This is a genomic window from Oleiagrimonas sp. C23AA (genome assembly GCF_011759385.1).
Lineage (GTDB): Bacteria > Pseudomonadota > Gammaproteobacteria > Xanthomonadales > Rhodanobacteraceae > Oleiagrimonas.
The window spans coordinates 459,502-517,172 of sequence record NZ_JAARLY010000001.1; the positions used below are offsets into that span (position 1 = coordinate 459,502).

The window sequence follows — 57,671 nt, forward strand, 5'->3', positions numbered from 1 at the left end:
ATGCCCTTGGCGTCGACCAGGAAGGTTTCCGGCGCGCCGTAGACACCGAAATTGATCGCCGTGTCGCCCTTGCGGTCGGCAATCACGTAGGTATACGGGTTGCCGTGCTTGGCTAGCCAGGCCTTGGCATCATCAGGCGCATCCTTGTAGTCGTAGCCGATCAGCGGCACGCCCAGCTGTTGGGCCTGGGCCATCAGCACCGGGTGCTCCTGGCCGCAGGCAAAGCACCAGCTGGCAAACACGTTGACCAGATACACCTGGCCCAGCATGTCCGCCTTGCTCAACTGTTTGTCCGGCTGGTACAGGTACGGCAGCGTATATGCTGGCGCCGGCTTGCCGATCAGCGGCGAGGGCACCTCGGTCTGGCTGTGGCGCGTGTTCCACCAGATGCCAAAGCCGAACAGCAGCACCAGCACGCCAAAGGCGATCAGCGGCAGCAGGCGCGTGACGCGGTTCATGTCTGGCTCTCCACCAGGGCGTTGGTCTGTGCATCGGAGACCTGGCGACGCACGCGGAAGCGCCGATCTGCCGCGGCGATGAAACCACCGGCCATCATCAGCACGCCGCCGCCCCAGATCCAGCGGATGAAGGGTTTGTCGTAAAGGCGCATGGCCCAGGCGCCATCGCCCAGGTCCTCGCCCACGGCCACGTAAAGATCGCGGGTGATGCCGGCGTCCACGGCCGCTTCGGTCTGGATCTGGCCGCCATCATAGGTGCGCTTTTGCGGGTGCATCACGGCGATGGTCTTGCCATCGTCCAGCACGGTGACGGTGGCCTGTTCGGCGGTCCAGTTGGGGCCCTTGACGTGCTTCACACCCTCAAAGCGCATCTGGTAGCCACCGATTTCCTGCAGCTTGCCCGGTGCCATGCGCACGTCGCGCTCAATGCTCAGCGCGTTGGTCAGCAGCGCGCCGACCAGAAACACCGCCACGCCCAGGTGTGCCAGCAGCATGCCGGCCATCTCGGCCGGGTAGCGCCGCCCGCGCGGTACGCCACGCCAGCGCTTGAGCACATACATGATCACGCCACGCAGCACATAGGCCGCGCCCACCGCACCCAGCACCAGTTGCAGATGGTCGACTGCACGCGACCACAGCCAGGCGATCAGCACGCCGCCGACGATCAGGCCGAACAGCGCGCAGTGGATCAGCACGCGCTTGAGCTCGCCGTTGTCGGCGCGGCCCCAGCGCGCGAACGGGCCGAAGGGCATCAGGAATACCAGCGGTGCCATCAGCAGGATGAACAGTGTGCCGAAGTAGGGCGGGCCCACCGAGATACGGCCCCAGCCGAAGGCATCGCCAATCAGCGGGAACAGCGTGCCCAGCAGCACCATGGCCGCGGCCACGGTGAGCAGCAGGTTGCCAATGAGAATGCCGGTTTCACGCGACATGCCGGCGAATGAGCGCCCGCTGACCACCTTCGGCGCGCGAATGGCGTACAGCAGCAGTGAGGCGCCGACGACAATGGCCAGGAAGATCAGGATGAACACGCCGCGCTTGGGGTCGGAGGCAAACGCATGCACCGAGGTCAGCACGCCCGAGCGCACCAGGAAGGTACCCAAAAGGCTCAGCGAGAAGGCGAAGATCGACAACAGCACCGTCCACGCGCTCAGCGAGCCGCGTTTTTCGGTCACCGCCTGAGCGTGAATCAGCGCCGCGCCCACCAGCCACGGCATGAAGCTGGCGTTTTCCACCGGATCCCAGAACCACCAGCCGCCCCAGCCAAGCTCGGCATAGGCCCACCAGCTGCCGGCGACAATGCCCAGTGACAGAAAGCCCCAGGCCACGTTGGTCCACGGTCGGGCCCAGCGCACCCAGTGCTTTTCCATGCCGCCGCCCAGTAGCGCAGCGATGGAGAAAGCAAAAGCCACCGAGAAGCCGACATAGCCCATGTACAGCACCGGCGGATGGAAGGTCATGCCCGGGTCCTGCAATACCGGGTTGAGGTCGGCCCCATTGGCCGGTGCCGGCAGCAGGCGCGTGAACGGGTCGGAGGTCAGCAGCATGAACAGCAGGAAGCCGACGCTGATCAGGCCCAGTATGGCAATGACGCGCGAGGCGAACACCTCCGGCAACTGGCGGCTGAAGGCGCACAGCGCCACCGTCCACACGTTGAGAATCAGCGCCCACAGCAGCAATGAGCCCTCATGTGCGCCCCACACTGCGGCAATGCGGTAGTACCAGGGCAGCGCCAGGTTGGAGTTGTCGGCCACGTAGGCCACCGAGAAATCGTGCACCAGAAAGCTGTAGGCCAGCAGCACGAAGGCGGCGGCCACGAACAGCGCCTGGCCGTAGGCGGCCGGACGTGCCACCGACATCAGCGCACGGCTGCCCGACCAGGCACCGGCCAGCGGCAGCAACGATTGCGCCAGCGCCAGCAGCAGCGCCAGCACCAGGGCAAATTGGGCAAGCTCAGGAATCAATGCGCATCTCCGCCTTGCGTGGGGGCTGCCGGCGCCGCGGTCTTGTGTTCGGCGTTCTTGGCGCGGCCAGCGGCTTCGGCCTTCTTGATGGCGTCGGCCACTTCCTTGGGCATGTAGGTTGAATCGTGCTTGGCCAGTATTTCCGTGGCCTTGAAGTGCTTGCCGTCCATCTGGCCAGTGGCGATCACGCTTTGTCCCACACGGAACAGGTCCGGCAGAATGCCGGTGTACTGCACCGGCATGTCGTGGAAGCGGTCGGTGACCACAAAGTCCACTTTCAGCGAGCTGGGATCACGATGGATGCTGTGCTCCTTGACCACGCCGCCCAGGCGAAACGGCGAGTGCGCCGGCGCCTTGCCGTTCAGCACCTCGGTGGGCGAGAACAGATAGGTGACGTTTTTCTGCAGGGCGAACACGGTCAGGCCGATGGCCACGGCGGCGGCGGCCACCATCAGCAGCACGATGATCAACCGGCGTTTGCGGGTCGGATGCATAAAGGCGTGTCTCTAGAGCGGACGGGCGCAGGGTGCGAGAGGGGTCAGGAACGGCGGCGCGCCTCGCGCGCCTTTTGACGGGCCATGCGGCCGCGAAGTTCCTTCAAGACCCGGCGCCGGCGCGTGCCGGCGGCCAGGTAATCGGCGATCAGCATCACAAAGAACAGCGCATAGGCCGGCCACACGTATTGCGCGTAGCCACCCATGCTCAGAAATTCGTGCAGGCTCACGAGCGGGCCTCCTCGTCGCTGGCAATCTGCTTGACCCAGGCCTTGCCCGATTCCAGGTCCAGCAGATCGGCGCGGGCGCGCCCGAACAGGCTGGCGGCGTAGTAGAACTTGGTCGAGAACATCATCACCAGCAGCGGCCACAACATGCTGGTGGTGATGTTGGACTTGCCGAAAATGCGCACCGTGGTGCCCTGATGCAGCGTGTTCCACCACACCACCGAGTAATGCACGATCGGCAGATTCACTACACCGACAAGAATCAGGAAGCACGCCGCGCGCGCGCCGTGGCGGCGATCCTCGAAGGCGTGGAACAGCCCGATGATGCCCAGATAGATGAAAAGCAGCACCAGCTCGGAGGTCAGGCGCGCATCCCAGGTCCACCAGGTGCCCCACATCGGCTTGCCCCACAGCGACCCTGTGCACAGCGTGATGAACGTGAATGCCGCGCCGATCGGTGCCGACTGCATGGCGATCACCTCGGCCATCTTCATGCGCCAGACCACCGCGACCAGCGCCGCCACCGCCATCACGCCGTAGATGAACAGGCTCATCCAGGCGCTGGGCACGTGGATGAAGATGATGCGGTAGGCATCGCCCTGCTGATAGTCGGCCGGGGCCAGGTACAGGCCGCCATACAGGCCGATCACGGCCAGTATCAGCGCAATGGCCAGACACCACGGGCGCAGCACGCCGGCGAAGCGATAGAACGTAGGGGGCGACCCCAGCTTGTGGTACCAGTAGACGAGCTTGTTCATGCGTCCAGGGCAATTCTCAGGGCGGCGGCGCAGGCCAGTGGCGCCAGGACAAGGGCCAGCGCCAGAGCAGCGCCGAGCCAGGCGATAGGGGCTACCCACGGCAGCCCCTGCTGCGCGGCGGTGACCGCGCCGGCGGCGAAGATCACCACGGGCACGCAAAGCGGCAGCAGCATGAGCGCCAGCAGCATACCAGAGCGGCGCGTGCCGGCCGTCAGCGCCACCAGCACCGCGCCCAGCAGGCTCAGCAGTGGCGTGGCGATCAGCAGCGCCAGCAGCAACACCTTCATGGCCGGCCACGGCAGGTGATACATGCCGGCCATCAGCGGCGCAATCACCATCAACGGCAGCGCCGTGGTCAGCCAGTGCGCGGCGATCTTCATCGCCAGCAGCAACGGCAGCGGTTGCGGTGCCAGCATCAACTGTTCCAGCGAGCCATCTTCCAGGTCGGGCCGGAACAGGCCATCAAAGGCCAGCAACATGGCCAGCAGCACCGTGACCAGCACCACACCGCCAGCAATGCGCGCCAGCAGTTGTGCTTCCGGGCCCAGCGCGAAGGGAAACAGCGTCGCCACGATCAGTGCATACAGCACCGGCAGCGCCATGTCGCCACGACGGCGCCAGGCCAGCAGCAGGTCGCGACGCAGTACCGCGGCGCAGGCCGATGACACGCGTGCGCCGCTCATGAGGCCAACGCGATGCGCCGATAGGCGCCGTTGAGGAAGGTCACCGCGCCATGGCTGGTGACCAGCACCGCGCCGCCTTCGTGGGCGTGGCGCTCGACCTGCCGATTGACCAGCGCAATGCCTTCACGGTCCAGATTGGCATAAGGCTCATCCAGCAGCCATAGCGCGGCCGGAATCAGCAGCAGCCGCGCCAGCGCGGCGCGCTTCTTCTGCCCCGCCGACAGCCGGCGTACCGGCTCGTGTTCATAGCCGGCCAGGCCCACGCTGGCCAGAGCGCTGGCTGGCGAGACGCCCTTGCGCTGACCGAACAGGCCAGCGGCGACGCGCAGATTTTCCAGTGGCGACAACTCCAGCTTCAGGCCCAGCTGATGGCCCAGAAAGGCCAGTTCGCCGGACGCACGTTCCACACTCAATGGCTCGCCGTAAAGCAGCAGCGAACCTTCATCAGCGTGCAGCAAGCCGGTCAGCACGCGCATCAGCGTGGTCTTGCCGCTGCCGTTGTCGCCCTCGATCAGCGCGACCTCGCCCGCACGCAGGGCGAAGTCGACCGGACCGAATACCGGTTCGTCCCGACGCAGAAACGTCAGGCCGCGGGCTTCAAGCAGGGCGGCGGAAGTATCGGTCACAGCGTTTCGGCGGCAGACGTGAACGTACAAGTTTCCCAGCGCGCGGCGTGGCTGTCCATGCGGTCGGCTGCCGCAACGGGCTGTTCCGGCCGAACAGCGCTGTTTTCAGTCCAGCTGCATCACGTGCAGACGAGCGGGCGCCGCGCCGATACCACGGATCGACGCGTTCTGGTCGAAGCGTCGGACCAGAATGTCCTGGGCTACGGGTGACAGGCCCAGGGCGAACAGGCTCGACTCGCGCCAGCCATCCTGACCCACGCCCAGGGCGGCGCAAACCGAACGCGCGCCCGCTTCGCGCAATGCTTTCAGCAGATCACGCTGGGCCATCCGGTTCAATACGTTGGGGTGAGGGCGCGAGCGTGGATTCCATGCCGTGATGAAGATCCACGGTTCGTTCTCGTCGGCCAGCATGGCCGCCAGTGGCGCCGGTAGCGGTTGGTCGACACGGATGCTGGCGTGTCCGCCGGACGGCAGCCGCACTCGGTAGTCACTTTCCTTGTAAGCCTTGAGCAGGGCTTCATCCACGGCACAACTCCGGAAGTGGCGGTAGCGTGGCGCGCAAGGTGCGTTCGGCCACGTCCAGGTCCACGTCCGGTGTGGAGGCAAGCAGCGATTCCAGAAGCTCGCCCTGCGCCTTGCCGCGCTCATAGGCGTAGGCGTAGGGCAGGTGAGTGAATGTCACCATGCGATAGCGTGGCATGAAGTGATCGGGCGCACGTTCGGCCAGGGCCATGGCCAGCTGGCGCCGGCGCAGATAGTGCGGGTCGGCCACCGCGTCGCGCATTTCGGTGTAGTTTTCCAGCGCCATGGCGGCGATGGCGTCGGCGTTGGGCTTGCGCTCGGCCTGAAAGTGCGCGAATACCGTCTCCACTTCGGTCTGAGCACCCAGCGCACGGGCCAGCGCGGCGGCGTCTTCAAAGCCGGCATTCATGCCCTGACCATGGAACGGCACGATGGCATGCGCGGCATCGCCAATCAGCAAGGCGCGCCCGACGTGCCAGCGCTTCAGATACAGCGTAGCCAGGCTGCCCACCGGGTGCTCGGCAAAATCGCGGTCGAAGCCGGGCATCAATGCCAATGCGTCGGCAAAGTCATGCTCGAACAATGCCCGCGGCGCGCCCTCGTCAGCCAGACTCTCGAAGCTGGGTTGCGCACCTTCATGCGGCAGAAACAGCGTCACCGTGAAGCTGCCATCCAGGTTAGGCAGCGCAATGCACATATAGGCCCCACGCGGCCAGATATGCAGCGCGTGCGGTTCGATGGCAAAGCCGCGCGATGCGGTGGGCGGAATCTCCAGTTCCTTGTAACCGTGACCCAAAGGCTCGACACGTTCGCCCAGGTCCGTGACCCGACGCATCGCCGCGCGCAGCGCGGAGCCGGCGCCATCGGCACCGATGATGGCATCGCTGCGCAGATCGCGCTGCTGGCCGTGGGTGTCTTCCACCGTCAGCCGGCCGTGCAGGGGGTCGGCGGCGATCAGCGCCAGATGAAAATGCAGCCGCGCGCCGGCCGCCTCGGCCGCGTCCAGCAGCAGATCGTTGAGGGCGCCGCGCGATACCGACCACAGCACTTCCGAATCGTCCACGCCGTAGCGCTGCAGGTTCGGCGCGCGGTCGTGCTCGTGCACCATGCGCCCGCGCATCATCACGGCACGTTGCAGCACGTCGTCGCCAACCCCGGCCTGGCGCAACGCGGCCAGGCCGCGTTCGGCCAGGGCCAGGTTGATCGAGCGGCCGTTTTCGACGCCACCGCGACGGGGGTCGGGGCGCTTTTCGTAGACATCCACGGAAAATCCCTGGCGGGCCAACAGCGTGGCCAGCAGGGCGCCGACCAGGCCGGCACCGCAGATGCTGATATGAGTTGTGTGGGGAGGCATGCGAGGGGGAAGTGCCTGAAAACGCTTACATGATACCTGCGCGCGGCGCCTTTTACATGCGGAACACGCCGTAGCGCTGCGGCTCGATAGGCGCATTCATGGAGGCGGAAATGGCCATTCCAAGCACGCGCCGTGTATCGGCCGGATCAATCACCCCGTCATCCCACAATCGGGCGCTGGCGTAATACGGGTGACCCTGGGTTTCGTACTGCTCGCGAATGGGCGCCTTGAAGGCCTCTTCCTCGTCGGCGCTCCACTGCCCGCCACGGCCTTCGATGCCATCACGCTTGACCGTGGCCAGTACGCTGGCTGCCTGTTCGCCACCCATCACGCTGATGCGCGCGTTGGGCCAGGTCCACAGGAAACGGGCGCCATAGGCGCGACCGCACATGGCGTAGTTGCCGGCGCCAAAGCTGCCGCCGATGATCACCGTGAACTTGGGCACGTGCGAGCAGGCCACGGCGGTGACCATCTTGGCGCCGTCCTTGGCGATGCCGGCGTTTTCGTACTTCTTGCCGACCATGAAGCCGGTGATGTTCTGCAAAAATACCAGCGGCACGTTGCGCTGGTTGCACAGCTCGATGAAGTGCGCGCCCTTGAGTGCGCTTTCGGCAAACAGAATGCCGTTGTTGGCGATGATGCCGACCGGATAGCCGTGGATGTGCGCAAAGCCGCAGACCAGCGTCTTGCCGTAGCGCGCCTTGAACTCGTGAAATTCCGAATCGTCGACGATGCGCGCAATCACCTCGCGGATGTCGAACGGGCGGCGCGTGTCCTGGGGAATCACGCCGTACAGCTGCTCGGACGGGTAGCGCGGCTCGCGCGGCTCGCTTAAGGCCAGCGGCATGGCCTTGCTGCGATTGAGGCTGGCCACCACGTCGCGGGCGATCGCCAGCGCGTGGGTGTCGTTCTCGGCGAAGTGGTCGGCGACACCGGACTGGGCGGTGTGCACGTCGGCGCCGCCCAGCGCCTCGGCGTCCACTTCCTCGCCGGTGGCCGCCTTCACCAGCGGCGGGCCGCCCAGGAAGATGGTGCCTTGTTCGCGCACGATGATGGTCTCGTCGCTCATCGCCGGCACATAGGCGCCACCGGCGGTGCACGAACCCATTACCACGGCGATCTGCGCGATACCCAGGCCGGACATGCGCGCCTGGTTGTAGAAGATGCGCCCGAAGTGCTCCTTGTCCGGGAAGACTTCGTCCTGCAACGGCAGGAAGGCGCCGCCGGAATCGACCAGATAGATGCAGGGCAGGCGATTCTCCAGCGCCACTTCCTGCGCACGCAGGTGCTTCTTCACCGTCATCGGAAAGTAGGTGCCGCCCTTGACGGTGGCATCGTTGGCGATGATCAGCACTTCCTGCCCGCAAACCCGGCCGATGCCGGTGATCAGGCCCGCCGCCGGCGCGGCGTCGTCGTACATGCCGTGCGCGGCCAGCGGTGACAGCTCCATGAACGGCGAGCCGGCATCGAGCAGGGCGCGGATGCGTTCGCGTGGCAGCAGCTTGCCGCGTGAGACGTGCTTGTCGCGTGCGCGCTCGCCACCGCCTTCGCCGACGCGCTTGAGCTGAGCGCTCAGGTCATCGGTCAATTGGCGCAACTGGCGGGCGTTGTCCTCGAAGTCGGTCGAACGGGGATCGATACGCGATTCAATGATGCTCATCCGGAATGCTTCTCATGCGATTCAGGCCACGCATCATACGTGGCCGTCACCGGTTGCCACAAAGCCTTGTGACGCCAATCGTGGCGCGGACACGCCGACGCCCGCGGCCAGAGGTTGGCGCGCGGGCGTCGGCAAGGCGGCTAACTATCTGATCAATCAGTAACCATCGCCGCCGCTGGAGCTGGGTTTGGCCGCCGTCGAGGTGCTCGGCGGATTCATCATGGCGCCGGCAGGCGCCGTGCTGGCGGCGGGCGGCATGGTGCCGCCAGGCGGCGGTGTGGTGCTGGGCACCGCCGGTTGGTTCATCGGTGCGGGCGCGCTGGTACTGGGTGTGGCCATGCCATTGGCGGGCTTGTTCTGCTCGTTGTCGGTATGGCCACAGGCAGCCAGGCCAAATGCCAGACCGATGGCGCAGGCAATACGTGTTGCGTGGACAAGATGCTTGGACATGTTGGGCACTCCGTTTTTGGGAAGGCGCTCTGATATTGAACCACGCTGAGGACGGGTTTTTGACCGAAGCCAAGAATCACGATGGCAGCGGTTCATGCTGAAGGGCATCCATTAATGTCCGGTTGGGTTTTGAAAATGCGTGGGAGGGTATGGACATAAAAAAAACCGGCCGCCGAAGCGACCGGTTTTTTCAAACCTGACAAACGCTACGATCAGTGACCGTTGTCGTTCTTGTTGTCAGCGGCATCCTTGGCCTTGTCGGCAGCGTCCTCGGCCTTGTCCTCGGCCTTGTCAGCCTTGTCCTCGGCCTTGTTGGCCATGTCGGCCGCATTGTCGTTGCCGGCGCTGGCGGCAGCAGCAGCCTGCTGCGCCTGGTCGGCGGCCTGCGACGCTGTGTCGGCAGCCTGCTGAGCGGTACTGGCCGCCTGGTCGGCAGCCGCGCTCTGCGACTTATCCGCCGCCTGCTGGGCCTCGTCGGCCGACTGCTGAGCCTTGGCAGCGGACTGCTGGGCGTCCTGCGCCGAATCCTGGGCGCCATTGCTGCAAGCCGCCAGCAGCGCGACCAAAGCACCGGCGAGTAGCGTACGCGTGAATTTCATTTGCATCTCCTTAACCGTGGAATGCCGTGATGGCGGCCACATTAATAGCGTGTTCGCCGGCGCCGCGCCAGACGGACGCCGGCAGTCTTTCAGCACGCATTTAAAACGTGCCCACGATATTGGAGTGCCCAAGCGTTACAGTAATTCCACAGCGATGGCCGTGGCTTCGCCGCCGCCGATGCAAAGCGAGGCGACGCCGCGCTTGCCGCCGCGCTCGCGCAGGGCGTGAATAAGCGTGACCAGAATGCGTGCGCCGCTGGCGCCAATGGGGTGGCCCAGCGCGCAGGCGCCACCGTTGACGTTGATCTTGGCGTGGTCGATGGAAAGCTCCTTCATGGCTGCCATGGCGACCACGGCGAAGGCTTCGTTGACCTCGAACAGATCCACGTCGCTGACGCTCCAGCCGGCCTTGTCCAGCACCTTGTGCATGGCACCGACCGGGGCGGTGGTGAACCACTCCGGCTCCTGCGAGTGCGTGGCATGGGCCACGATGCGGGCCAGCGGCTTGGCGCCCTTGGTGCTGGCATCATCGGCGCGCATCAGTACCAGCGCGGCGGCGCCGTCGGAGATCGACGAGGCGCTGGCGGCGGTGATGGTGCCGTTTTCCTTGCGGAAAGCCGGGCGCAGGTTGGGAATCTTGTCGATGGAGCTGCGGCCGGGCTGCTCGTCAACGTCAAAACTCTGCTCGCCCTTGCGGCCCTTCACCGTGACCGGCACGATCTCGGCACTGAAGGCACCCGATTCCTGTGCGGCGCGGGCGCGCTTGACCGACTCGATGGCGTAGGCGTCCTGGTCTTCACGGGTGAAGCTGTACTTGTCGGCGCAGCTTTCACCGAACACGCCCATGGCCTTGCCGTCATAGGGGTTGGTCAGGCCATCCCAGGCCATGTGGTCGACCAGCGCGGCATCGCCGTAGCGCAGGCCGTTGCGGGCGTTGACCATGTGCGGCGCGTTGGTCATCGATTCCATGCCGCCGGCCACGATCACGTCGGCCGAGCCGGCCTTGAGCAGGTCGTGGGCCAGCATCACGGCCTTCATGCCCGAGCCGCAAACCTTGTTGATGGTGGTGCAGCCGGCCGAGGTCGGCAGACCCGCGCCCAGCGCGGCCTGGCGTGCCGGGGCCTGGCCGAGGTTGGCCGGCAGCACGCAGCCCATGATCACCTCGGACACGGCCGCGCCGTCCACGCCGGCGCTTTCCAGCGCGCCGCGGATGGCGGTGGCGCCCAGCGTCGGGGTGGGCACGCCGTTGAACTGACCGAGGAAGGAACCGATGGCGGTGCGCTTGGCAGCCACAATGACGATATCGGACATGACCTGCTCCATGGGGAAGGTGTTGGGGGCACCATTATGGCGCCGGAGAGACCGTCCATTATGACGCCAGCCATAAGCAGGCGGCAAACCAGGCATGCGCGATCGGCATGGGTGCTTCCCTCTCGTCGCCCACCGCGCTAATTTTGTCCTTCGGGGATATTTGCACCATGGGCGGGGGCTTATGGATATCAGCTATGGAATGCGCCTGAAGGCGCTGGCGGCCGCCGTGAGCCTGGCCTGCATGTTGGGGTTGAGTGCCTGTGGCGGAGGCGGAGGAGGGAACTCCAATGTGCGCGTGGATACACCGCCACCACCGCCGCCACCCGATGGCGGTGGTGGTGGCGGCGGCAGCACAGACGAACAGCCACCCATCGATGCCCATCTGGCGTTGACCGACACCTATGCCGCGCACGACGAAGGCTTCACCGGCCAGGGCGTGACCATCGGGGTCATCGATACCGGCGTCAACCGCCATCATCCGGCGCTGGATGGCCGTGTCATCGCCAATCTCAACTACGTCGACCCGGCCAGCAATGACCTGAGCGTGGACGATGTGGCCGGGCACGGTACCTGGGGCGCGCAGATCGCCGCCGGCACCTCGTTCGGGCAGTGGCCAGGCGGTATCGCACCTGGCGCCGACATCGTCTCGGCCCGCCTGATCAACGACACCGAGCCCAGCGACGACGGTTCCGGCCAGGGCAACCAGGTTTCCTCGCCCGATCCGTTGCCGCAGATCAATGCCGACCTGATCGACCAGGGCGTCAAGGTGATGAACAACTCCTGGGGCGGCCTGTACTGGGATCACAACGATGGCACCACGCAGCGCTTTGCCGCCGCCTACGATCCGTTCGTGAATCAGTGGGGCGGGCTGGTGGTGTTTGCCACCGGCAACGACGGCAACGCCAATCCCTCCGATACCGCCGCATTGCCCAGCCTGGCGCCACAGCTGGAAAAGGGTTGGCTGGCGGTGGCGGCCATCGACGCCAATCATCCCGATCAGCTGGCCGACTATTCCAACGCCTGCGGCATCGCCATGGACTACTGCCTGGTGGCGCCGGGCAATGTCATCGCCACCGTCACCAACGATACCGTCGGCAATCCCAGCTATTACATCATTACCGGCACCTCGTTCGCGGCGCCGCAGGTGTCCGGTGCCGCCGCACTGGTGTGGCAGGCCTATCCCTACTTCAGCAACGATCTGGTGCGCCAGACACTGCTGGGTACCGCCAAGGACCTGGGCGATCCGGGACCGGACGCCACCTTTGGTTATGGCCTGCTGGATGTCGGCAAGGCCGTGCACGGGCCGGCACGTTTCGACTGGGGTGATGTCAGCGTCAGCTTCGACACCGGCACCTCCACCTGGTCCAACGACATCAGCGGTGAGGGGGGCTTGATCAAGGACGGTGGCGGCACGCTGGTGATGAGCGGCCGCAATACCTACGCCGGACGCACCCAGGTCACCGGCGGCACCTTGCAGGCCAGCCAGGGCATTGCGCATGGGGCCTTCATCGGCGCCAACGGCACGCTATCGGCCACGCCCTCGATAGGTGGCGGCCTGGACAACGAAGGCGTGCTGGTGGTCTCCGGTGGCGACACCACCATTGGTGGCAACTATCTGCAGCAGATGAACGGCAGGCTGTCGGTGCAGCTGGGTTCGGTACTGAAGGTGGCCGGCAGCGCCACGCTGTCCGGTGGCGATTTGCACGTGATCGGCCAGGCTGATGGCTATGTCGGCACCGATCACCAGGACGTGCTTACCGCCAAGGCCGGCGTCAGTGGCCAGTTCGATGCGCTGACCTTCGCCAGTGGCGTGTTTGTCGACACCTCCATCCACTACGACAGCAACGATGTCTGGCTCGATACCCAGCGCGTGACCATTACCCAGGTGCAGGGCATGAGCTACACGGCGGCCTCGGCAGCCAGCGCGCAGCGCCTGGAAGGCGCCTTCAGCACGCTCGATGCCACCGGGGGCAGCCAGTCCGGCGCCGCGGCCGGTGACTTTGTCGCCGCCGCGGGAGCCATCGAACATACCGCCAGTTTGCAGGCGGCGCAGGCGACGCTGGAAAGCCTTTCCGGCCAGATGCACGCGGTCTCGGCGGCATTGGCGCTGGATGCCGTGGATGCCGCCGGGCGCAGCCTGGACCAGCACCTGATGGCGCGACTGGATCAGGGCTATCAGGCCGGTGCCGGCTTCTGGAACGCCAACCTCAGTGAAAGCGGCGCGATGGCGCAAAGCGGCTTCCAGCACGTGGGTTATCAGCTCGATGGCTGGCAGGCCGGTTCCGATCAATGGTTCAGCCGGCACTGGCTGGGCGGCTTCGTGATCGGGCAGAGCCACGGCCTGCAACGCGCCAGCGCCGGGCTGGACCGCAACCGCAGCCGTGCCACCCAGTTGCGCGGCTACCTCGGCTGGCGGCAAAGCCACTGGTACACGCAGAGCAGCCTCGGCACCGGGTACTACCGTCAGGACATCGACCGCCAGTTGCTGCTGGGCGGTGGCATGCTGCCGGTCGGCACGCTGCAGCACGGGCGTTACGCGGTGGCGCACCTTCAAAGCGGCTACGGCTTTGATGTGGCGCGGCTGCGCGTGACGCCGTTCGCCGAACTGCAGTACGTCAGCCTGAACCGTGATGGCTTTCGCGAGCAGGGCGGTGCGGGGTTTGGTCTCAAGGCGGGCGCGCAGCAACTGGAGCGCTGGCGCGGTGGTGTTGGCGTGCGGCTGGCGCGCCAGTGGCGGCAGGGGGCGTCACGCTGGCTGCGGCTGGGCATGACCGCGCGCTACCAGCAGGCGCTGGCCACGCATGGCGATGTGTTCGCGGCCAGCTATACCGGTCTGGATGCCTGGGCGCCGCTCACCGGCATCGGCCTGATGTGCCGCAACGTACGTCTGGGCTTGCAGGCCCAGGCTGCGCTCAGCTCACACTTGAGTCTGAGCATGGACTACGCCCATGCCTGGGCCGCACATCAGCAGTCGCGCACGCTGGATGCGCGTGTGCGCTGGACGTTCTGATCAGGTACGGCGTTGGGTGGCCTGCGGACACGGGTGATGTCTGCAGGTCGCCATGTCCCATTCCCGGCTCACCATTGCCGGCCTTTCAAGCCTTGCCGTGGAACAACTCGCGGCCAATCAGCATGCGGCGGATCTCATTGGTGCCGGCGCCGATCTCATACAGCTTGGCGTCGCGCAGCAGGCGACCGGTCGGGTACTCGTTGATGTAGCCGTTGCCACCCAGGGCCTGGATCGCCTCCAGCGCCACCTGCACCGCGTTCTGCGAGCAGTTGAGCAGGCACGAAGCCGGATCGATGCGCGAGCGCACATCGGCATCGAACTGCTGCGCCACCATGTAGGCGTAGGCGCGCGAGGACTGCAGCGCGGTATACATGTCGGCGATCTTGGCCTGCATCACGCCGAAGGTGCCGATGGGCGCATTGAACTGCTTGCGCTCGCGCACATAGGGCACGGTGATGTCGATGGCCGCCTGCATCAGGCCGATCGGGCCGCCGGAAAGCACCAGGCGTTCGGTATCCAGGCCGCTCATCAGCACGCGCACGCCCTCGTTGACCTCGCCGACGATGTTTTCCTCGGGAATCTCGCAGTCCTCGAACACCAGCTCGCAGGTGTTGGAGCCGCGCATGCCCAGCTTGTCCAGCTTCTGCGCGGTGCGGAAGCCCTTCATGCCCTTTTCGACGATGAAGGCGGTCATGCAGCGGCTGCCCGCCTCGCGGCCGGCGGTGCGCATGTACACCAGCAACACATCGGCGTCGGGGCCGTTGGTGATCCACATCTTCGAGCCGTTGGCCACCCACACGCCGTCTTTCTTCTCGGCACGACAGCTCATCGAGCCGACCACGTCGGAACCGGCGCCGGGCTCGCTCATGGCCAGCGCACCCACGTACTCGCCCGAGCACAGCTTGGGGATGTACTTGCGGCGCTGATCCTCGTTGCCGTTGTGGAAGATATTGTTCACGCACAGGTTGGAGTGCGCGCCGTAGGAAAGGCCCACCGAACCCGAGGCGCGGGAGATTTCCTCCATCGCCACCAGATGCGCCAGGTAGCCCAGCTCCGAGCCACCGTAGTCGCCGGGCACGGTGATGCCGAGCAGGCCCATGTCGCCCAGCTTGGCCCACAGATCCTGCGGGAACACGTTCTCGCGGTCGATGCGATCGGCACGCGGGGCGATTTCCTTCTCGGCGAAGCCGTGCACGGCCTCGCGCAGCATGTCGATGTCGTCACCCAAAGAGAACGGACGCATGGCAACTTCCTTTCACGAACAAGGCTGGCCATGGTAGCCCAGCGCCGTACCGCGAGGCATGCCGCAGTGCGGCGTGCACCGCTGGCGTGTCGGTGGCAGGGCGCGCCGTTACGCGACTTGCGGCGAGCGGCCTGCGAGGCCTCGCACGGAAAATCGCGGGCTCAGTCGCGCCGTTGCGCCAGCGTGGCCGACAGCGCGGCCAGCGTCGGCAACTGGCTTTGCAGCAGGCGCATCTGCGCGGCGACCAGGCGATGCACTTCCTCGCCGGTATCCTGCTCGACCAGCATCGGGCCATCGTCGCCCAGCGGCGCCTGGCCGGGGGCCTCGCCGCGATGGGCGGGGTCGGGCAGGCCGCGCGTGCGCAGCGTGTGCGCCATGGTTTGCAACTGCTGGGCAATGGCCTCGCCGTTGTCGATCAGTGCTGCGTTCAAGCCATGATCGGGCAGGTTCTGGCGGTGCGCGCCCAGCGTGGAAAGGTGGCCGATCAGCTCCTGGCAGGCGGCCAGCAGGCGCAGGGCGCGTTCGGGCTCGATGCGCTGGCCGAACGGGTCGGCCAGGGCGCTGGTCAAATGCCCGCTGAGCGTGGCATCGGCGTTGTGCGCATCGCGACGCGCCACGCGGTAGGCAAGATCATCGCGCTTGCCGGTGGTGTATTGGGTCACGATCTGGCGCAGGTAGCGCGCATCGGCGTCCAGGGTTTCGGCAAACAGCAGGCGCAGCTCGCGCTCGCGCCAGTCCGGCAGCACCAGGAAGGTGGCCGCCACCGCCACCACGCCGCCCAGCACGGTATCCAGAAAGCGCGGCAGGATCAGGTCGAAACCGTTGCCAATCTGGTTGAAGGCCAGCAGCACGAACACCGTCACCGCCGCCGACGCCAGCAGGTACTGCCGATAGCGGGCGACGAAGAAAAGCACGCCCACGGCCACCGTCAGCGCCAGCTGCATGTGCTCGGCAGGAAACAGTTTCAGCAGCGCCCAGCCGGCCAGCAAGCCCGCCACCGTACCGGTCACGCGCTGGACCAGGCGGGTGCGCGTGGCGCCGAAATTGGGCTGGCACACCAGCATCACCGTCAGCAGGATCCAGTAGCCCTGGTCCGGATGCACCAGGCGCAGCAGCCCGTAGCCGGCGAGCATGGCCAGCCCCAGCCGCAGCGCGTGGCGAAAGCGCGTGGAGGTGGGCGTCATCTGCATGAATGTGCGACGCAGCACCTCGCGCGGGCCGCGCGGCGAGGGATTCTGCAGCGCGCGGTCGGCGGTTTCGGCCGAGGCCTTCTCGGCGCCCTGGATGGCCGAGTTCAGGCGTGTCAGGTTCTGGCCCAGACGTTGCAGCGCCAGGCGCAGATCATGCGGCGCCTCGGCGTGCGTGTAGCTGAGCTGCGCCAGCGCTTCGCGAAGGTCGGCAATTGCCGCTTCGGCATGGCCGCTGTCGTGATAGTCGGCGCCCACGCGTACGGCCTCGGCGCGGTCGCGGCAGCTGGCGGCCAGCTGCTGCATGGCGCGCTGGCAGCGGAACATCACATCGCTGTGGAAGAATGCCTGCGCCAGGGTCTGGTACGGATAGTGCGACGAGCTGGCGCGCTCGTGGATATCCTGCGCCGCCAGATACAGCTGCAACGCGCGTTCCAGCGAGGCGCGCGGGCGGCGCCGGTCCAGGCGATCGATCAGCACCAGCCGGCAGCTGTTCAAGGCATCGACCACGGCGGCGTTTTGCTGCGCCAGCTCGGCGCGACGCTCGGCCACCGGCAGATCGCGCAGCGGCTCGAACAGTTGCGCCTTGGCCTGCATGTAGCCGGCCAGCGCATCGTACACGCGGCCCAGCGCCAGGCGCACCGGGTGCTGCACGAACAGCGCGCTCCAGGCAATGGCCAGCACGCCGTACCAGGCCGCGCCGGCGACCAGCAGCAACGGCTCGCGCCAGATCGGGTTTTGCGCCGCGCCGTGCTGGTCCATGCCGATCATGGTGTACACGGCCAGCAGCAGGGTGGCATTGGTGATGGTGGCATAGCGCGAGCTGGCCGCGCCCAGCATCACCAGCGCAAAGCTGCCCACGGCCAATACCAGTGCGAACAGCCAGTGCAGGTTGAACAGCAGCTCCACCGCGAACGCCGCCACGGTAAAGCACACCAGCGTGCCGACCAGGGCGGCAAGGCGCTGCTTCCAGCCATCGTCGGTTTCGGCCAGCGCCGCGGCGATCACGCCCAGTTGCAGCGCGATCATCACGTGCGGCTGATTGCCGGTGACCAGCATCACGCTGCCCATCGCCAGCAGCACGCGCAGGCTGTCGGCAAAACGCTCGGGCGCGCTCAGGCGGCGCAGGCTCTGCATCAGGCGGGCAAACACCGGCGGTGGGCTCCTTGCGGCAGAAAATCAGGGCAAGCCCCAAGGGTAACCAAAAGCGCGCCCGGTCGGAGAGCGCCGCGTTGGCATGGCTGCCATGCCCGGCTCCTTGGCCAGCGCGCCCTGAAAACAAGAACGCCGCCGCATCAGGTGATGATGCGACGGCGTCTTGAAGGACCGCCGGTGCTCAGGCGGCCGGGTAGGGCAGTGTGTCGCGCTTACTGACCGCGCATGCGGCCCTGGAAGCGCGGGGCATTGTTGCCCATGTGCGGCAGCTTGATCTTGCCGATGGCGGCGATGCGCTCTTCGGCCATGCGATCGGCGGCCAGGTAGGTCGGGATGTTGTCGCGCTCGGAGATTTCGAAGATGCGACCGACGTTGTGGTAGATGGTGCGCATCATGCGCATGGCGCGCTCGCGGTTGTAGCCGTCGATTTCCAGCGACACATTCATCACGCCACCGGCGTTGACCGCGTAATCGGGGGCGTAGACCACGCCGCGCTTCTTCAGCTCGTCGCCAATCTCGTCGGTGGCCAGCTGGTTGTTGGCCGCGCCGCAGATCACCTTGGCCTTGATGCGGTCGATGGTCTGCTCGTTGACGGTGCCGCCCAGCGCGCACGGGCTGTACACGTCGGCGTCCACGTCGTAGATGTCATCCAGGCCCACGGCCTCGCAGCCCAGCTCGTCGACGCAGCGCTGCACCAGCTCCTGGTTGATGTCGGTGACAAACACCTTGGCGCCCTGTTCGCGCAGCAGCTTGATGAACTCGAAGCCGACATGGCCGCAGCCCTGCACGGCAAAGCTGTACTTGCCCACGTCCTCGTTGCCGTGCTTGTGCTGCAGCGCGGCCATCAGACCCTGCAGGGTGCCGTAGGCGGTAAACGGCGACGGGTCGCCCGAGCCGCCATGCACCTGGTGCACGCCGGTGACAAATTCGGTTTCGCGGAACACCCACTCCATGTCGTTGACATCAATGCCGACGTCCTCGGCGGTGATATAGCGGCCATTGAGCGAGTTGACGAAGCGACCGAAGGCACGGAACAGCGCCTCGGACTTGTCCTTGGACGGATCGCCGATGATCACGGCCTTGCCGCCGCCCAGGTTCAGGCCGGCCACGGCGTTCTTGTAGGTCATGCCGCGGGACAGGCGCAGCACGTCGTTCACCGCTTCCTGCTCGGTCTTGTACGGCCACATGCGCAGGCCGCCCAGCGCCGGACCCAGCACCGTGTTGTGCACGGCAATGATGGCCTTCAGGCCGGCATCCTTGTTGTGGCAGAAGACGACTTCTTCGTGACCGGTTTTGGCGATGGTTTCAAAGATCATCGGAACACACACTCCGTCAATGAGGGCCCACATGGGGATGCGGACCGCTTAAGTATTCGTACCCGGAATCGCACGAATTCCAACATGCAACTTGTTGATTGTAATCAAAAACAAACCGCTTGGCGAAAGGCCGAAGCGGTGTTTTGGCGGCGCGTAGTGTAGCCCTTCCGGGCGTTAAGCGACAGTTTTTCGCGCCGACCGGCCGCGCGGGGCATTCATCTACGCACCGTGGCCGGTTCGTGCGGCTCACATGCAAAGGCCGCCGATGGACGGCGGCCTTTGTCGGCTGGAGTGTGGCCCTCAATGGCCGTCGTGGTGCCAGTCGCGGTGGCGGTCATGGTCGCGGTCGTGGCGGCGATCATGGCGCTCCACGCGGCGCACCACGTGGCGGTCGTGACGCGCTTCATGACGTTCGCCGCGACGGTATCCGCGCTCGTAGCCATGGTGGTACACCCGGCGCGAGTAATCGTGGTCGTAATCACGATGGTGGTAGCGATAGTGGCGGTAGTAGACCGGCGCGCGGCCGTGGTGCCAGTAGCTGCGATGGAACACCCAGTGGCGGCCTACGTGCTCCCAGCGCGGCGCCACGTACACGTAACCGGCGCGACGCGGATACCAGCGCCCGGTGATCCACACGTAGCGAAAGCCGTTCCAGTGCCAGTAGCCGCGGGTCCAGACAAAACCCGCCCGGGGCGAGGGGATGCGCTCCCAGCGCGGCGGTGGCGGCGGCGTGCCGACCGATATGCTCACATAGCTTGAAGCGTGCGCCTCGGGCATGTGCGCCACGGTGCCCAGGCCCAGCGCAAGGCCGCCAAGCAGGGCGAATTTTCCAAACATCGTCATGGCATGTCTCCGTCATCTGCGGCGTCAACCGCAGGCCATATAACGTGGGGTGTACGCGCCCCGTTGACTTGAACGTCGGTGATGTTCAGGCAATGGCGGGCAACGTGATGACGCCGACACCCGTCAGCCGCATTTTCGCCGCGCTGCACAACGGCTTGTCACCCGCCAGCCGATACAATGGCGGGCCCAGTACTAGGCTTCATGTCCGGAGTTCATATGAGCACGCCCGCCACGAACGTTCCCGCGAGCGCCGCCCAGGCCGACGCCACGCCGCTGCGCTTTGTCACCGCAGCCAGCCTGTTCGATGGCCACGATGCGGCCATCAACATCATGCGTCGCATCATCCAGGCACAGGGCGCCGAGGTGATCCACCTGGGCCACAACCGCTCGGTGGAAGATGTGGTGCGCGCGGCATTGCAGGAAGATGCCGATGCCATCGCGCTGTCGTCCTACCAGGGCGGCCACGTGGAGTACTTCAAGTACATGGTGGACATGCTGCGCGAGCGTGGCGCCGGCCACATCCGCGTGTTTGGCGGCGGTGGCGGCACCATCACGCCGGAGGAAATCCGCGAGCTGCAGGATTACGGCGTCGAGCGCATCTACCATCCCAACGATGGCATGAAGCTGGGCCTCACCGAGATGATCGAGGACGTGATGCGCCGCGCTGGCGAAGCGCGCCAGGCGCGTTTCGACCATGGCGACTCGCCGCAGCATCCCAAGCCGGACGTCACCGACGAAATCAGCATTGGCGCCATGATCTCGGCGCTGGAGAGCGGCACCTTCTCCGAGTCCGAACTGACCCTGCTGCGCAAGGGCTGGGGCATGGGCTCCCAGGCCGATACCGCGCCCAAGACACCGGTGCTGGGCCTGACCGGCACCGGCGGCGCGGGCAAGTCCTCGGTGGTGGACGAGCTGCTGCTGCGCTTTTTGCATGCCTTCCCCGAGATGCGCATCGCCGTGCTGGCCGTGGACCCCACGCGCCGGCGCTCCGGCGGCGCGTTGCTGGGCGATCGCATCCGCATGAACAGCCTGCGTTCGGATCGCGTGTACATGCGATCCATGGCCACGCGCCGCGCGCATGCGGCCACCAACACCGTGCTTACCGATTGCATCGCGTTCCTGAAAGCCCAGGCCTACGACCTGGTGATCGTGGAAACGGCCGGCATTGGCCAGTCCGATTCGGAAATCGTCGACCTGGTCGATTTCCCCATGTACGTGATGACGTCGGACTACGGCGCGGCCAGCCAGCTGGAGAAGATCGACATGATCGACTTCGCCGAGCTGATCGTGCTCAACAAGTACGACAAGCGCGGCGCCGAGGACGCCCTGCGTGATGTGCGCAAGCAGTGGAAGCGCAACCGCATGGCCTTCGACATGGCCGACGATCAGGTGCCGGTGTATCCCTCCATCGCCAGCCAGTTCAACGATCCGGGCGTCACCTGGATGTTCACCAACCTGTGCCGCCTGCTGCGTGAAAAGCTGGGCGTGGAGAAGGGGAAATCGGGCATCGGCTCGCAAGCGTGCGATTTCCAGCCGAACCTGGACACCTCCATCAAGGAGCCGCGCGCCACGGTGCTGATTCCGGGCCAGCGCGTGCGCTATCTGGCCGAGATTGCCGAGCAGGGCCGCGGCATCAATACCGATATCCAGCGCCAGGCCGATGCCGCCAGCAAGGCGCAAAGCTGCTACGTCAGCCTGAAGGAGCTGGGCGATACCAAGCTGCCGGCCGAGCTGTCGCTTTACGCCCCGGGTGATCTCCTGCCCTCGCATGCAGGGGAAGCACCCCGCCCCAACCCTCCCGCGCAGGCAGGGGAGGGGGAAGAGCGCGTTGATCGCACCCTGCTGCTGCTGCGCCAGCGCTACAACGAGGCCGTGAAGGAGCTTTCCGCCGAGGGCGTGGACCTGCTGCAGGCCTGGCCCGAGCGCTACAAGGCCGTCACCGAGGAAATCAACGAGTACAAGGTGCGCGACAAGACCATTCGCGTGGAGAACTACCGCACCTCGCTCAGCCACCAGAAAATCGCCAAGGTGGCGCCGCCCACCTATCGTGACTGGGGCGATCTGCTGCGCTTCTTGATGCGCGAAAACCTGCCCGGTGCCTACCCGTACACCGGTGGCGTGTATCCGTATCGTCGCAGCGGCGAAGACCCCATCCGCATGTTTGCCGGCGAAGGCACGCCCGAGCGCACCAACCGCCGCTTTCATTACCTTTCCAAGGGCCTGCCGGCGGCGCGCCTTTCCACCGCGTTCGACTCGGTCACCCTGTACGGCGAAGACCCGGCCGAGCGCCCGGACATCTACGGCAAAATCGGCAACTCCGGCGTCTCCATCGCCACGCTGGACGACATGAAGAAGCTCTACTCGGGCTTCGACCTGTCATCGCCCACCACCTCCGTGTCCATGACCATCAATGGCCCGGCGCCGATGATCCTGGCCATGTTCATGAATACCGCCATCGATCAGGCGGTGGAAAAATACCTGCGCGAGGACGATGCGCGCTGGGCCAAGGCGCAGAAAAAAATCGAAGCGCTGTACGCCGAACGTGGCCGCCCGGAATACGCCGGCGAGCTGCCCGAGGGCAACGACGGACTGGGCCTTGGCCTGCTCGGCGTTTCCGGTGACGAGGTGGTCGATGCCGATACCTACGCGCGCATCAAGGAAGCCACCCTCAAGGTGGTGCGCGGCACCGTACAGGCGGACATCCTGAAAGAGGACCAGGCGCAGAACACCTGCATCTTCAGCACCGAGTTTGCGCTGCGCATGATGGGCGACATCCAGCAGTACTTCGTCGACCACGGCGTGCGCAACTTCTACTCGGTGTCCATCTCCGGCTATCACATTGCCGAGGCCGGCGCGAACCCGATCAGCCAGCTGGCTTTCACCCTTAGCAATGGCTTCACCATCGTCGAGTATTACCTGGCGCGCGGCATGCACATCGACGATTTCGCGCCGAACCTTTCCTTCTTCTTCTCCAACGGCATGGACCCGGAATACACGGTGATCGGCCGCGTCGCCCGCCGCATCTGGGCCCGCGCCATGCGCGAGCGCTACGGCGCCAACAAGCGCAGCCAGATGCTGAAGTACCACATTCAGACCTCCGGCCGCTCGCTGCACGCGCAGGAAATCCAGTTCAACGACATCCGCACCACGCTGCAGGCGCTGTACGCGCTGTTCGACAACTGCAACAGCCTGCACACCAACGCCTACGACGAGGCCATTACCACGCCCACCGAAGAAAGCGTGCGCCGCGCCGTGGCCATCCAGATGATCATCAACAAGGAACTGGGCCTCAACTACAACGAGAACCCCTGGCAGGGCAGCTTCGTCATCGACGAGCTGACCGATATTGTCGAAGAGGCGGTCTACAAGGAGTTCGAGGCCATCAGTGATCGCGGCGGCGTGCTCGGCGCCATGGACACCATGTACCAGCGTGGCAAGATTCAGGAAGAATCGATGTACTACGAGCACAAGAAGCACGACGGCTCGCTGCCGCTGATCGGCGTGAACACCTTCCTGCCCAAGGAGCACGGCGGCGAAGTAGCCACCGAGATCGAGCTGATCCGTTCCACGCCGGAGGAGAAAGGGCAGCAGATCGCCAACGTCAAGGCTTACCAGGCCGTGCGCAACCGCACCCACGCCAACGTGAAGGCGGAACAGGCCGTCACCGGCGACGGCCACGACGCCGGCTCGCTCGCCGCCCTGCAAACCACCGCCCGCGAACGCGCCAATGTGTTCCAGCAGCTGATGGAAGCGGTGAAGTACAACTCCCTTGGCCAAATCAGCCACGCGCTGTACGAGGTTGGCGGCGAATACCGCCGCAATATGTAAGCCGTCGCGCCGGCGCGCTTCCCGCACCAATCGCTCCAACACCAAGCGCTCCAGCACCAAACCAGCAACGCTGGCCAGCTATTCCCCTCTCCTGCGGCAAAGCCGTGGGAGAGGGCAGGGTGAGGGGTTCTAAAATCCCGACTCACCGCAAGCTCAGCCACCCCAAGCCACCACCCGGCCCGTCATCCCAGCGAACGCTGGGATCCAGCGCCTTACCCGCCACTACGCACAGCGACGTGCGATTTCCGAAAAGTGGCGCTATCTTTAATGGAAACGCATTGGTGGCGCCCGACAGGGCATATCGAACCAGGCACGTACTAGCGCGCCGCAACAGAACACAAGGAAGTCACGCTCATGGAATCGGATTCCATCGCTCCCAGCAAGCCCGCGACAGCGACATTCCCCAATATTCATCCCGGCGACGTTTTGTTGGAGGAGTTCCTCGCTCCCCTCGGCATCGGTCAGAGCGCTTTGGCACGTGCGGCCAAGGTGCCACCACGCCGCATCAACGAGATCGTGCTCGGCAAGCGCAGCGTCACGGCGGACACGGCCGTGCGCCTGGCGGTGGCGCTGGGCACCAGTGAGCGGTTCTAGCTCGGGCTGCAGGCCGATTATGATCTGGAGGAGGCGCGTCGTGCGCTGGGTAAGGCGGTGGAACGGATCGAGTGGATCTCGGTGTGACTGACGTGGTGGTGGGGGGCAGTGCCGAGAAGTACGCACGTTCTCTGACGCATGTAATGTAGACGCTGTCTACTTTCCATGCTGCATAGAAAAGTGCACTCTGACCCCTGTTTCGGTTGAGGTGGTGAAGTACAACTCGTTCGGGCAGATTAACCACGCGCTTTATGATGTGGGTGGGGATTATCGAAGGAATATGTAGGTTGCGCGCCACTACTGGGTAAAAATACGTTTAAAGGGGGCGGTTATGGAAGACTTTTTTGAGATCGACTTCTTGGGGGTTGAAACCGCCAAGAGTGGTGACGCGATTACCATTCGCTATCGGAAGCAAGGTGAGGAGTGGATCCATGTTGTCGATGGCGGCTATATCGATACAGGGGAACAAGTAGTTGCACACATAGAAAAATATTACAGAGGAGCTACCTACATCGATCACGTCGTTCTCTCTCACTCGGACGGCGATCACGCGAATGGCCTTCGTAAGGTTCTTGAGCATTTTACGGTAGGGGCACTTTGGATGAATCGCCCTTGGCTCTACGTCGATACTCTAATAACGCGGTTCAAAACCTACAACTCTACAGATGCGTTGGAGCGCGCCCTGCGGAGGGCCTATCCAACGTTGGATGCCCTTGAAAAGATAGCTCTCGAAAAAGACATAAGCATTAGAGAGCCATTTCAGGGAGCTGTTGTTGGAAAGTTTACCGTCTTGGCACCAAGCAAGGAGAAATACCTAAAATTAGTGGTGGATTCGGACAAAACGCCGGAGCCCACGACTGAGGCGCGACTTACGGGCGCGATGGCATCCGCTGGGCAGTATGTTAAGGCCTTGGTAGCTAGAATAAGAGCTGCCTGGGGTGAAGAGTATTTTCCTCCAGGCGGTACCAGTGAGGAAAACGAGCAAAGTGTAGTTCAATACGCATGCCTGAATGGCAAGAAGATCCTATTGACGGGTGACGCCGGGCGAGAAGCTCTTTCCGAAGCCATTCAGTATGCTCCTTCGATAGGACTTGCGTTGCCTGGTTTGAACTACGTCCAGGTACCTCATCATGGTGGGCGACATAACGTCTCAACCGAGATTCTCGATAAGTTGCTAGGACCGCGGTTGCCTGCGATTCCTGAAAAAACGATCTTTAGCGCGGTATGTAGTTCTGCGAAGGCTGATGAAGATCATCCGCGTGATGTCGTTAAACGTGCTTTTATGCACCGAGGTGCGCACTGGGCAGCAACCGAAGGCAGGGACCTAAACTTTAGCGTGGGCATAGAGCGTGAGGGATGGTCTCCTGTGCCGCAGGCTGAATATCCCACTGAGATGGAGCAGTAGGTCATGCTCATCGTTATTATAGTTTACTTATTTGCTATATGCGCCGCGGCATCTTACTTCATAGCGCTATCTTGCTTGGGCTGGCTTCCTTCTGAACTAAATGTCATACGTATTGCAGCGACATCGTGTGCGGTGGCGGCTATTGGGGGGTGTCTTTATTGCGTACGTGCAGTTTATCTCAATAAGTGCGTTTATAAACAATGGGACTCGACTTGGTACACGTGGTACTTCCTTCGTCCCCTTGCAAGTTGCATCTGTGGGGGAGCAAGTTTCTTGTTTCTTAAAGCAGGGCTTCTGGTGCTGGAATCGAACACTCAGCCGAACGCAAGTGAGATTGGCTTTTACGCACTCGCTTTTGTGGCTGGGTTAAATGTAGACAAGTTTGTTTTGAAAATAGAAACTACAGCGCAGTCTTTGTGGGGAATCGAGTCTTCGCGTGCGGCCGGCGCGTCTCGCGGCGAGGCAAAGTAGGCGCGCCCGGTACGCGTTGTGTGGAGTATGCTGGGTGTCTTCGTTTGTGGGTGTCTCATTTGGTGGCGTCACCGTATTAGACCAATTGCTTCAGAGTGTCCTCGCGCAGCTCAGTGTGTTTTGCGTGGTCGACGTGTCGACGACTGATGCGCGGTAGACAATATGACGGGTGGTGTTGTCCTCGACCAAGGCCAGGTGGGTCCTGTGCGCGTCAGCAGAAACTGCTAACAATGCTGGGCTGATAGGCGGGGTTAAGTTCTGGAAGCAGGATGTGGGGGCTTTTGTTTATGGACGAGATTCATTTTCTGCAGATTCAGCGCCCCGTTGGTCAAGGCGGCTTTCACACCGGCTCGCTGTTATGGCGCGCTTTCCCACAGCGGTTGGCTCCGGTTATTACAGGGCCACAGTTCTTCAATTGGGCTTACGATTGCGGGTCGGATCAGTTGTCGGCGTTGGCAACGCAGATCGAGGAGGTTAGGAGCGTGCGTTTTGACGTTCTTTTCCTTTCGCATCTTGACAGCGATCACGTGGTTGGTTTGGATCAGCTCCTACTCACAGCGTCGGGGGTCGATCAACTAGTTCTTCCATATCTCGGCGACGACGATTGGGCGCTGCACCTCTCGGCCGCAGTGTCAGACGGGAGGCTGTTCGGAAGTCTTGTCGATCTCGCGGCTGACCCAGCGGGCTGGTTCGGCGCACGAGGCGTCGGTCGCGTTGTCTATATCGAAGCAGGTGATGACAACGAAGATAGCGGAGAGGCGATCGATGGGCCAGACAGGGTTGATCCAGACTCACATATGCCCGAGGGGGACGATGAAGATTTAACCCGTGTGGGGGACGACAGACTGCCGCCGGAGACTAAATGGTCGAGACCTCCGCGTGCTATCCATCAAGGTGACCGGTCAAGTGGTCGCGCGCAGGTAGATCTGTTAGGCCGAGGTGCGGTGGCAGCAGTGCGAGTGAACGGAAAAACATTGAACTGGGTCCTTTCACCGTTTGCGTTTAAGCCTCCCGCCCAAAAGATGCTCTTGTTTAAGCAGCAACTGGAACACCACTTTGGGGCGGGCCGAACTGCGAAAGACTATGCAGAAGCTGCGCGTTCTGCGGTCGGGCGCAGAAGCTTGAGGGCGTGCTATGACGCGGTCTGGAGGACCCATAATCTGCATTCGATGGCTCTCTACGCTGGTCCTGCAACCGTGCCAAGCGGAAAGCTTCGAAATACGGCGTGGCACGGCCGCTTCGTCCGGCGAATGGTTCAGCCGGGTTGGGTTTCGACAGGAGATTTTGACGCTAGCGTCCAGGTGCGCCGGGATGCGTTGCTGCGGTACTACTCTACTTATGCGCCTATGGTTGGCCAGCTTGGCCTCCCCCATCACGGTTCAGATTTGAGCTTTAACTCGGCGCTGCTTCATGCGTTTCCTGACCTTAGCTGTGCAATCGCAGCTGTCGGTGTCAATAGTCACGGCCACCCTGGGTTGGGTGTTCAAACGGCCGTTGCAGCTTGGCCGTCAATTGAGTTCGTCCGCGTTGATGAATTCGCATCGAGCGTATACCGCATTGGTGGCCCCGTTCTGTGATTGGGAAAAACCCGGGTTACCATTTCGCCGCCGGGGTCAAATCGAAATGGGGTCCGAAGCGGAGTCACCATTGGGCCGCCGGGGTCAAAAGGCGCGGAATAAAGCAAAATTGGGGTCAGAGTGCACTCTCTCAGTTTTTCGCTTGGGAAAGTCGACTCTGAGCCCTGTTTCTTTTGTTGATCCAGACGCGGGCCTGGCGCGGGCGAGGCGCCCGCTGCCGCTGCAGCGTGTCGGTCAGTTAATCTCCTTTGATCATTCAAGCCCACCCAGGCAGTCGCGATGCGCCTGCAGGTTTCAGGAGCTTCTCCATCTGTCTTTCTTCCGGCTGATGGTGCTCGCCGCAAGCTTGCTGCCGTCTGTCGCCTCGGCGGCCACGGTCGATCTGCTGGTGGGCTCTTACACCACGGGCGAGCAGCCTGGCCTGTATGCGTTTCGGTTTGATATGGACAGCGGCAAGCCGGACGCCGCGGGGCAAAGGGGACGGAGGCAATTAAGTCATGCCCGCGTCTTCGTTCGCTCCCGTCGTCGCAGCTGGTTGGCGCCCATGGGGCCGGACTGAAACGGGCCGACCCAAGGCTTTCTGGACCATGTTCTGGAACTTGGCGTCTCCCAGCACGCGTTCCTGTTGTAGGTGGGCTCGGATGCGCTGCAGGCGAGTGTACCAGAGCCAGATAGGAGGGGTGCGGCCGCACCAGTCGGTCGGTTAGGCCTCGTGCGTTGTGACCATGGCTTGACCACGCGTAGTCCAGCGGGTCCGCCACCATGCGGGCGGGAACGGGGTTGAGCTCGATGTAGCGATAGCATCGAAGCAGGTAATCCTGGCTGTCGACCAGGCACGATTTGTAGCGGCCTTCCCACAGCGTGCCGGTGCAGTGGTAGCGATCATTCACGTACCGCACGTAGCGCCGCCCGAGACGTTGCATGACGCGGGCAACCTTTCCGGGGGCGGGGGCGTCATCAGCAGGTGCACGTGGTTGGTCATCAAGACGTAAGCGTGAACGCGGCAATCCTCTCGCAGCGCAATTTCCCGCAGTTCGTCCAGATAGCGAACGTAGTCGACTTTGTCGAAGAAACATGGCTGCTGATCATTGCCGCGCTGTACGATGTGTTGAGCGATGCCGGCAAGGTCGAGTCGGGGTTGTCATGGCATGATGAAGGTGGCAGGCGAGGTTGCCACGAGCATTCAATGCTCACTGGGTGGCGTCTGTCGGCACATCCCGATAATGCATGCCGGAAAAGTCTACTCTGACCCCTGTTTTGGTTTTTTCTTACGCGTATCATGCAATTTCTATTGACGAAAAGCGTACTAAATTTCCAGTATCACTTTGGAACGAGAAAAGTGTTCTTCCAGGTCAAGAGATACAGCAGGTTTGGTTTGCTGGTGTACATTGTGATGTTGGTGGTGGATACGGGGATCACTCGTTAGCAAATATACCGTTTCATTGGATGGTCAACCACGCAAAAGAAAAGGGTCTAAGGTTCCGTTCAGGCTATCTCGAGAAGTGGGTTGGAAAGTTCGATGGGTATACATAAGTCCTACGTAAAGTGGTGGCATATTCTGGGTTCACGTGAGCGAAATATCCCGAGTGAGGCAAAAATAGATAAAAGCGTTTGGGAACGTTACGATGCTGATACTTCGTATCGCCCAAGAAATCTTCCGCCAAGGTAATCCAGGAATGAAAATATAAGCGGGTCAGGTTGAACTGTGTGCGTACTATTTTGTGGAAGCGATAGTGTGAAGAATATTTAGATTTTGGATTTTCATGAGGTGAGAGTGGTGTTTTTTTTTAGGCGTATGAATTTGCCATGGATACTGAGAAAATGACGGGCTCACGTTGGTGGGAGTTTTACTTTGTCAGATATGCAATGGGTACAGTTGTTGGCGGACTTATTGTTGCTAACTTGATTAAGGTTGATCATCCTTTGCGCGAAGTATTTTGTTCCACGTTATTGCCAAGCTCAGGGATGACCAGGGTTCTCGTCTTGGGGTGTTATGGACTCGTATATTGCTATATCTCAAGTGTGCCAATCTTAGTGTTTCATGTAGGTAGGTCATTACTGCCTAGCACTCGACCAATAATGAGGTCAAAAGCTGCTTTTTTCTGGCAGAAGTCACTACCTGTCATCATTCCTATGATAGCTTACAGCATGGTTATGGCAGTGTTGTTTATTCCATTTTTTTTGCTTCGGCAGAGGGATGTGGATTTGCAGATTGGGAGGTTGGCGCAGAGCACTCTGATAGTTCTCCTGTGTCTTCCGGTTGCGATCGTTGTAATAGCAATTTTCTTAAAGGGGAGGTCATATTATTTTTATAAGCGACTAGCGCATGCTAGATCCAAGCAGTCGAATGAAGAAGGTATTGTTTCGTCCTATCGTCATCTTCGGGAGCATGGGAATTCTCTTTTCATCGTGTTGCTGGAATTTATTTTAGGTATTAATATTTATGCCGCACATAGGGCATTTGTCCATTCCGGTGCGTCTCATATGTTGTTCGCTCCAGAGTTATATGTTTATGGTTTAATTTTATTTATTTGGATACTTCCGGGTGCTGGTGTTTGGATTTTTGCCACATTGATAGAGAATGAGTTTGTTAGAGATCAAGCATAATCCAGACCCCTGCAAAACGGGGTCAGGTTCACTTACTCCATCGTCAAGTGTCGCGTGGTGGCCGTTGGACGGGGGGTGCCGGAGAGACAGCGGGGTCTGGCTTCGAACATGACACGGAAGTCGTCTCGTCCAAGGGCGCGTTGTTGCTGCAGGTAGGGGCATATCTCTTGGAGCGTGTCGCCGGATAGGACCTTTCGCAGCAGCGTGCGATAGGCGTCGACGCGTTCGCTGATGGATACGCCGAAGTCCAGACAGATAGGCTTGGTGATGGCAGATCAGCGGGTTTGGGGCGCCGCGGTGCGCCGCGCAGCCCGAAGCGGTCGGGTGGCCCGTCATCCGCGCGTTTAGATGTGCATAGGTATGTCGGGAAGGTCGCATCGGGGTCGGCAGGCCATGCCGCCGTGGTGTGTCGGCTATTCGTCGTTGGGCAATTCGGGAAAGTGAATCTGATTCCATGTTCTCGGATTGCGCGCCAGCACGGTCGGCGCTGTCGGACACATCGGGTATATGCGGGAAAAGAGACCAATGGCCGCTGCGGGCCATGACCACGATCTCGTATTTCGACTGACTTGGTATAGTGAAATGTTCCCGCATTTGCCCATGTTCGGCGGCGCAGGGAGCCATGATGAAAGATGGGAAGCGGGTGGCGTACTACAAACGGCAGCGGGGCGCCAAACAAGCCGTGAACGACACCTCAGTAGGGGATCGACGCAGATCAGACAACGCAAGAGTGGCAATTCCGGCCGCCGTTTTGCTTGCTGCCATGTTCTATCTTCAGGGCCGGGCATATCACGAGGCATACATCGGCTATTTCGGCGTTAATGCATCGCTCTTTCCCACCTCGACCACAGATGCTTACTGGTGGGCGTTCCTTGCCTACTGGAACCTTGCCAACAAAGGGTTTTCTGCGATCGGGCACGCTTATCCTGACCTGCTTAGGAGCGAGCTTCCGTTCATCGGTATGCTGGCTGGTGTGGGCTTTGTCTTATGGCTTGCCGAAAAGAAGGGCTGGACAACGCGCGCTGTGGTCTGCGTCAAGAGGCGTTTGTCTACGACGGCCAAGTCGCCTTCAAACGTCCTGGCATGGACATTCAGTGGAAGCGTATTGGCGATGTTCTTTTTATCGCCGTTTTCGCTGCGCTGGGCCTGGTGATGGTGTTGTCCGTGGGATCGTTCGATGTGCTGGGCGCTGACCGTGCCAGTAAAGTGTGCGAAGGCTATGCGTCACGCTTTCCCACAGTGCAGGTAGTGTCAGCGAAAGGCCTTGGTGATACACCGCGATTGCTACAGTGCAGCGAGCGGTTCTGCATCGTCATCGGCAGCGGCATGGCCAAGGTGGTTCCAATCGGTGACATAAAGAGCTTCGACCGCCTATCCGTCGGGAGGCTGCAAGACCTTCGCGAAGCAGCGCACAAACATCCGCGTGCACCCGTTTCGGCGCGTTTGTGCCATGTACCGAGTACGACCGAGAATGCGGCTAACACGTGAGGTTCAAGCGCGCGCGATATCCCCACTGTTGATTCACCAGCCTGTGCGGTCAAAAAAAAGACAGTGTCTCTCTTCATCGACGTTCACCGTCGATGGATCTGTGCGAGTTGGTGACTTGGATCGGGTCCAAGAGGGAGACCGCGTCATCGGCCTGCTGGCCTGACGTATGTGTCGGCGTGAGCCTGACGCGCTGTCGGATCAGGCCTGACTCGGCGGCTATGTCAGTGTGGTGGTGGGAGGGCCTAGCGTAAGTAGGCCTTCGCTGACGTCGGCGTCAGGGGCATCTGCACTTTTCCGTCAGTCCAATCACACAAGACCATGTTTTTCAGTCTGACAGACGATGGCGGTCGCCTTCAGCGTTTGCGCTTGCCCGTGCTCTTGAAGTCTTTGATCAGTTGCGCGAGTTCGTCGTTCTCGGCATAGAAGTAGGCCACGGGCAGCTGTAGTACGGCAGCGAGATTCTGTAGCGTCTGAAGGTCTGGCTGGTGCACGCCTGTTTCGTAGCGGTTGATGCGCGTGCTGGCGACGAATTCGTCCAAGCCTGCCTCGATGCCCAACGCACGTTGCGATATGCCTAGAGCTTCGCGCGCTTCACGCAGCCTGCGGCTGTAGATAGGTAGTGGCCCTTTGTCAGCCACGTTTGCATGTGTCCTGAACTTCCATACATGGAAGCTTCCAGATCCACATGCTCTTACGATACTACGATAAACGTAGTTTTCCGTTGACGGTGGACTCGGTACGTAGTCGCGCCGCCGAATTTGTGCCGGTTGTGTTCGATTGAATGATCGCAGTGCAGGCCCACAACGCAGGGTGCGCCGGGTGCTTGGCTGTTGGGCGCGGGCTACGGCTGGTGTGCGGACAGTGCTGACTGATGAGGACCGACGCTTCCGGGTGCTACTTCTGCTTCAACATCTCCTGGATCTTGATTCTCAGCTGCACCGGCTTATCGCTGCGGGAAGCCTCGGCGATCTGCCGCGCCTCTTCGTCATCCTCGGTATAGAAATACTTGAGAGGCAGTTCTAAGACATCCGCGAATCGTTGCTGCAGTGCCAGCTTCGGTTGATGAACACCGTTTTCGTATCGGCTGACTGTAGGGCTACCACTGTCCATGTCGCGCGCCGCCGCGATGGCAAGTTCCGTCTGGGAAAATTTGTAGCTATTCCGTGCTTCGCGTAGGCGGCGCCCGTAGATGCTTCCTGGCTGTTTCTCCGTCATGACTGCATATCCCTTTCCGATATGCAGCAGCTTCCTGACCAGCGCTTGACTTCGATACTACGTAAAACGTAGTGTTAACAGTGCTACGTTTATCGTAGCCATGGGAGCTTTTTCCTGGGGTTTGCGAAGAAGTGCACAACCGAGCTGCCAGGGGAAAGGCACAGATCACGGGTTAAGCCAGGGTCGTCGACTTTCCACGGGAAGCATCAGGACCAGGGATCGAGTGGCGAGCCATAAGGGGAGGGAACGCAGCATGCGTAGAAGCACGTTACGAAGGTCCTTTTTTGTCACCACGTTCGTTGTCGCCGTCGGAACAAGCGGATGGGCGATCGCGCAGGACACCGCTACAACCAAGGAACAGGGCAGGGCGCCAGCGGGAGGCGCACAGAACTATCCGACCAGTGATGCACCGGCAGCGGCCTCATCGGCGCCGACCAATCTGCAGGTGATCACGGTTACCGGCACACGCATTCGCGGCGGCGTGACGCCATCGCCGGTGATCCGCATCGGCGGCGAGCAGATCAAGCAGGAGGGCTTCGCGGACCTGGGCGAGGTCATCCGCAGCGTGCCGCAGAACTTCTCTGGCGGACAGAACCCAGGCGTGGCGGCAGGCGCCGCGCAGGGCGGGCCAAGCGACCAGAACATCACTGGTGGTTCGGGCCTGAATCTGCGTGGTCTGGGGCCCGATGCCACGCTGACCTTGCTAAATGGTCACCGCATGGCCTACGGCGGCTTCGCGCAGGTGGTCGACATCAGCGCGATACCGGTGGATGCGGTGCAGCGGCTTGAGGTGGTGCCGGATGGAGCATCAGCCATCTATGGCTCCGATGCCGTGGGTGGCGTGGCCAATGTGATCTTGAAGCAGGACTTCGAGGGCCTGACGGTGGGTTCGCGTTATGGCGAAGCCACCGAGGGTGGGCGGATTACGCACGAATATCACGCCACGGCGGGCACCACCTGGGACAGCGGCGGCTTTATCGTGGCTGGGAAGAAGGCCACCAACGACCCGATCTATTCCGATCAGCGTGACTACACGCGTGACATGTACCGGCCGTCCACGCTATGGCAGGGCAACGATCTGCGCAGTGGTTTGCTCAGCCTGCACCAGATGCTGGGGCAGAAGGTGGAAGCGCATCTGGATGCGCTCAAAAGCAAGCGGGATATCCACACGGCGCTGGCCTATGCCAGCACTTACAGCCCCACCGGGGTAAAGACCGACACCACAATGCTGGCACCCAGTGTCGACATGTGGCTGCCAGGGGACTGGACGCTGACGCTCAGTAGCGCACTGGGCAAGGAGAGCAACGCGCTTTCCGGAACAACGGTGCGCCGTTCCGATAAGACGGTAACGGGCGAGAGCCACGTCAATTACAGGAACAAGAGCCGTACCTACGAGCTGGGCGGGGAAGGGCCGTTGTTTACCCTGCCTGGCGGGGAGGCGCGTCTCGCTGCAGGCGTGGGCTATCGCTACAACAGCTACCAGTACCAGAGCGCCGGCACGGTCAGGGCCGATGGGGATACGCGCAGCCGCTTTGCCTACGCCGAGTTGAATCTTCCGGTGATCGGGCCGCAGCAGGGTATCGGGGGCCTGCATCGGCTCGAGTTCACGGCAGCGTTGCGCAGCCAGAATGGCGACTACGGCCGGGTGACCACACCCAGGCTGGGCATGATCTACGCGCCTGGGGCCGATGTGTCGTTGAAGGCATCCTGGGGCAAGTCGTTCAAGGCGCCTACGCTTGATCAGCGCTTTGCCTCGCAGACGACCATCTATTACCCGGCGTCCACGTTTGGCGGCGACTATCCGGCGGAAGCCACGGTGCTTTGGCTGGCAGGTGGCAACACGCATCTGCATCCGGAGCGGGCCCGCACGTGGAGTGCCTCGCTGTCATTCCACCCGGAGGCCTTGCCGGGATTGAACACCGAGTTGACCTGGTTCCATATCGATTACACGCAGCGCGTTCTGAAACCCATCAACACGCTGGATGTGTTTGGCAACCCGACCTACGCGGACTTTGTCGAACTTGACCCCAGCGACGCCGCGAAGGCCGCAGCGCTGGCAAACGCCAGCAACTACTACAACTACGTCGGCTCACCCTACGATCCCGGCAAGGTGGTGGCGATCATTGATGGCCGCAATGTCAACGTGGCGCGGCAGCGGATCAAAGGCGCCGATCTATCAGGTTCGTATCGGCTGGACGCGGGGGCGGGCACGCTGACATTGCGCGGCTCGGCCAGCTGGCTGCACAGCACGCAGTCGCTGACAGCGGCGCAAAGCCCCTACAACCTGGCCGGAACCTTGTTTTATCCGGCCAAGATCAACGGGCGTGTCGGCGCCATCTGGCAGCAGGGCGGTTTTGCCGCCTCGTTGTTCGGCAACTACAAGGACGGGGTTACCGATACCCGCGACGGTAGCAAGGGTGCCTCGTTCACCACGTTCGATGCCACGTTGCGCTATGACACCGGACGGCGCGATGACGCGTGGGCCCATCTGACGTGGGAGCTGTCGGCGCAGAACCTGCTTGATCGGGCGCCGCCACTGTATGCCGTCACGTCGCTCAGTTACGCGCCTTACGACTCGACCAACTATTCGGCGGTTGGGCGCTTCCTGAGCGTTTCCGTATCCAAGCATTGGTAATGCACGCCGGGGCCGGCCGCGATCGGCCCCGGTAGTGGAGGAGTAGCCATGTTCAAGTTGAAGTGCGCCATGTGGCGCAGTTTGATGGTGGGCGCTTTTCTGGCGATGGGAGCAAGCGTGGCCCATGCGACGATGGTGTCGCCACGCCGGTTGCTGGAAGTGGCCGATATCGCCGGCCCAGTGATATCGCCAGATGGCGGACGTGTGGCGTTTCGAGTGGAGCGGGCCTCGGTGGCTCGCGACACTTACAGCAGCGTCTGGTACGTGCAGGGCCTGGATGATCCACTGCCCCAGCGCGTCGGCGATGGTGGCGTGCCGCTGCGTGACTCGGCGGGAGAAGCGCTATCGCCGAAGGTGGTGTGGTCGCCGGACGGACGCTGGATTTACTTCCGTGCCTTGATCAACGGAAACGTCCAGGTGTGGCGTGCGGCGGCGAATGGCTCCGGTGCCGCGCCCGTTACGCACGATGCAGGCAACGTGCGCCACTTCAGGCTGGCGTCGGATGGTCGTGTGCTGGAGTACAGCGTGGGGGCCACCCGCGCAGCGGTGCGAGCGGCGGAGCGGGCCGAGTACGACCATGGCATTCACATCGATGCGTCGGTGCCGATTGGGCAGGGGCTGTTTCGCTCAGCCTATGTTGATGGGCGCTTGGCGACGCAGCGATTTGGCAAGGTGTGGTTCAACCGCGTGCCCCTGCTCGCCGACGCACCGATTCGCTGGAGGGCGGTTGAACTGGCCACGGGTAAAACGCACGCGGTGGCCAAGCCGAATACGCCGCGCCGGCCCTCTCTTGATCCTGGTACGGCCGGGGTGCCGGGGGACCCATGGAAATCCGCGCGTGATGCAGGGAGCGGCAAGGTGGCCTGGCTTACGCGCGTGGGCAAACGCAACGGGCAGGAATATCGCCCGCGTGTGCTGCTTTCAGCGCTACCAAATGCGCAGGCCACACAGGCGGTGGTCTGCAAGGCGGCCATGTGCGTGGGCAAGTCCATTTCGGCTATTCAATGGCGTCCCGGTCACGACGAGGTGTTGTTCACCGTGACCGATCCGCGTCGGGGGTTGGCGCAGTCCATCTATCGCTGGAAGCTGGCGACGGGGCAGGTTCAGCGGGTGGTGAAAGCTTCCGGTCTGGTCAACGGTGGGCGTCGTACGACGTGGCAATGCGGGGCGTCAGCCAAGGCACTTGCCTGTGTCACCGCATCGGCCGGGCAGCCGCCACGATTGGAGCGTATCGACCTGCCGGGTGGGCAGCGTCACGTGCTGTTCGATCCGAATGCGGTGCTTGCCCAGGACATGGCCAAGATCCCGGTGCACCTGTTGCAGTGGAAAGATGCGCAGGGGCGATGGTTCACAGGGAAGTTCTATGCGGCGCGGCGCGATGGCGATGGTGCTCCGCCGCTGTTCATTACTTACTACAGCTGTCCCGGATTCGTGCGTGGCGGAGTGGGTGATGAGTGGCCGCTTGCCACGCTGGCACAGGACGGGATAGCGGCACTGTGTATCAATCGGCGACCGGATTACACCATGGACGCAGTGGCTCGCTACGGCGAGGGGTTGTCGGCGGTAAGAAGCGTGGTCAAACGTTTGGCGTCCAAGGGCCGGATCGATCGCACGCGTGTGGGTATGGGGGGCCTTAGTTTTGGCGGCGAAGTCACCATGTGGACGGTGATGAAGTCGCATCTGCTGGCGGCCGCCTCGGTGGCCAATCCGGTGGTATCACCGCTGTATCGCCTGATAGGCAGCATGAAGGGCAAGGCCTTCGGCGAGGGGCTGCGTGAGCACTGGGGCGTGGGTTCGCCCAGCCAGACACCCGCGCGCTGGAAGGTGCTCTCGCCAGCCGCCAATCTGCACGCGATCCGCGCCCCGATCCTGTTTCAGCATTCCGAGCAGGAGTACATGTATGCGCTGGACTACGAAATTCCGTTGATCCGCGAACATCGGGCGGACTTGTACGTGTTTCCCAACGAACCGCATCAGAAATTCCGGCCTCGGCACAAGCTGGCGGTGTACGAGCGGAACCTGGATTGGTTCCGGTTCTGGCTGCAGGGCTACGAGGACCCGGTGCCTTCCAAAAAGGCGCAATACGCGCGATGGCGCGTGATGCGTCAGCACGTGAAAAAGGCGGGTGTTGGCGCGGCGCCTTGAAGCTGCCCGCTAAGCGTGATTGCGTGCCCAGTTCTCGATCATGCACAGGTCGAACACGCGCATGAAGGTGCGGTCTAGCGCCGGCAGCGGGCTGTGCAGGAATTGATGCAGCGCCTGTGTGTCCAGCAGACCGTGTGCGCTTAGCTGGCCGTCCAGAAGAAAGCGTCCGATGGCCTGGGTGTTCTTGCGGTACACCGCGAAGGTGTAGTTCATGAAGGTGCCTTTGCTGCGCCGGTGCAGCACCGCCGGTGGCAGCTGGTTGGCGAAGGCGGCCCTGGCCATGGCGCGATTATGGCCCTGGGTAATCCACATCCAACTGGGTATGCGAAGGCAGGCCTCCATGACCGGTTGCGAAAGCAAGGGAAACCGGACGCGCCGGCCTGCGGCGCGCAGCGTGCCATCCCTGAATAACTGGTTGCCTGCAAGGTCGAAGATGCGCTCGCGATCACCGTGCAGCGCACGAGGCGGCGCATCGAACCACGGGTGCAGCTCCAGCGGCGGCAGGCTTTCATTGGCGTCCGCCAGAAACCGGGGATGGGACTCATAGGGGGCTTTGGGTTGGCGGCACAGCTTACGCAGCGTCAGCCGCGTGGCTTTGGCCACGGTGCATCCATGGAGCCTGCTCAGATTGACGATGGCCTTGCCGCCTTCAGCCAGGCCTTTGATGCGAAGCGCGTCGGCGGCGGGTGCGGCCGAATGCAGGTAACAGAAGACGCTGTCACCGCCGCCACCGGAGAAAAGGCTATGCACGCCTTGCGTTTCGGCGGCATGGTCCATGGCGTGTGCCACGGCTCGGCCCAGTGCCCAGGCGGCGGGCCTGGGGGAATGCGCTGGCAGCTCAAAGCCAATGTCCGCATCGGCAAAGCTGAGCGGGTGCTGCAACAACTCGATGCCCAGTTGCCGCGCAATCAGACTGGCGTATTCGCGCTCATCGGCACCGGGCAAGGGTGTGGTCACGGTGCAGCAGTCCACGTGTGCGCCCACGTTCAACAGGCAGCCGCCAACAATGGACGAATCCAGCCCGCCGGAAAGCTCCAGAAGCAGGCGTCGGTCAGTCTCGGCCATGGCATGGACGGCTGTTGTGATCGCCTCCCGCAGCATGAGTGCGGCCGAGGTGGGTTCGGTTTGCCGCTGCGCTTCGGCGACGAATCGCCACGGCGACCAGGCGACCTGAGTGGTGGTGGTTTCTGCATCGACCGCGAGCAGACATCCCGGCAGCAATTCACGGACGCCGACAAGGCCAGTGCGGGAGATCTTCATGTGCGGATGGCGCACGTTGTGTCGCACGAATTCCCAGTCGATGTGGTCCTTATGCAGACCAAGTTCCGACGCCAGCGCCAGATCGCCGGTGATGAATCCATGGCCTTCCCGAAGGCGATAGACGCACGCCAAGCCCCCCGATGGATCGCGCATCACGGTGAAGCCTGCAGAGCTGGACTCGACTGGCTGAAACAACAGGTATTCGCCCCAGAACTGCTCAAGCAGTTGCTGCCGCAAATGGGCGGGCGTCGGTGCGGTGGGCAGATCCATTGGATTTGCCACGGGGCGTCCGTGCCTGTCGTAAATTTCGCCGAGTAGCAGGCCGCCGTCGGGTAGTGTCAGCACTGGTGTTTCTCTGGCCGCGAACACGATCATGTGCCCGACCTGTCCCCGATTGCTCAGGTGCTGAAGTGCCAGTGCGCCGGCGTGCTGGTGTCCGAAAGCCTTGTCGGTCAAGGCGATATAGCGATGGCTCATCAGATCACCCGAATTGGAACGTGCGCTTGCGCGGTGCCCAGGGCTTCGTTCAACACCCATGAGCCGCGTTGAACCCATGCGTGGGCGGAGAATGGATCGGCGGCGATGCCCATCACCAGTTGGGCGTAGAGCCCGCGCGCGGCAAGAAAGCGGACCATCGCCAGCGAGTCGACCAGGCAGCGCGTGGGAATGGGCACGAAAGGGCGCACGCGGTGAAAGTGCATGGCTGTTTCCAGCAGGCGTTGGCGGCAGCGGGCATCACCGTCGCCGGGTGGTGATGCTTTCCGTTGCCGGTAGTCACTCAAGGTCGTGAGGATGGACTTCAGGGGCCGCGTGTTCAGTTGCCAGCGCATCAGCGCAACGCTGAAAAACACTTGGCTTGCCATCGGGAACGAAGCAGGGATATCGACGTTGGGTACTTCAAGCGCGCTACGCCTGGGTGCCGTTGTTGTTGCGGTGTGGCATGAGGTGGGCACCGAGGCCGTCAGCACGCCGCGCTCGATCAGCGGCCCGATATCGGCATCCGTTCGGTCGGTGGCGTCCAGGTAGTCGAGCAACCGGCGTTCCAGCGCCTTGGACAGCTGAAAATATCGGTCCTTCTGGATGTCGAGGAAAAACAGCCGACCGTCCAGTTCGCAGAACGAAAGGTCATCACTCAGATAGCCGATCATCGTCGTCACCCAGGAAAAAAAGGGCGCGCCTTGCGACGCGCCCCGGTGGGTCAGTCTTCGGAGATGCCCATGACCTGGGTACCGCCGATGGCCTCATCGTTACCGAGACCTCCCTGGGTATCGACGCTGGCGATGCCGAGCTCGATCACGTCTTCCGACGCGTTGGTGCGGATGTCTTCGTTGGTGTTCATGTCAGTCTCCTACCGTTGGCGTCATGGCAGTTCCATGACAGGTTCAACGTAGGGACCAAGTATTTTTATACTCAAATGATTTTCATTGAATTATCCGGTGATTATTTTTCAGTGTGACGCCGATCACGCCTCCTGCGGCGCAACCGTGTGCCTTGGCCGCCCTTACGGCGTCAGTGATGAGGCAGGAACTGACGATAGTTCTAGCGAAGATCGTCCGTGCGCTCGTCGAGCAGCTCCACGATGCAGGGCACCAGCTGTTTGCGGTATTCGTGATAATCGCGTAGCGCGGACTTCAGCGCCCTGGTGTTGCTGGGCCAGTAAGCCAGCAACTGCGACAGCTCTTCATGGGCCTGGTTGAGCAAGCTTTGCTTGGCGCGGCGCACGGGGGCCAAGCGGTCGTTGGCTTGGTTAATGGCTCGCTGAAGAGCACGGTGATTCGTCCAGCGGGCTATCGCATCGAAAAAATGTCAGGTGCGTTTCACCACGTCTTCATTGGGCGCAACGGCCAGGGTTCCTCGTTGGCGGGTATGGCGTGCAGCACCTACATCGCACGCCATCAGCAGTAGACGTTCCATCCAGTCGTAGAGGTCGCGCAAGGCAATCTCACTGAACATGGGAACGTGCAAGCCACTACGTGTGTGATCGGCGACCAGCTCTTCGCCGACCAGACGATACAGGGCGAATCGAACCGGGGTCAGGCTGGTACTGAACTGAGCGGCGAGCGTCGCCGGGTCAATACGTTGCCCAGGAGCGTAGTGCCCTGATCGCAGGTGGCACTTGATTTGCCGGTACACCAAAACGCTTTTGGAGTGCGTTGTGCTCATCGCGGGACTCCATGTCTGCGGACATCGTCCAGTCAAGAATGAGTCTCATGCAGAGTGTCTTACCAGTCAGCCTAGTGGACACCCATGGCTTTAAACGCGAACGTGGTCACTTTCTGCGCAGTGGATGGCAGCGCTGATATGCGACACCTCTGCCAGGTCACCCAGGCGCTGTAGGAAGTTGGCGGGGCATGTTGTTGCAATATGCGGGGAGTGCTGGCTCTTGCGCTAACACTAGCGACGCCGCGCGCTGTTCCCTCTTCTGTGGCAAGGTCGTGGTCGAGGGGGAGGGGTTTGTCTTCCAGTCGGAGTGCTTCAATATCGCGGGACGCGACCATGCCTATCATCTGTAGCTACTTCGGCATCTACGTACGCATCTATTTCGCGGGAGCGGACAATGATTAAGCTCAAAGCCGTGGAACCCAAAGGCGACTACCACCTGTTGCTGCATTTCTCGGACAGCACTGCCGGTGTTTACGACTTCGCCCCCTTCGTGGCAGCGAACACCGTCATGACGCAGCCCTTGTCCGAGCCTGAGTTCTTCGCCCGCTACTTCATTGAGCTGGGCGCGTTGGGATGGCCCAATGGCTTTGATCTGAGCACCGGAGCGCTGCAAAAGCGGCTACGGGATCTTGGTGCCTTGCATCAAGATCCCGAGGCGGCATGAGAGCGTCGGCGTTGCCCGCGTCGCAGACGAAGAGCAGGCGCTCGCGGTAACTAGGCAAAGTCCGGCATGGCGCTGTTTTGCCGACGGCGATGTCCTTGCTGGGGCCCAATGGCTGTCGGGCAAGCCACCATTGTCGGGGCAGAAAATCACTCTGACCCGTTTATAGACCTACTTGATCGCGCTCCCTTGGCTTGGCCAGCGCCACACCGGATCACCTAGCACTTCGGCAAAGTAGTTGGCCACCGCCTCTACCTTTGCCGGCCGGTGACGGGTGGTCGGGGACACGAAGTACAGGCCACCGCCGGACTGCTCCCAGTCGGGGAGCAGTGGCAGCAGGCGGCCGTCTTGCAGGTACTCGGCGGCGATGAACTCGGGCAAGGCGGCAACGGCCTCACCGGCCAGCAACACCGGGAGCAGCGCTTCCGAATTGGTCACGCGCAGCCGGCCCATAGGGTGCACCACTTGCTCCCGGCGGCCGTTACGGAAACGCCATGCATCGCTTCCCGCGCGGAACGCGTAGGCGAGGCAATGGGTTGGGTCCAGGTCGCGCGGGTGCGTGGGTGCGCCGTACCTCTGCACATAGGCCGGCGCCGCCACGGTGAACCGCGACACCTTGCACAAGCGCCGCGCGGCCAGCGATGAATCGGGCAGCGACGCGATGCGCAGCGCCGCATCGAAGCCGTCGCCAATGATGTCGACCACGGCATCAGACAGATGCAGGTCGACGGACAACTCCGGATAGCGCTTGAGCAAGTCCGGAAGCAAGGGAGCGACCCAGCGCACGCCGAATGTCATCGGCACGGCAATCCGGACCGTCCCGCGCGGGGAGGCGGACTGGTCGCGCGCCATGGCCTCGGCCTCCTCGGCATCGCGGTAGAGCTGCGTCGCGCGCTCCAGCAGGTTGCTGCCGAAGACGGTCAGCGCGAGCTGGCGCGAGGTCCGGTTGAACACCCTCGCGCCCAGGCGCTTTTCCAGCCGTGCGATGCCCCGCGAGAGCGTCGGCACCGAAAGATCGAGCTCGCGCGCCGCGGCCCGGAACGATCGGCATTCGGCGATCTTGGCGAACAGTGCGAGCCCTTCGAAATCCGGCAACTTGGACATATCAATTTTGAAACGATGGATTTCATTTGATTCTATTTAGTTACAAACATTTCGTCGATATCTTTTCGCTGTCAGTCACTCACCCATGAGGTTCCACCCATGTCACGCAAACTCGAAAACAAGATCGCGCTGGTCACCGGCGGCAGCACCGGCATCGGCCTGGAGACGGCCCGCCAGTTCGCGCTGGAAGGCGCCACCGTCTACATCACCGGCCGCCGCAAGGCCGAACTCGAAGCTGCGGCAGCCTCCATCGGTCCGCAGGCCATCGCGGTCCAGGTGGATTCGGCCAAGCTAGGCGACCTGCAGCATCTCGCCGAGCGCATCAGCGCCGAGCAGGGGCAGTTGGACGTACTGTTCGTCAATGCCGGCGGCGGCTCCATGCTTGCGCTTGGCGAGATCACCGAGGAGCACTTCGACGACACCTTCAACCGCAACGTCAAGGGCACGCTGTTCACCGTGCAGACCCTGTTGCCGATCCTCGGTGAAGGGGCCTCGGTCATCCTGACCGGCTCCACCGCCGCGACCACCGGTTCGCCCGCTTTCAGCGTCTATGGCGCATCCAAGGCGGCGGTGCGGACGTTCGTCCGCAACTGGATTCTCGACGTCGACAAGAGTCGCCGGATCCGCTTCAACACGCTGAGCCCTGGCCCCACGCGCACGCCGGGCTTGGTCGGTCTCGCCGGACCGGATGCGGCCCAGCAGCAGGGGCTGCTCGATTTCCTCGCCACGCAGGTGCCGCTGGGCCGCGTCGGTGAGCCGGTGGAGATCGCCCGTGCGGCCGTGTTCCTTGCCTCCGATGACTCCAGCTTCGTCAACGGCACCGAGCTCTTCGTCGACGGTGGCCAGGCACAGGTGTGAGGATCGGACTCTCACGCACTTCTGCCCCTCAGAAGCCGGAACGCTCCCTTGCCGGAGCGTCCCGGCGGCCTGAAGTGACAGAGGGTGCGTGAGGCGCCGGGGAGGGTTTCTTTCCAGAGAAGCCCTCCCGACGAACGCAGATATCAACCTGCCGATATCCCTCTGAAAACGGTTCCAGGTACATATAGGCCCGAGGTCAATTCCCGCACTCGTGCTGCGTCTGCCGGCGACGTCGCAGCGCCAGCTATGCCAGAGCGGGGAAATGCAACAGGGTCATCCGCTATCCGCGCGCGTACCGGATGGAAGTCGATGTAGCGACAGCACCTCAACGGATCGTTGCAGCTGTCAACAATGCAGGATGTGTAACGGCCTTCGCAGCGTGTGCCGATGCGCCAGTGACGCGCATGGAACTGATGGGCGTATTTGGCGCGCCAGCTCCTTCATGAGGCGGGCGACCAGCCGACCTCGGGCAGTGTGACCGGCAAATGGACGTGCTTGTTCATCAACACGGAGGCGTGCGGCGCATATCGCGTGGCAAGGATCGCCTCTCGCCACAGGTTCCGCTGACGGCCACGATCAGCGTCACCGAGAAAGCACGTCAGGCGATGGTTGCCACGCTGGACGATGTGCTGCGGTATGCGGTGCGGGAAGGTAAAATTGGCCCCGCTCTCTTGAAGTCACGTCGGCCTAGATCGCTTTCCTGCTGCAGGCAAAACAGGGATCAGAGCGCACTCTCTCGAAAGTCGACTCTGACCCCTTGCTTGAATCATCCCGCCGTCAGGTTTTCCTCAGAAAATGCTCGGGCTACGGACGGTAGCAGCTTCATCCGATCGTAATAGCTTTGAAGGCGCTCCGTCTGCTCAAGGCCACTCCTGGCAGACGCCATCAGAACCCAGAAAAGGTAGCAGTCGGCTATCGTGAGATTCTTGCCGACAAGATAATTTTTGTCGCCCATCTGGTCATCCAGGATAGAAAAGGCCTTTGCAAGCTTTTTTCGAGCCCGTTCCTTCTCCGTCTCTGTAAAATCCATGAAGAATGGCGCGTAGTTTCCATGAATTTCAGAAGCCATGAAGGCAAGCGCTTCCAGGATGTGCCATTTTTCGATGCCTTTTTCGGGAAGAAGCTTGCCGCTGTTTTCGGCAATGTAATTAAGGATAACCGGATTCTCCGTGAGCACCTCTCCATCGTCGAGTTCGAGCGCTGGGATGTAGCCCTTGGGATTGATTGACAGGAAGTCACGACGATCTTCAGTCTTTTTCTCATGGGTGATCCCAATGAGCGTGTAGGGAAGATCTGCTTCGATCAACGCGATGTGACTGGCGAGGCTGCAAGCTCCCGGATAGTAGTAGAGCACCATAGTAGTCTCCATATGTTGGACTTCCCCTCATCAATTCCTTGCCTTGAGGACGTCTCGTTTGTTGGCAGCCACAACCTATGTAATCTGAAAAATCCCGTCAAAGCATATGTTTAGGAGTAGGTCAAATGAATGTGAGTGCTTCGGATGCTCAAGCCGAATGCCGCGGCGTAAGAGAAATTCTCAGTCGGGTCGGCGAGAAATGGACAATCCAGGTTGTCGTCGCGCTTCGACTCGGCCCACGGCGCTTCAACGACATCGCACGGCAAGTGGGTGGTATCTCGCAACAAATGTTGACGAGGACGCTCAAGTCGTTGGAGCGTGATGGAATGGTGGAACGAATGGTCCACGCCAGTACGCCACCGAGGGTCGAATATTCCCTGACGCCGCTCGGACTGTCCCTAGTGCAAAACGTCCGACGATTGGCTGAGTGGGCGACGACACAACGCGAGACAATCGACGGGAACCGTCTTCAGTACGACAGCCGCTCACGGTCATAAAACCGTGTGGCCAGCTCTAACTATTTTCCGCGAAGCGAATCGGGCGAGCGATAATCTTCCTTGCGTGGAGAGGGCGCCGTTGTTGGATGTCCACGGGGTCAGACTCACTTACGCTCCTTCGAATGGGGTCATGCGGAACCGTAGCTGACCTTGTTCTTTGGAAGGCGTCTACAGGACCGGCTTCAATTCCTCCTCGACCCACTGTTCAAAGCGGGTGGGGCCGATAATGGCGGAGGCGCGCGGGGCCATGTTGTCCATGCCTTCGTCCTTGGCGCGCATCATGTCGATAAAAGCCTGCGCGAAGGCGTCAGGCCAGCCGGACGTGACCAGCCGTGCCTTCAAGGTTTCGAAGGGCACGTGCTGATAGCGCACGACATGGCTGGTCACCTGGGAAATGATGCGGGCGAGGTCGTTGTAGGAATATTCCTCGGGGCCGAGCACAGGTACGTCGATCTGCCCTGTCCAGGAACGGTCCAGCAACAGCCCGGCAGCGGCTTCGCCGATGTCCCGAACGGCGGTGTGGGGCAGCTTCTTGTCGGGGCTGATCGCGCCGAACATGTGGCCTTGCCGGAGACTGTCGACGAGACCCAGCGCGTTGTCCATGAAGCCCGGCGAGGCGAGCCCGCGTATCGCCGCACCGGTCTCCCTGAGCAGATCGACCATATGGATCGAAGACGTCGCCATGCCAGCCTTCTCCTGCCAGGGCGTATCGCGTCCAAGCGTGGTCAACGCGACGATGTGACCAATGCCGTGGCGACGCATCGCTTCGGCGGCGGGCCGCGAGAATTCGACGGTGGCGGCATCGGGCGTTTTCTGCGGCGTCGGCGGGCAGAGCCAGAATACGGCCTGCGCACCGCGAAAGGCCTGATCGACCACACCTGGATCGGAGTGGGACCCTTCCACGATCTCGACCCGATCTCGGGCTGCCTGCGGGAGCTTGCCAGGGTCGCGGACGATCACCCGGATGGTGGCTTGCGCATCCAGTAGCCGACCGAGGACATGGCGGCCAATATTTCCGGTCGGGGTGGTTACGACAATCATCGGGTAAGCCTCGTATTTGTGACGTCCCCAAGAATACGTCGCACCCGTGGACTATCAATGTTTGATCGTCGCTAATTTCTACGCCATAGTCCAAACCCATGGACCCACTCTCCGATCTGCTCGCCCTGTTGAAACCCAAGAGTTACCTCACCGCCGGTCTCGACGCCGGAGGCGGCTGGGCCGTGCGTTTCGAAAACCAACCCGGAGCGATCAAGTGCTACGCCATCATGGACGGCGAGTGCTGGTTGGTGGTCGATGGCGAACGCGAGGTGCGTCTGTTGGCGGAAGATTGCGTGATTGTGCCCAACGCGCGCTCCTTCACGCTTGCAAGTGACCTGGGTATAGCGCCCGTTCCCGCGCGTGATCTGCTCGGCACGGCTCGAGCGGGTGAAATGGTCGTCCATCAGGGCGGCGGGGATTTCCGGCTTATCGGAACGCGCTTCGAGGTGGACGGGCGCAAAGCGCAAAGCCTGCTTGGCGCTCTGCCCGCGCTCGTGCATCTGCGCGGAGCCACCCACCAGGATGTGCTGCGCTGGAGCATCAGACAGTTGATGTTCGAAACCGGTGAAGCACGTCCTGGTAGCTCGTTGGCCGCGCATCACCTGGCCCATTTCATTTTGCTGCAAGCCTTCCGGCTCTACCTTTCACAACATTCGGAAGATCGGGTTGGCATGCTCTATGCGCTGTCGGACGTGCCGCTTGCCCGTGCGATCAAAGCCATGCATGCCGATCCGGCACATCCATGGACACTTCCCGAGCTGGCCCGCCGTTCAGGGGTGTCGCGCTCGTCCTTCGCACAGCGCTTTCGCGACCGGGTTGGAGAAACGCCGATAGCCTACCTCACGCATTGGCGCATGCTTCTGGCGGCCGAAAGGCTTGAAACGACCGGTGAGCCGTTGGCGCAGGTGGCAAGGGCTTACGGTTATGATTCGGAGAATGCCTTCAGCGCCGCCTTCAAGAGGGTGATGGGATGTTCGCCCGGGCGGTATGCCCGGATGAGCGATAGAGCGCGGTGAACCGAGCGGGTTATCTGGATGGACCCGCTCTCGTTTGTACGGGGCGAGCGTGGCTGCAGATGCGGGCGCACTGGCCGCGTTCAGTCGCGGTCGGGTGCGCCGAGCGGAAACAGGTGGCGGAACGGCCGTGCTTCGTCCACGGCCCGGGCGAATGAGGGTCTTGCCAGCAGCCGCGCGCGGTATGCACGCAGCGCAGCGTGGTCTTCGCTGATGCGGTGGGTCCAGTCGGCGTAGAACAGCGCCGGGGCGGCGGCACAGTCGGCCAGCGTAAACGATTCCCCGGTCGCCCATGTCCTGTCGGTCAGCTGCCGGTCGAGCCACGCGTACGCGCGGTCCAGCTTGTCGCGGGCCGATGCGTGAGCGTCGCGGCGCTGTTCGGGGTCGCCCGTCATGGCGGCGCCTACGGCGTGTTGTACCGGCGTCATCACGTGCAGATCGAAGAGGCGGTCGAAAAAGCGTACGTCCAGGGCGTCCACGGGATCGGTCGGCAGCAGCTGCACGGGCCCAGGATGGGTCTGTTGCAGGTACTCGACGATGATGCTGGTTTCGGCAACGTCGCGCTCGCCGTCGACCAGCAGGGGGAATTTGCCCAGCGGCCAGCGCCGCAGCCACTCGGCGCTGTGTTGCGGCGTGTCCGGTCCCAGACAGCGCAACTCGAACGGCATGGCGTTCTCGTACAGCGCGATGAGCACCTTTTGCGTATAGGAGGAAAAGGGATGACCGTACAGCACGAGCGACATAGCGACTCTCCCGTCATGACTTGTATATTGCAAGTGTTCAGACCATACAACTTGCATTTTGCAAGTTCAATCGGAATCCTTCCGCCATGCCCAGATCCGGCCGCTCCGGCTGCCCCATCAACCTGACGCTCGAACAGCTCGGCGACCGCTGGAGCCTGATCGTCATCCGCGACATCATGTTCGGCAACCGACGCCGTTATGGTGAGCTGCTCGCGCACAGCGAAGAGGGCATCGCCTCGAACATTCTTGCCGATCGCCTTAAGCGCCTGGTCGCCTCGGGCCTGCTGAAGCACGCAGCGGACCCCGGGGCGCCCGCGAAGGGCCGGGGCCTGTACAGCCTGACGGAACCGGCGATCCAGCTGGTGCCGTTGCTGGCACAGATGGGGGCCTGGGGCCGCCGACACACGCGCCCGAGCCGCGCGCTGTCGGTGCGGGCGGAGCTTCTGGAGCGCGGCGGGCCGGCGCTCTGGGACGCTTTCATGGAGGAACTGCGCTACCTCCATCTGGGGGCGCCGCGTCCGGCTCGCTCTGTGTTCGGCGAGTTACAGGCGGCCTATGAACAGGCGATGGCGACGAAGAAGGGAGGTCGGAAGATGACACCCTAGGGCGGCGGGATCGAAGATCGATGCCCCCTGGCCAGTTTCACCTACGCCCTTTTTGAGGCCTATCTGCAGTGATTGGTGCGGGAAAGTGGCCCGACGCCGACGGCGTTCTCTAACTTCTTGCAGCCCCTTGAAGCGTGCTCGCATGCAGCCAGTCTTGCCGCTGCATGAGTGCCATCTGTTCGTCCTTCTCCTGCCACAGCGTTTGCATCCAGCGCTTGATGCGCTCGCGAAAGTCGGGGTCCTGGTCGTAGCTGCCGACCCATGCCGGGTCCAGCAATCGCTCGCGTACGTGGACGCGCACCTGGCGCACGCGTCCGGCGATCAGGTCCATCATGGTGCACGGGCCTTCGGGGTAGACGATGGTGACATCGAGCACTGCATGCAGTGCCTTGCCCATGGCATCGAGCACGAACGCCACGCCGCCCGCCTTGGGTCGCAGCAGGTGGCGGTACGGCGATTGCTGCGCGTCGTGCTTGGCCGGTGTGAAACGGGTGCCTTCGGCGAAGTTCATGATCGACACGGGCAGGTGCCTGAACTTCTCGCAGGCTTTTCGGGTGGTCTCGCGATCCTTGCCCTGCAGCTCGGGATGGCGCTTCAGCGTCTGCGCCGAATAGCGCTTCATGAAGGGGAAATCCAGCGCCCACCAGGCCATGCCCAGCAGAGGCACCCAGATCAGTTGCTGCTTCAGGAAGAAGCGCAGGAACGGAATGCGCCGATTGAACACTTTCTGCAGCACGGCGATGTCCACCCAGCTCTGATGATTGCACAGCACCAGATAGTTGCCCTGGCGACGCAAGCCATCCAGCCCCTGGGTCTGCCAGTCGATACGCGTGAACACGCGGAACAGGGCGTTGTTGACGCCAATCCAGCTTTCCGCCAGCGCCACCATCACCCGCGAGAGCGGCTTGCGTACGGCCGCCAGCGGCACCACGACCTTGATCAGCGCCAGCACCATCAGCGGCACGATGTGCAGCACGCTGTTGAGTACAAGCAACACAAGCGCCAGCGGTAGGCGCAGGAAGTAGGGCAGGGAGGTAAGCATAGTCACGCGTGCTTCTTGGAGGTGGCCCATGATGCCCAAAACGCGAACAAATAGGGTTGGAAACGGTGCCACATGTCGTGCAGGCCATCGTCAACACACCGCGGCAGCGCCCCTTCGCATTCGCAAAACGGTTCCAGGAATGCGCACGCGCATTTGCGTCATGCGGCACGAGTCAGATGGCTTCCACAGCGTGTGAGTGCGGCGCGCGCGGGCAAAGCATCGGGCCTTCAATAAGGCATCTGGCAGCGTTGCCCCCTTTCGCAGCACATATGGCCCTTCCGCCGGCACGTGTTCGTCGGCCATCAACCCGGTTGAAGCCCCCATCTGCGGTATGGAGAAGCAGCTCTCTCCCGAAAGCGGCAAGGGCGTGTATCGGCAATTCGGGTCTATGCCATGTGGCACATTTTGTTTGGTGTGTTACATCACTAGCATACCAACACTGATGCGCGCACGCAGATGGCGACACACGGCGTGGTGGCGTGTGGCTTTCGCGGGCGCGGTCAGTACACGCGGCGCACAAGCGTCGGCGCATCACCGGCCTGGCCGGGCATCTTGGGAAGGGGCATGACATGGGTAAGCGATTGGTAGCACGAGCGTGGCTGGTGGCGTCGGTCTTGCTGATGGCCACTGCGGTGCACGCCGGCGACGTGCCGGTGGACCGCGGGGCATACACGCTGCAGGCGCAGGTGCAGGGCGATGGGCCAGTGGTAGTGGTCTTCGAGTCCGGCTTTGGGCAGGGCCCGGGGGTGTGGAAGGACGTGATCACCGACCTCGGCGCGCAGTGCCGTTGCATCGCGTATGCTCGCGCCGGGCTAGGCAGGTCCGGCACGGACGGCAAGGCCAAGACCATCAAGGAGCACGTTGCAGACCTCTCTGCCGTGATCGATACGCTCGTGCCCAAGGGCAGGGTGGTGCTGGTCGGCCATTCCTATGGCGGGCTGCTGGCGACCGAATACGCACGCCGTCATCCGCAGCGCCTGCAGGGGCTGGTATTGGTCGACCCGGCAACCTGGGGGCAGCGGCACGACACCCTAAAGGCCGATCGCGCCCGTGTGCTGGCCGACGACAAGGCGCTGCTGGCCATGCTGCCGCCGAAGATGGCAGCCGACTACCGCATTCTGGTGGCCCAACTGGAAAGCCCGGACGCTACCCGCGCACGCATCATGCCCGATGTTCCGGTCGCGCTGCTGACCTCGACCCGCGTGGCTGACAAGCCTTTCGTGTTCGAGGAGACCTCGCGGGGCAAGGCGCTATGGAAGGCGGAGCATGCCGCGCTATTTGCCACGTTCTCGCGCGGCACGCATCGCTATGTGGCCACCGGGCACAACATCGAGCGTGAGCAACCGCAGGCGGTGGTCGAGGCGATTCGTAGCGTGGCGGTGACCGACCGGGGAATGGACTGATCAGGTGACCTGCCTTCAGGCGTAAACCGCCCCGAGGGTTTTGACGACCAGGTGCGCAAACGTGTTGCAGCGTCAAAACGGGGCGGGTTCACTTGCGCCTGTTCATCGTAGGGCTGCGCGGGAAAGAGAACCTGCCCCCGTTCTCGCATGTCTTGCCCAGGCGCACACCCGGTGGATTAGCGCGGGAGAGTGGACCTGACACAGTGTTTCGCGGCTGCGAAGATAGCTGACCTATAAAAAGACAGAGCAGGAAAAATGAGCGAACCCGAGCGCTGCGCAAAGATCCCCGAGCGAACGATAGCCGCTCCCCAGTCCATAAGCGCCGAAGCCAGAGCGGCCTTGTCGCGTCTTGTCGATGAGTCCGGGCAGCCACTGAATGCACGCCACGAGATGCCCTCTCCGGATGACTTCGCGGGGTGGATGGCGATGAAGGCAGCGGCGGAGGCGCACTATGCCGAGGCGGTTAAAGGATTGGCGGGGAATCTGCACTCCGCGCTCGAAACCGTCGCTGTCGAACAGGCAACGATCCACATCGCGACGCCGCAGGCTCCTATTGATGAAAGCGCTGCCGTGATCGATCTTCATGGCGGCGCCTTGGTGGTTGGTGGCGGAGAGGCTTGTCGCGTGGGCGCGCGCCGGGCGGCCGACCTGCACGGCGTGCGCTGCTACGGCGTCGATTACCGGATGCCCCCTGAGCATCCTTATCCGGCTGCCCTCGACGATTGCATGGCTTCGTATCGCTTCGTTCTTGATCGCCATGCGTCCGAGCGCGTTGTCATTTGCGGGCGATCGGCAGGCGGAAACCTTGCGGCTGCCATGCTGCTGCGGGCGAAGGATGAAGGCTTGCCGATGCCTGCCGGCCTGGTGTTGCTGTCACCCGAAGTGGATCTGACCGAAGCAGGGGACAGCTTTCAGACCAACCAGATGGTAGACCTCGTGTTGCCTCGCCCACTCATGTCCAACAACCTGCTTTACGCAGGCGGCGCGAATCTTGCCGATCCCTACCTGTCACCGTTGTTCGGTGATCTGCGTGGCTTTCCGCCAGCATTTCTGCAGACAGGCACACGTGACCTGTTTCTGTCGAACACCGTCCGCATGCATCGCGCGTTGCACAAGGCTGGCGTAGCAACCGAGCTTCATGTTTTTGAAGCCATGCCCCACGGCGGCTTCATGGGCGGGACGCCCGAGGACCAGGAGCTCGAGGCGGAAATTCGCCGGTTCGTCCGGGCACGTTGGGGTTGAGTTGATGCGCGAGTAAAAGCGCAGCAGCGTGCATTTTCCATCCGAAGCTCCGTACCGCACTCATGGCTTTCCAAACGGGGGCGGGTTCACTTGCGTTTGTTCACCTTAAGGCTGCGCGGGAAAGTGAACCTGTCCCCGTTCTCTTGCGCCGCGCCGTATCCACCCCCAGAAGACCGGCTGCCAGAAGTGCCAACGCGGGGAATAGGTCGGGCTCGGGGACTGGCACCGGTGGTGGCACCGAGTCAGTCACCCAGTATCCGGTGGCGCCGGAACAGCCTTCGTCGTAACACCCCCATGAAGGGTCGTCCGCACGGAAGTCACGGACTGTCCACAGCTGGTTGCGACCTCCCATGTAGTAACTGACTTGGCCATCATTGACGTACATGCCGCCTGTCAGGTACTCGCCGAACTGGACATCTGTTTCCAGTTCCCATGTCCATGGCTGGTGATTTCCAGACGGCGGTGTCATCAAAGCGGTCGATGAAAAAAAGGCGATGATGGGCGCCCCTGGATTGGGATACCCGTAGTAGCTGTAGTTCATGCTGCCCGCTTTGAACGCTTCGTCCGTTACTTCCAGCCACAGGTCGAAAGCACAGCAGGCCCCATCTGGCGCCGTGTTTGGCACCTTGTCGTTCACTGGCTGCCACGTATAGATCACCGAGGCGTCGGCTTTCGGGTTCATTGAACCGAGCAGCAATGCTGCGGCGCTGAGAAGCGTCGCAATGCGTGTCATCTTCATGGCGTCCTCCGGGCTGCCTTCACGACGATGCGTGTGCTGACAAGGGGACGCTGGCCGGTTCAGGTCGCGCGAGTATTGATTGGGGTCAATGTTTGTTTCCAACCGGGGATCAAGGCATTGGCCGGACTTCCTGCATTGCAGGGCCCGCCGGGCTGGATGCTGGCCACATTTGCAGGTACGTCTCGGATTAACCGAGGCGGCCGTCGCCTGACGCCGCCGCAATCCATGCCGGTCAATGCGCCCCTGGGCTGTGGCCAGAAGTGAACCTGACCCCGTTCTGCCAGATGCATGGTGCGGCATGGCCACACCGTCGGCGCGTCCGAGCTGCCTGTTCCTACCGTATGTTTTCGATTTACCCGAGGTCAGCACGGTAAGGCTGACGGCGGCGGACTTGCGGCGCTCCAGCACCTGCGCGCTGGCATGGCCGGTGCCGTCCGGCGGCCAGGCACATGCCGTTTGCCGGCAATGGCAAGCGGGTATCGGCGGGCGACCTGGACCAGGCACAAGAAGGAGACCGCGTCATCGGCCTGCTGGCCTGACGTATGTGTCGGCGTGAGCCTGACGCGCTGTCGGATCAGACCTGACTCGGCGGCTTTGCAAGTGTGGGTTTGAAACGGCGTCGCGTATGTAGGCCTTCGCTGACGCGGCCGTCAGTGACATCTGCACTTTTCCGTCGGCGGAGATACCAAAAGCGTGTTTCACCCACCTTGAATCTGGACAGGATTCACGCCCGATGCTGATGCCGCTTCCGGAGCAGGAATACATGTTCTCGCTTGGCTATGCCATCCCGCTGATGCCCAACCATCGCGCGGACCTGTACGTGTTTCCCGATTAGCCACGCAACAAGTTTCGGTCTCGGCACAAGCTGGCGGTGTACCAACGGAACCGGGATGGGTGCCGGTTCTGGCTGCATGGCTGCGAGGACCCGGCGCCTTCCAGGCGGACGCAATATGCACGCTGGCGAATGATGCGCCAGCGTGTGGAATAAGCGGGCGTGGGCGTTCCATCCGCCTATGCCGGTGGCGCACGGATGCTGTCGTCATGTTCCTGAGCTATGGCGTGGTGACTACGCAGGCGATGCGTCACCTGCCAAGTGCGGTGGGTTTACGGTGTCTTGGCTCTGGCCCGATTGCAGCGCGCCCGCCAACGCTTTCGCGGCCACGCGGATCTCCGGCATGGCCGTGCACTCCCATTGGGAACCGCGCAGCAGCGACCCGATGGCATACAGCCGGCCCATCGCGCGGCCCTGGGCGTTTATCAGCGCCCCGTTGGGTAGCGCGGCCAAGCCCAGCTGCAGGGGATCGGCACGGACCAGGCCGTCCTCGATGAGCTGCGACAGCAGCGGGTGGCGCGTATAGCCCACCGTGGTATCAAGCCCGGTGGCCTGGACTACGACATCTGCTGGCAGTGTGCTGTGAACCTGCGTGGCTCGGTGGCGCACGTGGACCTGAAGGTTGTCCTCGCCATCCACCTTGAGCACGCGCGCCGCATGCACTTGCAGGCGCTTGTTGTCGATCAATCGCTGGATGGCATCAGCCGAGCCCGGCGCCATGCGATGGCGGCCGGCTTCCCACAACCAGCGCAGGCGATGCAGGAACTGCCTGCGTTGCTCCAGCGTCATCGACTGCCACAGACGCGCGTTGATGGGCCGCATGCCATCAAGGAGGCTGCGCCAGTCACTGGTGGGGGCTTCGTGCATGGCTCGGCGAAACTGGCGCAGCATCGCCAACGGGCCATGGCAGGCCAGCAACCTGGCGTTGAGCCGGGCCTGGTGTGGGCATGGCGCCAGCGGCTCGACAGGGTGCCGAAACGGCAGCTGGCCGTGCCGGGACACCGCTACAAGCTCGGCGTGCGGCCAGCGCGATGCGGCCGACAGCAGGGTGTCGACGGCGGTCAAACCCGTGCCGATCACCACATAGCGGCGGGGCGCGTTTTCAAGCTCAGGCGGGCGCCATGGGTCGACGACGTAGCGTCCACTTGCCAAGGCTCGCTGCGTCACGGCCCGCAGCGGGCGCGGCGACAGGGCGCCCAGGGCCAGTACCACCGAATGCGCCTGGATACGATGGCCTGAGGCCAGCTGCACCACCAGGGAACCATCCGGCAAGGCCTGGATACGTTCGGCCGATGGTTCGTGCACCTGGAAATGCCGTCCGCGGATCCGCGCCTCTTCCATCCGCCCCTGTATCTGCGCTTCGATGAAGTCACCAAACAGCCCACGGGGCAGGAAGTCCGCGCCGGACACGCCCGCGCGGTGGCGCATGGCATGTTGCAGGAATTGCTCTTCGTGCTCGGCGAACAGGCCCATGCCCGAGGCGCGTACGTTGAGAAGATGCTGCTCGTTGTCTGTGGCGTAGGCAATACCACGGCCGGTGGCCTGACCGCCGGTGACCCAATGCACCGTGCCGACGGCGGTGGCCTGCAGCAGTTCACCAAATACGGCCGAGCCGGCCGCGCCACCGCCGATGATCGCGATGTTGTACATGGTTTGACTCTCATGTTCGGTCGCGGACACGTCGCCCTCATGGGCAACGGCGCTTGTGCTGAAAACCCTGGCTCAGGCGAACGTGTGTTCGCTCAGCGCCGATGGCGTACCCGTGGTCCAGTGGCCGCGAGTGTCCTTTTGGAATACTTGGTAGCGCTGCAGATCGCCGCCGTAGACATGCAGCGACAGCGCGGTCCGGTGCAGGGATGCGTTGCGGCATTGATGCGCGTAGTCGGCCCCACTGAACATGGTGTGGTCGCCGATGCCGAGCACAGTGGTGTCTTTGTGCACCAACTGAGGTTGTGCCGACGTGGTGAGCTGATAGGAGGTCACTTCCAGCACGCCATCGAGCACCAGTTCGATGCCCCATAGTCCGTCATGATCGTGGATGGGCGTGGTGTAGCCGGCGGGCCAGACGATCAGCAGCACGCTGTATCCGGTGTCTGCCGGGTCGGCCAGCGGCAGGCGGTGTAAGCGCCCGGATTCAATGGACCGGTCCATCTGATTGGCACGAGGGCATCCCTCCCAGCGGACGGCCGACGTCAGTGCCTCAGCCAAGCCAGGACGCCTCACGGGAGGTGCCGGGTCCAGGCAGTCGGCCATGGTCTGAAGCACGCGGTGCGTCCAGTCCTGGGTGATCGAATCGAACATGCTTTTCATGATCTTTCCTGGGTCAATGGGCCCAGGGTCGAATCAAGCATCACGCTCATAAAAGGCTTGTTAGCAGGAAATCTCGGTTTTGCAGGCGAAGGCGGGATGAATGATCAGCTTAAGCAGGGAAGTCATTGAATAAATAGATATTTGTAAGATATATGGAGTTCCATTCATACATAAAAAATATAAAAGATTAGGAAATCCGTCTTACCGCAAGGCGCTGCGTATGGATGGCCGTTCCTTGGTGCGAAAAGCGCAGGCCGGGTCAGGCGTGATTGCGCACCCAGATCTCGATCATGCACAAGTCGAACAGGCGGCCCTCGCCGTGGCGAGGTTTTGGCCCTGGGTTATCCACATCCAACAGGCAGCCTCCAACAATCGACGAATCCAGCCCGCCGGAAAGCTCCAGTAGCACGTGGCGATCGGTTTCGGCCTTGGCCTGGACGGCTGTTGTGATGGCCTCCCGCAGCATGAGCGCGGCCTAGGTAGGGTCGGTTTGCCGCTGCGTTTCGGCGACGAATTGCCACGGTGACCAGGCAAGGTGGGTGGCGGTATTTCCTGCATCGACCGCAAGCAGACACCCCGGCAGCAATTCACGCACGTCGACAAGGCCGGTGCGGGAGATCTTCATGTGCGGATGGCGTACGTTGTGTCGCACGAATTCCTCGTCGATGCAGTCCCGGTACAGACCAAGGCCAGATGCCAGCGCCAGGTCGCCAGTGATGAATCCATGACCCTGCGCAAGGTCATAGACGCACGCCAGGCCCCCCGATGGATCGCGCATCACGGTGAAGCCCCCGGAGCTGGACTCGACCGGCTGAAACAACAGGTATTTGCCCCAGAGCTGCTCAAGCAGTTGCTGCCGGAACCTGGCGGGTGTTGGCGCGGCGGGCAGGTCCATGGGATTCACCACGGGGCGTCCGTGCCTGTCATAAAGTTCGCCGAGCAGCAGGCCACCGCCGGGCAGCGTCATTACGGGTGC

Annotated in this window: 49 protein-coding genes and 2 pseudogenes (2 of these 51 only partly in view); 16 read left to right on the forward strand and 35 right to left on the reverse strand. The window is 62.5% G+C overall.

Going from position 1 to position 57,671, the window contains the following annotated elements:
- From HBF24_RS01950 to HBF24_RS02010, 13 genes are all read right to left on the reverse strand, one after another.
- Window positions 1-458 carry the 5' portion of a DsbE family thiol:disulfide interchange protein gene (locus HBF24_RS01950; protein ID WP_167168110.1) on the reverse strand. It extends 97 nt beyond the left edge of the window, so 458 of the gene's 555 nt are visible here — the first part of the coding sequence; the start codon lies at window positions 456-458; the stop codon falls past the left edge of the window.
- The gene (locus HBF24_RS01955) at window positions 455-2,422 is read right to left on the reverse strand and encodes a heme lyase CcmF/NrfE family subunit (RefSeq protein WP_167168113.1); all 1,968 of its coding nucleotides are present in this window, start codon (window positions 2,420-2,422) and stop codon (window positions 455-457) included. Before HBF24_RS01955 ends, HBF24_RS01950 begins: the two co-directional genes overlap by 4 nt.
- Entirely contained in the window at window positions 2,419-2,916 is a 498-nt protein-coding gene (ccmE, locus tag HBF24_RS01960) for a cytochrome c maturation protein CcmE (RefSeq protein ID WP_167168116.1), read from the reverse strand. Before ccmE ends, HBF24_RS01955 begins: the two co-directional genes overlap by 4 nt.
- A gap of 44 nt (window positions 2,917-2,960) precedes the next feature.
- The gene (ccmD, locus tag HBF24_RS01965; protein WP_206064147.1) at window positions 2,961-3,140 is read right to left on the reverse strand and encodes a heme exporter protein CcmD; all 180 of its coding nucleotides are present in this window, start codon (window positions 3,138-3,140) and stop codon (window positions 2,961-2,963) included.
- A 2-nt stretch (window positions 3,141-3,142) separates the two neighbouring features.
- A complete protein-coding gene (locus tag HBF24_RS01970; protein ID WP_167168120.1) occupies window positions 3,143-3,901 on the reverse strand; it encodes a heme ABC transporter permease in 759 nt (252 codons plus the stop codon).
- Window positions 3,898-4,584: a heme exporter protein CcmB gene (gene ccmB, locus HBF24_RS01975; RefSeq protein ID WP_167168122.1), complete on the reverse strand. Its 687-nt coding sequence runs from the start codon at window positions 4,582-4,584 to the stop codon at window positions 3,898-3,900. Before ccmB ends, HBF24_RS01970 begins: the two co-directional genes overlap by 4 nt.
- Window positions 4,581-5,210, reverse strand: coding sequence for a cytochrome c biogenesis heme-transporting ATPase CcmA (gene ccmA, locus HBF24_RS01980; protein WP_167168125.1), 630 nt, complete (start codon window positions 5,208-5,210; stop codon window positions 4,581-4,583). Before ccmA ends, ccmB begins: the two co-directional genes overlap by 4 nt.
- 105 nt (window positions 5,211-5,315) lie before the next feature.
- Window positions 5,316-5,735, reverse strand: coding sequence for a DUF3293 domain-containing protein (locus HBF24_RS01985; protein WP_167168127.1), 420 nt, complete (start codon window positions 5,733-5,735; stop codon window positions 5,316-5,318).
- The gene (locus HBF24_RS01990; protein ID WP_167168130.1) at window positions 5,728-7,086 is read right to left on the reverse strand and encodes an NAD(P)/FAD-dependent oxidoreductase; all 1,359 of its coding nucleotides are present in this window, start codon (window positions 7,084-7,086) and stop codon (window positions 5,728-5,730) included. Before HBF24_RS01990 ends, HBF24_RS01985 begins: the two co-directional genes overlap by 8 nt.
- A 52-nt stretch (window positions 7,087-7,138) precedes the next feature.
- On the reverse strand, window positions 7,139-8,746 hold the full coding sequence (locus HBF24_RS01995) for a carboxyl transferase domain-containing protein (RefSeq protein ID WP_167168133.1): 1,608 nt from the start codon (window positions 8,744-8,746) through the stop codon (window positions 7,139-7,141).
- A 156-nt stretch (window positions 8,747-8,902) separates the two neighbouring features.
- A complete protein-coding gene (locus HBF24_RS02000) occupies window positions 8,903-9,196 on the reverse strand; it encodes a hypothetical protein (protein ID WP_167168136.1) in 294 nt (97 codons plus the stop codon).
- Between the two features lie 212 nt (window positions 9,197-9,408).
- On the reverse strand, window positions 9,409-9,795 hold the full coding sequence (locus HBF24_RS02005; RefSeq protein ID WP_167168139.1) for a hypothetical protein: 387 nt from the start codon (window positions 9,793-9,795) through the stop codon (window positions 9,409-9,411).
- Between the two features lie 135 nt (window positions 9,796-9,930).
- Window positions 9,931-11,106: an acetyl-CoA C-acyltransferase gene (locus tag HBF24_RS02010; protein WP_167168143.1), complete on the reverse strand. Its 1,176-nt coding sequence runs from the start codon at window positions 11,104-11,106 to the stop codon at window positions 9,931-9,933.
- Window positions 11,107-11,287: 181 nt separating this feature from the next.
- Between HBF24_RS02010 and HBF24_RS02015 the strand changes: the two genes are divergently transcribed.
- On the forward strand, window positions 11,288-14,116 hold the full coding sequence (locus tag HBF24_RS02015) for an autotransporter serine protease (RefSeq protein WP_167168146.1): 2,829 nt from the start codon (window positions 11,288-11,290) through the stop codon (window positions 14,114-14,116).
- Between the two features lie 85 nt (window positions 14,117-14,201).
- On the opposite strand, the gene HBF24_RS02020 is transcribed toward HBF24_RS02015, so the two are convergent.
- From HBF24_RS02020 to HBF24_RS17155, 4 genes are all read right to left on the reverse strand, one after another.
- A complete protein-coding gene (locus HBF24_RS02020) occupies window positions 14,202-15,359 on the reverse strand; it encodes an isovaleryl-CoA dehydrogenase (protein WP_167168149.1) in 1,158 nt (385 codons plus the stop codon).
- Between the two features lie 161 nt (window positions 15,360-15,520).
- Window positions 15,521-17,698, reverse strand: a complete 2,178-nt coding sequence (gene yccS / locus HBF24_RS02025) for a YccS family putative transporter (protein WP_206064125.1) — start codon at window positions 17,696-17,698, stop codon at window positions 15,521-15,523.
- Between the two features lie 215 nt (window positions 17,699-17,913).
- Window positions 17,914-19,017: a Glu/Leu/Phe/Val dehydrogenase gene (locus HBF24_RS02030; protein ID WP_167168152.1), complete on the reverse strand. Its 1,104-nt coding sequence runs from the start codon at window positions 19,015-19,017 to the stop codon at window positions 17,914-17,916.
- A 300-nt stretch (window positions 19,018-19,317) separates the two neighbouring features.
- Window positions 19,318-19,860, reverse strand: coding sequence for a YXWGXW repeat-containing protein (locus HBF24_RS17155; protein WP_206064126.1), 543 nt, complete (start codon window positions 19,858-19,860; stop codon window positions 19,318-19,320).
- 216 nt (window positions 19,861-20,076) lie between these two features.
- Between HBF24_RS17155 and HBF24_RS02040 the strand changes: the two genes are divergently transcribed.
- From HBF24_RS02040 to HBF24_RS02055, 4 genes and pseudogenes are all read left to right on the forward strand, one after another.
- The gene (locus HBF24_RS02040; protein WP_167168155.1) at window positions 20,077-23,688 is read left to right on the forward strand and encodes a methylmalonyl-CoA mutase family protein; all 3,612 of its coding nucleotides are present in this window, start codon (window positions 20,077-20,079) and stop codon (window positions 23,686-23,688) included.
- A 354-nt stretch (window positions 23,689-24,042) separates the two neighbouring features.
- A pseudogene (locus tag HBF24_RS02045) lies at window positions 24,043-24,369 on the forward strand (HigA family addiction module antitoxin).
- 244 nt (window positions 24,370-24,613) lie between these two features.
- On the forward strand, window positions 24,614-25,687 hold the full coding sequence (locus HBF24_RS02050; protein ID WP_167168161.1) for a competence protein ComEC: 1,074 nt from the start codon (window positions 24,614-24,616) through the stop codon (window positions 25,685-25,687).
- Between the two features lie 758 nt (window positions 25,688-26,445).
- Window positions 26,446-27,735, forward strand: coding sequence for a hypothetical protein (locus HBF24_RS02055; RefSeq protein ID WP_167168164.1), 1,290 nt, complete (start codon window positions 26,446-26,448; stop codon window positions 27,733-27,735).
- Window positions 27,736-28,225: 490 nt separating this feature from the next.
- Here the strand turns inward: HBF24_RS02055 and HBF24_RS02060 are convergent.
- Window positions 28,226-28,840, reverse strand: a pseudogene (locus HBF24_RS02060) (transposase).
- Between HBF24_RS02060 and HBF24_RS17450 the strand changes: the two are divergent.
- The 3 genes from HBF24_RS17450 (at window position 28,730) to HBF24_RS02075 (ending at window position 31,495) form a co-directional block, all read left to right on the forward strand.
- Window positions 28,730-28,984, forward strand: a complete 255-nt coding sequence (locus HBF24_RS17450; RefSeq protein WP_343162684.1) for a hypothetical protein — start codon at window positions 28,730-28,732, stop codon at window positions 28,982-28,984. The pseudogene HBF24_RS02060 and the gene HBF24_RS17450 overlap by 111 nt on opposite strands.
- A 557-nt stretch (window positions 28,985-29,541) precedes the next feature.
- Window positions 29,542-30,342, forward strand: coding sequence for a hypothetical protein (locus HBF24_RS02070; RefSeq protein ID WP_167168169.1), 801 nt, complete (start codon window positions 29,542-29,544; stop codon window positions 30,340-30,342).
- A gap of 622 nt (window positions 30,343-30,964) precedes the next feature.
- The gene (locus HBF24_RS02075) at window positions 30,965-31,495 is read left to right on the forward strand and encodes a hypothetical protein (RefSeq protein WP_167168172.1); all 531 of its coding nucleotides are present in this window, start codon (window positions 30,965-30,967) and stop codon (window positions 31,493-31,495) included.
- Between the two features lie 688 nt (window positions 31,496-32,183).
- Here HBF24_RS02075 and HBF24_RS02080 read toward each other — a convergent pair.
- Window positions 32,184-32,468, reverse strand: a complete 285-nt coding sequence (locus HBF24_RS02080; RefSeq protein ID WP_343162685.1) for a helix-turn-helix transcriptional regulator — start codon at window positions 32,466-32,468, stop codon at window positions 32,184-32,186.
- Window positions 32,469-32,724: 256 nt separating this feature from the next.
- Window positions 32,725-33,045 carry a helix-turn-helix transcriptional regulator gene (locus HBF24_RS02085; protein ID WP_167168175.1) on the reverse strand — a complete coding sequence of 107 codons (321 nt, stop codon included), beginning with the start codon at window positions 33,043-33,045 and terminating at the stop codon, window positions 32,725-32,727.
- 253 nt (window positions 33,046-33,298) lie between these two features.
- On the opposite strand from HBF24_RS02085, the gene HBF24_RS02090 reads away from it, so the two are divergent.
- Complete coding sequence (locus HBF24_RS02090) at window positions 33,299-35,680, forward strand: TonB-dependent receptor (RefSeq protein WP_167168178.1); 2,382 nt, start codon at window positions 33,299-33,301, stop codon at window positions 35,678-35,680.
- 48 nt (window positions 35,681-35,728) lie between these two features.
- Window positions 35,729-37,825, forward strand: coding sequence for an Atxe2 family lasso peptide isopeptidase (locus HBF24_RS02095; protein ID WP_167168181.1), 2,097 nt, complete (start codon window positions 35,729-35,731; stop codon window positions 37,823-37,825).
- Window positions 37,826-37,834: 9 nt separating this feature from the next.
- On the opposite strand, the gene HBF24_RS02100 is transcribed toward HBF24_RS02095, so the two are convergent.
- The 5 genes from HBF24_RS02100 to HBF24_RS17260 form a co-directional block, all read right to left on the reverse strand.
- On the reverse strand, window positions 37,835-39,562 hold the full coding sequence (locus HBF24_RS02100) for an asparagine synthase C-terminal domain-containing protein (RefSeq protein ID WP_167168184.1): 1,728 nt from the start codon (window positions 39,560-39,562) through the stop codon (window positions 37,835-37,837).
- Complete coding sequence (locus HBF24_RS02105) at window positions 39,562-40,233, reverse strand: lasso peptide biosynthesis B2 protein (protein WP_167168187.1); 672 nt, start codon at window positions 40,231-40,233, stop codon at window positions 39,562-39,564. The genes HBF24_RS02100 and HBF24_RS02105 overlap by 1 nt, the downstream gene beginning before the upstream one ends.
- A 50-nt stretch (window positions 40,234-40,283) precedes the next feature.
- The gene (locus tag HBF24_RS02110) at window positions 40,284-40,424 is read right to left on the reverse strand and encodes a benenodin family lasso peptide (protein ID WP_167168190.1); all 141 of its coding nucleotides are present in this window, start codon (window positions 40,422-40,424) and stop codon (window positions 40,284-40,286) included.
- 200 nt (window positions 40,425-40,624) lie between these two features.
- The gene (locus tag HBF24_RS17255) at window positions 40,625-40,807 is read right to left on the reverse strand and encodes a hypothetical protein (protein ID WP_240922048.1); all 183 of its coding nucleotides are present in this window, start codon (window positions 40,805-40,807) and stop codon (window positions 40,625-40,627) included.
- Between the two features lie 84 nt (window positions 40,808-40,891).
- A complete protein-coding gene (locus HBF24_RS17260) occupies window positions 40,892-41,248 on the reverse strand; it encodes a GntR family transcriptional regulator (protein WP_240922051.1) in 357 nt (118 codons plus the stop codon).
- Window positions 41,249-41,642: 394 nt separating this feature from the next.
- On the opposite strand from HBF24_RS17260, the gene HBF24_RS02120 reads away from it, so the two are divergent.
- On the forward strand, window positions 41,643-41,912 hold the full coding sequence (locus HBF24_RS02120) for a DUF2442 domain-containing protein (RefSeq protein ID WP_167168193.1): 270 nt from the start codon (window positions 41,643-41,645) through the stop codon (window positions 41,910-41,912).
- 168 nt (window positions 41,913-42,080) lie between these two features.
- Here HBF24_RS02120 and HBF24_RS02125 read toward each other — a convergent pair whose 3' ends face one another.
- A complete protein-coding gene (locus HBF24_RS02125; RefSeq protein ID WP_167168195.1) occupies window positions 42,081-43,013 on the reverse strand; it encodes a LysR family transcriptional regulator in 933 nt (310 codons plus the stop codon).
- Window positions 43,014-43,112: 99 nt separating this feature from the next.
- Between HBF24_RS02125 and HBF24_RS02130 the strand changes: the two genes are divergently transcribed.
- Complete coding sequence (locus tag HBF24_RS02130; RefSeq protein ID WP_167168198.1) at window positions 43,113-43,871, forward strand: SDR family oxidoreductase; 759 nt, start codon at window positions 43,113-43,115, stop codon at window positions 43,869-43,871.
- Between the two features lie 766 nt (window positions 43,872-44,637).
- Here the strand turns inward: HBF24_RS02130 and HBF24_RS02135 are convergent.
- The gene (locus tag HBF24_RS02135) at window positions 44,638-45,228 is read right to left on the reverse strand and encodes a glutathione binding-like protein (protein WP_167168200.1); all 591 of its coding nucleotides are present in this window, start codon (window positions 45,226-45,228) and stop codon (window positions 44,638-44,640) included.
- A 665-nt stretch (window positions 45,229-45,893) separates the two neighbouring features.
- Window positions 45,894-46,766 (reverse strand): NAD(P)H-binding protein, encoded by an 873-nt coding sequence (locus HBF24_RS02145; RefSeq protein WP_167168207.1) that lies wholly within the window; start codon window positions 46,764-46,766, stop codon window positions 45,894-45,896.
- Window positions 46,767-46,864: 98 nt separating this feature from the next.
- Here HBF24_RS02145 and HBF24_RS02150 point away from each other — a divergent pair, with 98 nt between their 5' ends.
- Window positions 46,865-47,782, forward strand: a complete 918-nt coding sequence (locus HBF24_RS02150) for an AraC family transcriptional regulator (protein ID WP_167168210.1) — start codon at window positions 46,865-46,867, stop codon at window positions 47,780-47,782.
- 80 nt (window positions 47,783-47,862) lie between these two features.
- Here HBF24_RS02150 and HBF24_RS02155 read toward each other — a convergent pair whose 3' ends face one another.
- Window positions 47,863-48,522, reverse strand: coding sequence for a glutathione S-transferase family protein (locus tag HBF24_RS02155; protein WP_167168213.1), 660 nt, complete (start codon window positions 48,520-48,522; stop codon window positions 47,863-47,865).
- An 86-nt stretch (window positions 48,523-48,608) separates the two neighbouring features.
- Here HBF24_RS02155 and HBF24_RS02160 point away from each other — a divergent pair, with 86 nt between their 5' ends.
- Window positions 48,609-49,127 carry a helix-turn-helix domain-containing protein gene (locus HBF24_RS02160; protein WP_167168216.1) on the forward strand — a complete coding sequence of 173 codons (519 nt, stop codon included), beginning with the start codon at window positions 48,609-48,611 and terminating at the stop codon, window positions 49,125-49,127.
- A gap of 109 nt (window positions 49,128-49,236) precedes the next feature.
- On the opposite strand, the gene HBF24_RS02165 is transcribed toward HBF24_RS02160, so the two are convergent.
- Entirely contained in the window at window positions 49,237-50,169 is a 933-nt protein-coding gene (locus HBF24_RS02165) for an acyltransferase (protein ID WP_167168769.1), read from the reverse strand.
- Between the two features lie 569 nt (window positions 50,170-50,738).
- Between HBF24_RS02165 and HBF24_RS02170 the strand changes: the two genes are divergently transcribed.
- On the forward strand, window positions 50,739-51,572 hold the full coding sequence (locus HBF24_RS02170; protein WP_167168219.1) for an alpha/beta fold hydrolase: 834 nt from the start codon (window positions 50,739-50,741) through the stop codon (window positions 51,570-51,572).
- Window positions 51,573-51,827: 255 nt separating this feature from the next.
- Entirely contained in the window at window positions 51,828-52,814 is a 987-nt protein-coding gene (locus HBF24_RS02175; protein ID WP_167168222.1) for an alpha/beta hydrolase, read from the forward strand.
- 100 nt (window positions 52,815-52,914) lie between these two features.
- On the opposite strand, the gene HBF24_RS02180 is transcribed toward HBF24_RS02175, so the two are convergent.
- The 5 genes from HBF24_RS02180 to HBF24_RS02200 form a co-directional block, all read right to left on the reverse strand.
- Entirely contained in the window at window positions 52,915-53,553 is a 639-nt protein-coding gene (locus HBF24_RS02180; RefSeq protein WP_167168224.1) for a hypothetical protein, read from the reverse strand.
- A gap of 1,066 nt (window positions 53,554-54,619) precedes the next feature.
- Window positions 54,620-56,035 (reverse strand): FAD/NAD(P)-binding protein, encoded by a 1,416-nt coding sequence (locus HBF24_RS02185; RefSeq protein WP_167168227.1) that lies wholly within the window; start codon window positions 56,033-56,035, stop codon window positions 54,620-54,622.
- Window positions 56,036-56,107: 72 nt separating this feature from the next.
- Window positions 56,108-56,695 carry a cysteine dioxygenase family protein gene (locus HBF24_RS02190; RefSeq protein ID WP_167168230.1) on the reverse strand — a complete coding sequence of 196 codons (588 nt, stop codon included), beginning with the start codon at window positions 56,693-56,695 and terminating at the stop codon, window positions 56,108-56,110.
- 259 nt (window positions 56,696-56,954) lie between these two features.
- A complete protein-coding gene (locus HBF24_RS02195; protein ID WP_167168233.1) occupies window positions 56,955-57,161 on the reverse strand; it encodes an asparagine synthase-related protein in 207 nt (68 codons plus the stop codon).
- Window positions 57,162-57,170: 9 nt separating this feature from the next.
- A protein-coding gene (locus HBF24_RS02200) for a hypothetical protein (protein ID WP_167168236.1) crosses the window boundary here: on the reverse strand, window positions 57,171-57,671 show its 3' portion. Its footprint extends 126 nt past the window's final position; the window shows 501 of its 627 coding nt (coding positions 127-627); its start codon lies beyond the right edge, outside the window — the gene reads right to left on this strand; the stop codon is at window positions 57,171-57,173.

What these genes read in the sequence shown, in the direction of transcription:
- HBF24_RS17260 (WP_240922051.1), bottom strand. Translation starts at nt 41,248, where the DNA reads ATGAGCACAACGCACTCCAAAAGCGTTTTGGTGTACCGGCAAATCAAG.
- HBF24_RS02100 (WP_167168184.1), bottom strand. Translation starts at nt 39,562, where the DNA reads ATGAGCCATCGCTATATCGCCTTGACCGACAAGGCTTTCGGACACCAG.
- HBF24_RS02030 (WP_167168152.1), bottom strand. Translation starts at nt 19,017, where the DNA reads ATGATCTTTGAAACCATCGCCAAAACCGGTCACGAAGAAGTCGTCTTC.
- HBF24_RS02070 (WP_167168169.1), top strand. Translation starts at nt 29,542, where the DNA reads ATGGATACTGAGAAAATGACGGGCTCACGTTGGTGGGAGTTTTACTTT.
- HBF24_RS02040 (WP_167168155.1), top strand. Translation starts at nt 20,077, where the DNA reads ATGAGCACGCCCGCCACGAACGTTCCCGCGAGCGCCGCCCAGGCCGAC.
- HBF24_RS02145 (WP_167168207.1), bottom strand. Translation starts at nt 46,766, where the DNA reads ATGATTGTCGTAACCACCCCGACCGGAAATATTGGCCGCCATGTCCTC.
- HBF24_RS02095 (WP_167168181.1), top strand. Translation starts at nt 35,729, where the DNA reads ATGTTCAAGTTGAAGTGCGCCATGTGGCGCAGTTTGATGGTGGGCGCT.
- HBF24_RS02090 (WP_167168178.1), top strand. Translation starts at nt 33,299, where the DNA reads ATGCGTAGAAGCACGTTACGAAGGTCCTTTTTTGTCACCACGTTCGTT.
- HBF24_RS02130 (WP_167168198.1), top strand. Translation starts at nt 43,113, where the DNA reads ATGTCACGCAAACTCGAAAACAAGATCGCGCTGGTCACCGGCGGCAGC.
- HBF24_RS02170 (WP_167168219.1), top strand. Translation starts at nt 50,739, where the DNA reads ATGGGTAAGCGATTGGTAGCACGAGCGTGGCTGGTGGCGTCGGTCTTG.
- HBF24_RS02195 (WP_167168233.1), bottom strand. Translation starts at nt 57,161, where the DNA reads ATGCTGCGGGAGGCCATCACAACAGCCGTCCAGGCCAAGGCCGAAACC.
- HBF24_RS02190 (WP_167168230.1), bottom strand. Translation starts at nt 56,695, where the DNA reads ATGAAAAGCATGTTCGATTCGATCACCCAGGACTGGACGCACCGCGTG.
- HBF24_RS02160 (WP_167168216.1), top strand. Translation starts at nt 48,609, where the DNA reads ATGCCCAGATCCGGCCGCTCCGGCTGCCCCATCAACCTGACGCTCGAA.
- HBF24_RS02105 (WP_167168187.1), bottom strand. Translation starts at nt 40,233, where the DNA reads ATGATCGGCTATCTGAGTGATGACCTTTCGTTCTGCGAACTGGACGGT.
- HBF24_RS02010 (WP_167168143.1), bottom strand. Translation starts at nt 11,106, where the DNA reads ATGTCCGATATCGTCATTGTGGCTGCCAAGCGCACCGCCATCGGTTCC.
- HBF24_RS02055 (WP_167168164.1), top strand. Translation starts at nt 26,446, where the DNA reads ATGGACGAGATTCATTTTCTGCAGATTCAGCGCCCCGTTGGTCAAGGC.
- HBF24_RS02175 (WP_167168222.1), top strand. Translation starts at nt 51,828, where the DNA reads ATGAGCGAACCCGAGCGCTGCGCAAAGATCCCCGAGCGAACGATAGCC.
- HBF24_RS01995 (WP_167168133.1), bottom strand. Translation starts at nt 8,746, where the DNA reads ATGAGCATCATTGAATCGCGTATCGATCCCCGTTCGACCGACTTCGAG.
- HBF24_RS02075 (WP_167168172.1), top strand. Translation starts at nt 30,965, where the DNA reads ATGATGAAAGATGGGAAGCGGGTGGCGTACTACAAACGGCAGCGGGGC.
- HBF24_RS02015 (WP_167168146.1), top strand. Translation starts at nt 11,288, where the DNA reads ATGGATATCAGCTATGGAATGCGCCTGAAGGCGCTGGCGGCCGCCGTG.
- HBF24_RS02085 (WP_167168175.1), bottom strand. Translation starts at nt 33,045, where the DNA reads ATGACGGAGAAACAGCCAGGAAGCATCTACGGGCGCCGCCTACGCGAA.
- HBF24_RS02180 (WP_167168224.1), bottom strand. Translation starts at nt 53,553, where the DNA reads ATGAAGATGACACGCATTGCGACGCTTCTCAGCGCCGCAGCATTGCTG.
- HBF24_RS02000 (WP_167168136.1), bottom strand. Translation starts at nt 9,196, where the DNA reads ATGTCCAAGCATCTTGTCCACGCAACACGTATTGCCTGCGCCATCGGT.
- HBF24_RS02165 (WP_167168769.1), bottom strand. Translation starts at nt 50,169, where the DNA reads ATGCTTACCTCCCTGCCCTACTTCCTGCGCCTACCGCTGGCGCTTGTG.
- HBF24_RS17155 (WP_206064126.1), bottom strand. Translation starts at nt 19,860, where the DNA reads ATGACGATGTTTGGAAAATTCGCCCTGCTTGGCGGCCTTGCGCTGGGC.
- HBF24_RS02110 (WP_167168190.1), bottom strand. Translation starts at nt 40,424, where the DNA reads ATGAACACCAACGAAGACATCCGCACCAACGCGTCGGAAGACGTGATC.
- HBF24_RS02050 (WP_167168161.1), top strand. Translation starts at nt 24,614, where the DNA reads ATGGAAGACTTTTTTGAGATCGACTTCTTGGGGGTTGAAACCGCCAAG.
- HBF24_RS02005 (WP_167168139.1), bottom strand. Translation starts at nt 9,795, where the DNA reads ATGAAATTCACGCGTACGCTACTCGCCGGTGCTTTGGTCGCGCTGCTG.
- ccmE (WP_167168116.1), bottom strand. Translation starts at nt 2,916, where the DNA reads ATGCATCCGACCCGCAAACGCCGGTTGATCATCGTGCTGCTGATGGTG.
- HBF24_RS02020 (WP_167168149.1), bottom strand. Translation starts at nt 15,359, where the DNA reads ATGCGTCCGTTCTCTTTGGGTGACGACATCGACATGCTGCGCGAGGCC.
- HBF24_RS02135 (WP_167168200.1), bottom strand. Translation starts at nt 45,228, where the DNA reads ATGGTGCTCTACTACTATCCGGGAGCTTGCAGCCTCGCCAGTCACATC.
- HBF24_RS02125 (WP_167168195.1), bottom strand. Translation starts at nt 43,013, where the DNA reads ATGTCCAAGTTGCCGGATTTCGAAGGGCTCGCACTGTTCGCCAAGATC.
- HBF24_RS02150 (WP_167168210.1), top strand. Translation starts at nt 46,865, where the DNA reads ATGGACCCACTCTCCGATCTGCTCGCCCTGTTGAAACCCAAGAGTTAC.
- HBF24_RS02155 (WP_167168213.1), bottom strand. Translation starts at nt 48,522, where the DNA reads ATGTCGCTCGTGCTGTACGGTCATCCCTTTTCCTCCTATACGCAAAAG.
- ccmB (WP_167168122.1), bottom strand. Translation starts at nt 4,584, where the DNA reads ATGAGCGGCGCACGCGTGTCATCGGCCTGCGCCGCGGTACTGCGTCGC.
- HBF24_RS01970 (WP_167168120.1), bottom strand. Translation starts at nt 3,901, where the DNA reads ATGAACAAGCTCGTCTACTGGTACCACAAGCTGGGGTCGCCCCCTACG.
- HBF24_RS01990 (WP_167168130.1), bottom strand. Translation starts at nt 7,086, where the DNA reads ATGCCTCCCCACACAACTCATATCAGCATCTGCGGTGCCGGCCTGGTC.
- HBF24_RS02120 (WP_167168193.1), top strand. Translation starts at nt 41,643, where the DNA reads ATGATTAAGCTCAAAGCCGTGGAACCCAAAGGCGACTACCACCTGTTG.
- HBF24_RS02185 (WP_167168227.1), bottom strand. Translation starts at nt 56,035, where the DNA reads ATGTACAACATCGCGATCATCGGCGGTGGCGCGGCCGGCTCGGCCGTA.